Raw genomic sequence first — 47,652 nt, forward strand, 5'->3', positions numbered from 1 at the left:
CGCCGTCCACCGAGAAGACCGGCGCGACCAGCAGATCGGGGCCGAGCACGCGTAGCCGCTGGGTCCCGAGTCTTCGCTGGTCACTTCGGTACTCGTCACCCGTGGGGCTCCTTAGAGTGCATCGGGGCCGCGTTCGCCGGTGCGGACGCGTACGGCCGTCTCGACGGGGACGCTCCACACCTTCCCGTCACCGATCTTGCCGGTACGGGCCGCCTTCACCACCACCTCGATGAGCTGTTCGGCGTCCTCGTCCTCGACCAGCACCTCGATGCGGATCTTCGGGACGAGGTCGACGGTGTACTCGGCGCCCCGGTAGACCTCGGTGTGGCCGCGCTGCCGCCCGTAGCCGCTGGCCTCGGTGACGGTCAGACCCTGGATGCCGAAGGCCTGGAGAGCCTCTTTGATCTCGTCCAGCCGGTGGGGCTTGACGACCGCGGTGATGAGCTTCATGCGTCCACCTTCGTGTTCTCCGCTGCGGGCAGGGCCTCGGTGAGGGTCTTGCGGGAACCGGTGCCACCGCCGGCCCCGCTGAAGTCGTACGCCGTTTCGGCGTGCTCGACCTGGTCGATGCCCAGGACCTCGTCATCCTCGCTGACGCGCATGCCCATCACCTTGTCGATGAGGAAGGCGAGCAGCGCGGAGACGATCAGGGAGTAGGCGAGGACGGCGAAGACTCCGGTGGCCTGCTTGCCGAGCTGCTCCAGGCCGCCGCCGTAGAAGAGGCCCTTGGCGTCGGACTGGACGCCGCCGGTGGCGAAGAAGCCGACCAGCAGGGAGCCGACCACACCGCCGACGAGGTGGACGCCGATGACGTCGAGGGAGTCGTCGTAGCCGAACTTGTACTTCAGGCCGACGGCCATGGCGCACAGCAGACCGGCGATGGCGCCGATGGCGATCGCGCCGAGCGGCGAGCAGGAACCACCGGCCGGGGTGATGGCGACGAGGCCCGCGACCGCGCCGGAGGCGGCACCGAGGGTGGTGAAGGCGCCGTGGCGGATCTTCTCGTACGCGAGCCAGGCGAGCATCGCGGCGGCGGTGGCGACCTGGGTGTTGACGAACATCACCGCGCCGACGCCGTCGTCGTTGCCGAGCCATGAGCCGGCGTTGAAGCCGAACCAGCCGAACCACAGCAGACCGGCGCCCAGCATGACCAGCGGGAGGCTGTGCGGGCGCATCGGGTCCTTCTTGAAGCCGACGCGCTTGCCGATGACCAGGATCACGCCCAGGGCGGCGGCACCGGCGTTGATGTGGACGGCGGTGCCGCCCGCGAAGTCGATGACGCCCATCTCGAAGAGCCAACCGCCGGAGCCCCACACCCAGTGGGCGACGGGGAAGTAGACCACGGTGACCCACAGGGCGATGAACAGCGCCCAGGCGGTGAATTTGACGCGGTCGGCGAGGGCGCCGCTGATCAGGGCGGGGGTGATGATCGCGAACATCAGCTGGAAGACGGCGAAGACGTACACCGGGATGGTGTAGCCGTCCCACAGTTCGGTGATCCCGATGCCGCTGAGCCCGACGTAGTCGGACGACCATCCGACGATGGAGCCCGAGTCGGTGCCGAAGGCGATGCTGAAGCCGTAGAGCACCCAGAGGATCGTGACGATCCCGAGGCTGATGAAACTCATCATCAGCATGTTGAGGGTGGATTTGACGCGGACCATGCCTCCGTAGAAGAAGGCGAGGGCCGGTGTCATCAGCATCACCAGGGCGGAACAGATGAGCATGAACCCGGTGTTGGCGGCAGACAGCGTGGGTGCGTCTGCGGCAAGGGTCGTGATGCCTGGGGGCATCGGCGTCTCCTCGTCGTCGGTCGGCCTGTGCGGGGCGAAGCCGGGGTTGCGCCGGCTATGAGGGGTGGCCGGTCATGAGCCCGAGATTTACGCAGCACGGTTTCGGTCGATGCCGCACGATGTTTCGCCCCAGTGACGAAGAGGGCCGGTGTGTTACGGGGTCGTGAATGGCAGAGTCACGGGAATGTAACGGGCGTATCCTCTGCGCACGACATGGGACCGGCCGCGACGGTCACCCTGTTGACCTGGCAATGGGGGAGCCGAGTCGGGCTGTACGGGGTGACTGTCGCGGCCGGAGTCTTGGGCCCGGTGGCCTTCAGACCGCTTCGGCGGTCTCGGGCAGCTGGGCGGTGAGGATGTCGGTGAGCCGGGCCACCTCGGGTACGTCCCCGAAGTCGCGGGCCGCGGTGTCGACGGTCTTGCGCAGCCGGGTGTTGACCCGCTCGGAGCGGATCCGCCGGGCGACGGTGAGGGCGGACTCGGCCAGCTTGGTGGCCTCCTCGGGCTCGCGCTTGAGCAGGTGCACGGTGGCCATGCCGACCAGGTTGAGCGCGTACGAACGCTGGTGGTCGTCGTCCTGGGAGAACAGGTCCACGGCCCGCTCCATCACGGGTTCCGCGAGCGAGGCGTACGTGGGGCTGCGGCCGGCCACATAGGCGAGGTCGCGGTAGGAGTGGGCGTTCTCGCCGTTGAGCTCGGCCTCGGAGAAGAAGCGGATCCAGTCGGGCTCGGGCTCGCCGTCGAGGCCGACGTCGGCGAAGGTGTCCTCGGCCATGCGCACGGCCCGCTTGCACTTGCTGGGCTGGCCCATGTTGGCGTACGCCCGGGCCTCCATCGCATACAGCATGGCCTGGGTGCGGGCGGTCGCGCAGTCGCGGCTGCCGTACTGGGCGAGGTGGATGAGCTCCAGCGCGTCGTCGGGCCGGCCGAGGTGGATCATCTGGCGGCTCATGGAGGAGAGGATGTACGAGCCCAGCGGCTTGTCACCGGCCTCCTTGGCGGCGTGCAGGGCGAGGACGAAGTACTTCTGGGCGGTGGGCTGGAGGCCCACGTCATAGCTCATCCAGCCGGCGAGTTCGGCCAGTTCGGCGGCGCATTTGAACAGGCGCTTCGCGGTCGAGGAGGGCTGCGGCTCCTGCAACAGGTCGGTGACCTCGTGGAGTTGGCCCACGACCGCCTTGCGGCGCAGCCCGCCGCCGCACTGGGCGTCCCACTGGCGGAACATGACGGTGGTGGACTCCAGCAGGTCCAGCTCGGCGCGGGAGAGCCGGGTGGGGCGGCGCGAGGCGGCCGGTTCGGCGCGGGCCGGTTCGGCGGCCGGGGTGGGGACGAGCCAGCGCTGCATGGGCTCGATGAGGGCGGGGCCGGCGGCCAGGGCGAGGGAGGTGCCGAGGAAGCCGCGCCGGGCGAGCATCAGGTCACTGCGGGAGAAGTCGCTGAGCAGGGCCACGGTCTGCGGGCCCGCCCAGGGGAGGTCGACGCCGGACACAGAGGGTGACTGGTGTGCCGTGCGCAGGCCGAGGTCCTCGATGGCGACGACGCTGCCGAACCGTTCGGAGAACAGCTCGGAGAGGATGCGCGGGATGGGCTCGCGCGGTTGTTCGCCGTCGAGCCAGCGCCGTACGCGTGAGGTGTCGGTGCTGATGTGGTGTGCGCCCATCTGGCGCGCCCGGCGGTTCACTTGACGCGCCAGCTCGCCCTTCGACCAGCCGCTGCGCACGAACCACGAGCTCAGCTGCTCGTTCGGGCGCTTCCCGGCATTCGTACCGTCTGCGCCACTGCCGCCCACTGGAAGGCTCCCATCCGCCGAATCACTGTTGCGCGAACCCGTATCAGAATGCCGTGAACCGTGGCCGCCCGTCCGGGGGTTGCACCCTTCGAACGGGGAACCGGCTTGCCTCCGGCATACCCACCTGCACGGACGCTACCCCGGGGTTCGTGCACTGAAAGTAATCCTACGATCACCCGTCCGGCGAGGTCGTTTCCATAAACGCCACCATTCGCCACCCCTTCGAATGAACTCCCCTGCCGCCAGGCGCGATTCACTTGACACTACGACGATCGGGAGTCGGCGGACGGTAGCGCGACGAGGCGTGCGCTACGGGACGCACCACCCAGCGCACCACCGCGCGCCGCCCGCCGGGGAACGGGCGCGACGGAGCGTCACGGTGGCACTCCGGGTCGTAACCACCGGCGAGTTCCACCGTTGGAGGGGACATGGGCTTCACGATCGGCGGCACCCGCATCCTGTCCGGCACGCGGCGGCGCGGCGCCCGCGCCACGGAGTGCACCGTGGTGGCGGAGTACACGGGCCTGTGGGGCTGGGACGTGGTCCCGGGCGCCCGGGCCGCCTCCGGCAGGTGCTCCTGCGGCGCCCCGGCCTGTGCGGCTCCGGGGGCACATCCGCTGGACTTCGCGCCCGAGGTGCCGGCGGGCTCGACGCTCGACGCGGTCACCGAGGTCTGGTCGCAGTTCCCGGGCGCGGCGCTGATGCTGCCGGTGGGCCGCACGTTCGACGTGCTGGAGGTCGCGCAACAGGCAGGTCACCGGGCGCTGGTCCGGCTGGAGCGGATGGGTCTGCCGCTGGGCCCGGTGTGCATCACGCCGACGGGCCGGGCGCAGTTCTTCGTGGCACCGGGGGCGGCGTCCGAGCTGCCGCAGCTGCTGTACCGGATGGGCTGGGACGACGCGGATCTGGACCTCCGCTGCCTCGGCGCGGGCGCCCACATCACGGCTCCCCCGTCGGACCACGCGGGGCTCGGCCCGTCCCGCTGGCTGCGCCCCCCGACCTTCGACGCGGGCGCCCCGCCGCAGGCCCGGCTGCTGCTGGGCACGCTGGCGTACATCTGCCACCGGTCGGGGATGTGAGCCCGGCCGTGGCGTGAACTCGCCAGGACGTGAACGCGGCCGGGGCGGCGCCTCCTCGTGGGAGGTGCCGCCCCGGCCGGTCGTTCCGTTCCGGACGCCTCGCCGGACGCCTCGGGGTCAGTCCCCGATCAGGGCGTCGACGAAGGCCTCCGGTTCGAAGGGCGCCAGGTCGTCCGGGCCCTCGCCCAGGCCGACCAGCTTCACCGGGACGCCCAGCTCGCGCTGGACCGCGACGACGATGCCGCCCTTGGCCGTGCCGTCCAGCTTGGTGAGCACGATGCCGGTGATGTCGACGACCTCGGCGAAGACCCGCGCCTGGACCAGCCCGTTCTGGCCGGTCGTGGCGTCCAGGACGAGCAGGATCTCGTCCAGCGGACCGTGCTTCTCCACGACGCGCTTGACCTTGCCGAGCTCGTCCATCAGTCCGGTCTTGGTGTGCAGCCGGCCCGCCGTGTCGATGAGGACCACGTCGGCGCCCTCGGCGATACCTTCCTTCACCGCGTCGTAGGCGACCGACGCCGGGTCGCCCGCCTCCGGTCCGCGCACGGTGCGGGCGCCGACGCGCTCGCCCCAGGTCTGGAGCTGGTCGGCGGCCGCCGCGCGGAAGGTGTCCGCCGCGCCGAGCACGACCGACTTGCCGTCGGCGACCAGCACGCGCGCCAGCTTGCCGGTGGTCGTCGTCTTGCCGGTGCCGTTGACGCCGACGACCATGACGATGCCCGGGGTGTCCAGGTCGCTCTCGGTGTGGACGGTGCGGTCGAGGTCCGTACCGATCAGGGTGAGCAGCTCCTCGCGCAGCAGGGCGCGCAGCTCGTCGGGCGTACGCGTACCGAGGACGCGGACCCGCTCGCGCAGGCGCTCCACCAGCTCCTGGGTCGGGGCGACGCCGACGTCCGCGGTGAGGAGGGTGTCCTCGATCTCCTCCCAGGTGTCCTCGTCGAGGTGCTCGCGCGACAGCAGGGTGAGCAGGCCCTTGCCGAGGCTGTTCTGCGAGCGGGCGAGCCGGGCACGCAGCCGGACCAGCCGGCCGGCGGTCGGCTCCGGGATCTCGATCTCGGGCGCGGGCGGGGCCGCGACGAGCGGGTCCTCGACGGCGGCGGGGGCCTCCAGCGCCTCTTCGGCCGTCGGGAGGTCCACCTCCTCGATGGTGCGGCGCGGTTCCTCCCGTGGTGTCTCCGCCTCCTCGCCGACGTGCGGCTCGGCGGGCGGAGCGGTGATGGTCGGCGTGCTCGACGGCGCCTGGGGCGGCGGCAGCTGCTTCTTCTTGCGGCTGCTGACCACGAGGCCGCTGATCGCGCCGACCGCGACCAGAGCGATGACTACAGCAAGGATGAGGATTTCCATAACCCGTCCAGTATCGGCCACGACCGCCCCGACGAGCGGTCCCGGAGCATGCACCCGGGCCCAAGGCCCCTGTTTGGACCTCTTTGGGGAGGAACGTACGATGCGGGGAGTCCCCCTCCTCCCGCACGGAGCTGATCCATGCCCCACGCCTCCGAGTCCGAGGGCGCGACAGAGACCGCGATAGAGACCCGCGGTCTCGAGCCCGTCCCCGATGCCGAGCGCACCGGACACATCCGGGAGCTGTTCCCCACCTGGGTCGCGGCGAACATCAGTGTGCTGCTGCTCACCATGGGCGCCGGCCTGATCGTCTTCAACGGCCTGAACTTCTGGCAGGTGCTGATCGTCGCGATCGCCGCGCCGGTCCTCTCGTACGGGATCGTCGGCCTGATCTCCATCGCGGGCAAGCGTGGCGGTTCGCCCGGCATGGCGCTGTCCCGCGCGGTGTTCGGGCAGCGCGGGAACCTCTTCCCGGGGACGCTGATCTGGGTGGCCCGCTGGGGCTGGGAGACGATCAACGCGGTCACGGGCGCGTACGCCGTCCTCACCGTCCTCGACCTGCTCTTCGGCATCAGAAGCAGCACCCCGCTGATCATCGTCACGCTGCTGCTGTTCGTGGCGGCGACGTTCCTGGTCTCCGGGCTCGGCATCAACGCGCTGCGGGTGTGCAGCACGTGGTCGACCTACCTCTTCGGTGCCTTCTCGATCCTGGTGCTGGTCTACCTGGTGGCCAACACCGACTGGAGTGCCGTCTTCGCCAAGCCGGCCGGTTCGACGGCGATGATGATCGCGGGCATCGGCACGATCGCGGCGGGCGGGATCAGCTGGGTGCCCTCCGGCCCGGACTTCACCCGCTATCTGCCGCGTACGGCGTCGTCGAGGGCGATGGTCGCCTCCACGGTCGGCGGCGCCGGGATCGTGGTGCTGCCGATGGTGCTGATGGGCGCGGTGATGGCGGTGTCGACGCCGAGCCTGGCGTCCGCGCAGGACCCGGTGTCGTTCATCGGTGAGCTGCTGCCGGCGTGGATCTCGGTGCCGTATCTGGTGATCGCGCTGATCGGCATGCTGCTGATCAATTCGATGTCGATGTACTCGGCCGGGTTCACCGCGCAGACGCTGGGCATCAAGGTGCCGCGCGCCTGGGCGGTGAGCGTGAACGCGGTGATCTCGCTGGTCTTCGGGTTCCTGCTGATGGTGGTGGCGACCAGCTTCATCGGGTCGTTCATCTCCTTCCTGACGCTGCTGGCGGTGGCGTTCTCGGCGTGGATCGGTGTCTTCGGCGTGGACATGCTGCGCCGGAGGTCGTACGACGGCGAGGCGCTGATGGACACCACGCGCACGAGCGCCTACTGGTACCGGGGCGGTTTCGCGTGGCAGGCGATGGCCGCGTGGGGTGTGGCGCTGGTGGTGGGGCTGCTGTTCACGAAGGTGGACTGGTTCGCCGGGCCGCTGGCCGGTTCGTGGATCGGTGCGAACGGTCTGGGCTGGCTCGTGACGATCGTGGTGGCGGCCGTGCTGTACGCCGTGCTGCCGCGGACCCCGCGGCAGGCGCCGGCCGCCGATCCCGACCCCGAGCCCGTGTCCGTCACTATGTGCATCTGACGTCACGTCAGCTAACGTCCCCCTTCGCCAGGTACACCGTCCGGCGGAGGGGGATTTCCCATGGCCTTCACAGTGGTCCGGTTCAACCTCGTCGCGCCGGGCGCGACCCCCGAGGCGCTCGCGGACCGTTACCGCGCGGCGCTGGAGATGGCCGCGTACGCCGACGGCATCGGCGTGGACACCGTCCAGACGGAGGAGCACCACGGCGCCGCGAACAACTGGCTGCCCTCCCCCTTCGTCTTCGCCGGCGCGGTCTTCGGCGCGACCCGCCGGATCACGGTCACCGTCTCGGCGGTGATCGGCCCGCTGCACGATCCGCTGCGGCTGGCGGAGGAGGTCGCCGTACTGGACCTGCTGTCGAAGGGGCGGCTGGTGACGGTCGCGGGGATCGGCTACCGGCCGGAGGAGTACGCGGCCCACGGCGTCGACTGGGACCGGCGCGGGCAGCTCCAGGACCTGCTGCTGGAGACGGTGCTGAAGGCGTGGACGGGCGAGGAGTTCACATATCGGGGCCGTACCGTACGGGTCACTCCGCGCCCTTGCACGCAGCCGCGTCCGCTGCTGCTGGTGGGCGGTTCGTCACGGCCGGCGGCCCGGCGGGCGGCCCGCTTCGGGCTGCCGTTCTTCCCGAGCGCGCACCTGCCGGAGCTGGAGGCGTACTACCACGAGCAGTGCGCCGCGTACGGGACGGAGGGCTTCTGCCTGATGCCGGACGCCACGACACCGCTGCTGCACCTGTCGGAGGACCCGGACCGGACGTGGGCGCTGTACGGGAAGCACTTCCTGCACGAGGCGCGGACGTACGCCTCGTGGCAGTCGGAGGGCATCCGCTCGGCGGTGCGGTCGCGGGCGGCGACGGTTCAGGAGTTGCGGGCGGAGGGGGTGTACCGGGTGGTGACGCCCGAGGAGTGCCTGGCGCTGGGCGCCGGCGGCCTCGTACTGCATCCGCTGTGCGGGGGGATGCCCGTCGACGAGGGATGGCGCTCCCTGCACCTGCTCGGCGAACACGTACTGCCCCGGCTCAAGGCCGTCGGGGCCTGAACCGGGGCAGTTCCGTGATCGAGGAGAGGGGCAGCGGGGATTAGCCCATCTCCTCCAACGCCTTGCCCTTGGTCTCCTTCACGTACTTGAGCACGAAGGGGATGGAGAGCACGGCGAAGACCGTGTAGATGACGTACGTCCCGGAGAGGTTCCAGTCCGCCAGGGACGGGAAGCTCGCGGTGATGGCCCAGTTGGCGATCCACTGCGCGGAGGCGGCGACGCCCAGGGCCGCGGCGCGGATCCGGTTGGGGAACATCTCGCCGAGGAAGACCCAGACCACCACGCCCCACGAGAGGGCGAAGAAGAGCACGAAGAGGTGGGCCGCGATCAGGGCGACGACGCCCTGGGTCTCCGGCAGCTTGCCGCCGACGAGGTCGGCGGAGAAGGCCCAGGCCTCGAAGGCGAGGGCGACCGCCATACCGGCGGAGCCGACGAGGGCGAGCGGCTTGCGGCCGACCCGGTCCACCAGGACCATCGCGATCACGGTGCCGATGATGTTGATGATCGACGTGGTGAACGAGTAGAAGAACGAGCTCGACGGGTCGATGCCGACCGACTGCCACAGCGTCGAGGAGTAGTAGAACGCGACGTTGATGCCGACGAGCTGCTGGAAGACGGACAGGCCTATACCGACCCAGACGATCGGCAGGAAGCCGAAGCGACTGCCGAGCAGGTCACGGAAGCTCGACTTGTGCTCACGGCGCATGGCGTTCTCGATCTCGAGTACGCGCGCGTCCAGGTCGACGCCCTTGCCCTCGACCTCGGAGAGGACCTCCTTGGCCTTGTCCTTGCGGCCCACGGAGATCAGGAAGCGGGGCGACTCGGGGATCGCGAAGGAGAGCAGGCCGTACAGCACGGCCGGGACGACCATGACGCCGAGCATCCACTGCCAGGCCTCCAGGCCGGCGATCTCGCCGCGCTGGTCGCCGTCGGCCATGTTGAGGATGGCCCAGTTGACCAGCTGGGAGACGGCGATGCCCACGACGATGGCGGCCTGCTGGAAGGAGCCGAGCCGGCCGCGGTAGGCGGCGGGGGCGACTTCGGCGATGTAGGCGGGGCCGATGACCGAGGCCATGCCGATGGCGAAGCCGCCGACCACGCGCCACATGGCCAGGTCCCAGAGGGCGAACGGCAGGGCGGAACCGACGGCGCTGAGGGTGAACAGGACGGCGGCGATCTGCATGCACCGGATGCGGCCGATGCGGTCGGCGATCCGGCCGGCGGTCGCGGCGCCGACGGCGCAGCCGATCAGGGCGATGGCGATGACCTGGGCGAGGGTGCCGGAGCCGATCTCGTACCGGTGGCGGATGGCCTCGACGGCACCGTTGATGACGGAGCTGTCGTAGCCGAAGAGGAATCCGCCCATCGCGGCGGCGGCCGTGATGAAGATGACATGGCCGAGGTGGTCGGGATGGGCCTCTCGGGCCCCCGACGCCGGCGGCTGCGCTGTGCTGGTCACGTGAACTCCTGGTACCCGGCGCCGTCGCCGGGCATGGGGGGCGAGCCCTTCCAGTGGCGCACAACTTCACGCCGCCCACCACTTGAAGGTAAAAGCAACGTTGCAGAGACTATTCCTTCAAGTTTCGAAGTCAAGAGTCTTTGGGTTGTGAATCTGAGCGCACGGCGTGTCGGCTTGCGTTCAGTACTTGAAGGAGCTGCCAAGGGGAGGTTGCGGACGCGGGCAGGGTTGCTCAGCGAAGGCGCTGGCTGATGACCTTGGAGACGCCGTCCCCCTGCATGGAGACGCCGTAGAGCGCGTCGGCGACCTCCATGGTCCGCTTCTGGTGCGTGATCACGATCAGCTGGGAGCTCTCCTGGAGCTCCTGCATGATCCGGATCAGCCGCTGGAGGTTGGTGTCGTCCAGCGCCGCCTCGACCTCGTCCATCACATAGAACGGGCTCGGCCGCGCCTTGAAGATCGACACCAGCATGGCGACGGCCGTCAGTGACCGCTCCCCGCCGGACAGGAGCGACAGCCGCTTGACCTTCTTCCCGGGCGGGCGGGCCTCGACGTCCACGCCCGTGGTGAGCATGTTGTCGGGGTCCGTCAGGACGAGCCGTCCCTCGCCACCCGGGAAGAGCCGCGAGAAGACCCCCTCGAACTCCCGGGCCGTGTCGCGGTACGCCTCCGTGAAGACCTGCTCGACGCGTTCGTCCACCTCCTTGACCACCTGAAGGAGGTCGGCCCGCGTCTTCTTCAGGTCCTCGAGCTGCTCGGACAGGAACTGGTGGCGTTCCTCCAGCGCCGCGAACTCCTCCAGCGCCAGCGGATTCACCTTGCCGAGCTGTTGGTACGCCCGTTCGGCCGACTTCAGGCGTTTCTCCTGTTCGGCCCGGACGAAACGTCTCGGCTGGTTGCGCGGGTGTTCCGGGTCGTCGGGCAGCTCCTCCCCCTCGGCGGGCAGGGACGGGGGAACCAGCTGGTCGGGGCCGTATTCGGCGACGAGCCCGGCGGGCTCCACGCCCAGCTCCTCCAGCGCCCTGGTCTCCAGCTGCTCGATGCGCAAACGCTTCTCGGCACCCAGCACCTCACCGCGGTGCACCGAGTCGGTGAGCTTGTCCAGCTCGCCCTTCAGCTCCCGCCCCTGGGCGCGCGCCGCCGACAGGTCCTGTTCGCGCGCCGCCTTCGCCGCCTCGGCCGCCGCCCGTTCCCGCTCGGCCCGTACGAGGGACACCTCCACGTGTGCGAGGAGCTGGCGGGCCCCGGCGGCGACGGCCGCGGCGACCTCGGCCTCGTGGCGCAGCCGGGCGCGGCGCTGCTCGGCACGCGCGCGTGCCTCCCGTTCCGCGCGGGCGGCCCGGTCGAGGGAGTCGGCGCGCCCCGCCAGTCCCTTGACCCGCTCCTCGTGCGTACGGACCTGGAGGCGGGCCTCCATCTCGGTCTGCCGGGCGTTCGCGCCGTCGGCGGCGAGCCGGTCGCGCACCGAGGTGTCGGGCTCCTCCTCCCCCCCGTCCCCGAAGGGGGCCGCCTCTTCGGCGACCAGCAGCCGCTCGGCCAGCTCCTCGGCCTCCTCGGTGGCCTTCTCCAGGGCCTCCTGTGCGCGGGCGGCGGCCGCGGCGGTCCGCTCGGCCTCGCCCGCGGCGCCCCGGGCCTGCCCGGAGAGCCGGCCGAGCGCCTGGGCCACGGACGACTTCTCCCGGTCGGCCGCGCGTCGCCGCTCGGCCAGCTCCTCGACCCGCGCGGCCGCGGCGCGGCGCCGCTCGGTGGCCCCGGCGTGCGCCGCGGCCAGTTCCTCGCACCGCACGGCCAGCTCGGCCAGCTCGGCGGCGGCCTCGTCGACGGAGGCCTGCACCTCCAGCAGGCTGGGCGCCCCGGCCGACCCGCCGTGCGCGAAGTGCGCCCCGAGGACGTCGCCCTCGGCGGTGACGACGACGAGCCCGGGGCGGGCGTACACCAGGTCCTCGGCGTCCTCCAGGGTGGCGACGACCACGACGTCCCGCAACAGGCGCCGCACGGCCGGCATCAGCTCCTCGGGCCCGCGCACCAGGTCCACGGCGTACGTACGGCCCTCCTCGCGTACGTCACCGTCGACACCGCCCGGCAGGCCGCCCAGCAGCAGCGCGGCGCGCCCCGCGTCCTGCTTGCGCAGCAGCCGGATGGCCTCGGCGGCCGTCGCCGGGTCCCGCACGGCGATCGCATCGGCGGCCGCGCCCAGGGCGGCGGCGACCGGCACCTCGTACCCGGGCGTCACGGTGAGCAGCTCGGCGGCAGGGCCCAGCAGACCGGCGAGGCGGTCGGCGGCGCCCAGCAGCGCGCCCGTCCCGTCCTTGCGGCGAAGGCCCAGCGCCAGGGCCTCGTGCCGCGCGGCCAGGGCGGCCCGCTTCCGTTCCGCGGCGGTCGCGGCCTCCCGGGCGGCGGTGAGCGTGGCCTCCGCGTCGGCGAGCTCCCGCTTGGCCGCCTCATGCTGCTCGGCGAGCTCGGCGTCGCCGGCGTCCAGCCCGTCGACCTCCGCCTTGAGCGCCTCGTACTCCTCTTGCGCGGCGACCGCCCGCTCCTGTGCCTCGTCGCGGGCGGCGGCCAGCCGGTCGATCTCGGCCTGTGCGGAGGCGGCGCGCGAGCGGGCCGCGCCCACCTGGCCGCGCAGCCGGGCCAGGCCCTCGCGCCGGTCGGCGATCGCCCGCGCCACGTCCTTCAGGCGCCGCTCCTCCACCGCCAGCTCCCGCTCCAGTTCGGCGCGGTGGGCGACGGTGTCCTCCAGGGCCCGCTCGGCCGCCTCCAGCGCGGCCTCCAGTTCCGCCTCCTGCTCGCGGATCCGGGCGGCTTCCCGCTCCAGGTCCTCGGGGTCGCGGCCGCGCCGCTCCTCCACCGGCGGGGCGGTGGCGCTCTTCACCCGCGCATCGGCCAACGAGACGGTGCCGCGCACCCGCTCGGCCAGCTGCGACAGCTCGTACCAGGTCTGCTGGGCGCGCTGGAGCCGTGGGACGAGGCGCCGCACCTCGTCCTCCAGCTCCGACTCCCGGGCGAGGGCCGCCTTCAGCTCGGCCTCGGCCCGCTCTTTGCGCTCCTTCAGCGCGGCCTCGTCGGCGATCTCGGCGTTCAGCGCCTCCCGGAGGCGTACGAGGTCGTCGGCGAGCAGCCGCAGCCGGGCGTCGCGCAGGTCGGCCTGGATGACGGCGGCCCGCCGCGCCACGGCGGCCTGCCGCCCGAGCGGCTTGAGCTGGCGGCGCAGCTCGTCGGTGAGATCCTGCACGCGGGCGAGGTTGGCCTGCATCGCGTCCAGCTTCCGCAGCGCCTTCTCCTTGCGCTTGCGGTGCTTGAGGACGCCGGCGGCCTCCTCGATGAACGCCCGGCGGCCCATAGGGTCGGCGTGCAGGACGGAGTCGAGCTGCCCCTGCCCGACGATGACGTGCATTTCCCGGCCGATACCGGAGTCGCTGAGGAGATCTTGGATATCGAGCAACCGGCAGGTGTCGCCATTGATCTGGTATTCACTGCTGCCGCCCCGGAACATGATCCGCGTGATGGTGACTTCGGCGTAGTCGATGGGCAGCGCGCCATCGGAGTTGTCGATCGTGAGGGAGACCTCGGCACGGCCGAGCGGCGGCCGGCCGGTCGTCCCGGCGAAGATGACGTCCTCCATCTTGCCGCCGCGCAGCGACTTGGCTCCCTGTTCCCCCATGACCCAGGAGAGCGCGTCCACCACATTGGACTTGCCCGACCCGTTCGGCCCCACGACGCACGTGATTCCCGGTTCGAACCGGAGGGTGGTGGCGGAGGCGAACGACTTGAAACCGCGCAGGGTCAGGGCCTTGAGGTGCACGCCCCCGGACTTTACCTGCCGCTTCCCGTTTGCCTCATGAACGGCCAGGGCACATCAGAGGTTAAGGATCAGTGGGACGCCCATGACGGCGGGGGGAAGGAAAAGAAAGAAGGGACGCCGAAGCGTCCCTTGCATATCTCGCGAGAGTGTTTCTCACCCTGCCCGCTACCGACGTGCCGATACGGGCCTTGCCGACGGGGGCTGGGATCAGGTGAGCGCAGGCTCCGCCTTGGGTACGTCGATGTCGATGCCGTCGAGCAGCGACTCGCTGTGTGCGGCGGCGTTCAGCGCGTCGTTCTCGGACTGAATCCGTACGAGCTCGGACTCGAGGTCCTGGACGCGCTGCTGAAGCCGTCGCATCTCGGCGAGAAGTCGCGGGTCGGAACCGCCGACATAACCGAGAAGCGCCTTTGCCATGACTTTTGGTCCTCCACACTGAGTGACCGACCGAAGCGGTGTGGGTCGTGAGGGATTCGCACCCGCGGTGTCCGGCAGTGTTGGGTGCCGCTGCGTTCTTCACTGCCGAACAGCTAAGGTGCGCGGGGCTTCCAGAGTCTCACCAAAAAGTTTGACGGTCAACACGATCACGCCCCGCATCAAGGGGCAACCGGGGGGTCTGCGGCCGCGGATGGTGCGGCGGCGCCTCTCGCTGCGGTGCCCAGGGGCGTCCGGACGATCCTTCGAGGACCTTTGGATCATCCTTACCCGCGCAGCCTGGCATGACAAGCGATTCTTGGCAACCACCAGGTCATTTCTGCCGTACGCACATGCCGGCGGCAGCTCCGCCGGCTCCCGGTGCGTGGACCCCGGCCGGCTCCGAGACGAAGATCGTCAGCGGATCGCGAAGCCGTCGTACCCGCCGCGCGGGGTGTCCCAGATCTCGGTGACGCCGTCCACGTTCCCGGGTGTGTCGCCGGAGCGAAGCCACTCGAGCAAACGGTGGCAATTCTCACTCGGCCCCTCGGCCACGACCTGCACCCTGCCGTCCTCCAGATTGAGGGCGAAACCGGTGAGACCGCCGATCTCCAGGGCGTTTGCCCTGGTGAACCAGCGGAAGCCCACTCCTTGTACTCGACCGCGTACCCAGGCGGTGAGCCGTGCGTCTTCGTTCATGGCTGCACGCTAACCGGCCAATTGCACTCGGATCACTTCTCCCCCACGCGTCATGGCGTACAGTCCCGACGAAATGAGCCTCACCCGTTCGGGCGAGTGACCGAATGACCTTGACGTACGGACCGGACGTCGAAGCAGGAAGGCACAGGAGATGGGACGCCACCGGAAGAAGCGGGCCGTGGTGCCCGTACGCACCGGGCTGCTCGGCGCCTCCGCCGCGATGGCGGTCGGCGCCGTCGCCGTGGCCTCCGGCCTGCTGCCCGGTGGCGACACCTTCACCATCGGTGGCAGCGGCTCGGGCGAGCGCGTACACGCCGGGGGCTCCCCCGAGCTGAACACGCAGGGCGGATCCAGTGCCACGCCCGAACGCCCCTCCACCGCCGCCAGCCGGAGCGCCGAGCGGACGCTCGCCCCCTCCAAGGCCCCCGCGCCGACGCCGTCCAAGCCGTCCTCCTCCGCGCCGCCGAAGCAGACGAAGGCCCCGGCGCCGAAGAAGACGGCCTCCGAGCCGGCCGGCAAGAGCGTGTCACCCACGCCCGAGCGGACCGTCGAGCGGCCCAAGGCCCCTCCGGTCCCGTCCTCGGTCCCGTCCTCGGTCCCGTCCTCCGTGCCGTCCTCCGCCGCTGCCGCCGCCGACACCAGTCGCGAGGCGGTCGCCGAGGCCACGGTGGTGAGCCTGGTCAACGCCGAGCGCGCCAAGGTGGGCTGCAGCCCGGTACAGGCCTCCCGCTCCCTGGCGGCGCTGGCCGGCGCGTACAGCAAGGACATGGCCGAGCGCGGCTTCTTCTCGCACACCGACCCCGACGGGGCCACGCCCTGGGACCGCGCCGCGAAGGCGGGCGTCGAGGGCCTGGCGGCGGAGAACATCGCCCGCGGCCAGGCGGACGCCAAGGCCGTGATGGAGTCCTGGATGAACAGCGACGGCCACCGCGCCAACATCCTCAACTGCGACTACACGCGGATCGGCGTCGGCGTGCACTTCGCCGAGGGCGGCCCCTGGTGGACCCAGAACTTCGGCTTTTGAGATAAGCGCTGGTCAGAGCGCTATCAGCCCCGCTGGGCCGTCTCGGGGCCGTCATCCGTAGTCCCTGCGGCTCCGAAGACCGCATCCACGGCGGCCCGTGTACGGGTCTGGCTGGACGGCATCAGGTGCGTGTACGTCCGCAGCGTGAAGCCGGGATCGTGGTGGCCCAGGTATTCGCTGAGAGCCTTGATGCTCTCGCCCGCATCGAGCAGCACGGATGCGTAGAAGTGCCGTAGGGCGTGCATGCCGTTGTCCGGCCCCGTAGGTATGCCGGCAGCGCGGAGAGCTGGGCGCCACTCGCGGTCGTTGAACCGGTTGCGGTTGAGGGCCAGTCCCTCCGGGCTGCGGAAGATGAGGGCGGCAGTCACCGAAGGACCGTCCAAGGTCTTCCAGGGCAGCGTCACCTCAGCGGCCGGGAAACGCGTCAGATGACCGGCGAGCGCGAAGGCTATCGACTCGGGCAGAGGGACGTCCCGCTCTTTGCCACCTTCGGCGGCGCGAACGCCGGTCGGTTGCGCAGCAGCTTCACTTGCCGGACCACATGGACCAGGCCGCCGAGGAAATCGACGTCCTCAACGGCCAGGCCGAACACCTCACCCTGACGGAGGCCGCAGCCAGCGGCCGGGTCCACCAGTGCTTGGTACCGTTCGGGCAGGGCCGCGCGGACCGCCATCACACGCTCCGCAGGCCAGGGCTTGACCTTGCGGGGGTCGAGCCGCGGAGCCTTGACCGACCGGGCGCTGCATGGGTTCGCCCTGATGATCCGGTCCTCAACGGCAGCGGTGAACACCGTCGAGACGTGCAGCTGATCGACGGCATACGGTGGCGGACGCGGACCGGGACGCCGTGGCGGGATGTCCCGGAGCGGTACGGGCCTTGGGGCCGGGTGTACGACCTGTTCCGGCGCTGGCAGCGGGACGGCACCTGGCAGCGCGTCTTCGCCGAGCTGCAGGCCCAGGCCGACGCCAAAAACCTCATCACCTGGGACATCAGCGTCGACTCCACCGTTTGCCGGGCCCACCAGCACGCCGCCGGGGCGCGGAAAAGGGGGACCTGCAGAAGGAGCCGCCCGGCGGTCTTGTCACCGAGCCGACGATCACGGGCTCGGACGCTCGCGCGGCGGCCCGACCACCAAGCTGCACCTGGCCGTCGAGCAGGGCCAGAAACCCATGTCGATCGTGATCACGGCCGGGCAGCGCGGGGACTCCCCGCAGTTCGAGCCGGTCCTGAAGAGAATCCGGGTGCGTCGCATCGGGCTGGGCAGGCCGCGCACCCGCCCCGACCGGGTGCGGGCCGACAAGGCGTACGCCTCCCGCAAGAACCGCGCCTACCTGCGGCGTCAGGGAATCCACTGCACCATCCCGGACAAGGCCGACCACGTCCGCAACCGCAGGAAGCGCGGCTCCCGCGGCGGTCGGCCGCCGGCGTTCGACAAGAGCGACTACCGAGAGCGGCACGCGGTCGAGTGTGGCATCAACCGCCTCAAGAGGCACCGGGCGGTGGCCACCCGCTATGAGAAGCTCGCCGTCCGCTACGAAGCAACCGTCCTCGTCGCGGCCATCAACGAGTGGCTGTGACCAGCACCTTCACCCACGACCGGGAAGATCGTCAGCGGTGGCCCAGCACGTTGACCACCCGGCCGTTGGGGTCACGGACAAAGAACCGGCGCACTCCCCACTCCTCGTCCTGCAAGGGGTGCACGATCTCCGCACCGCTCTCCCGCATGACCGCATAGGCCGCGTCCACATCATCCACCTCGACACTCATGTCCGGCGTCACCGGCGCGGTCTTGTCGCTGGACATGAAGCTGACCTGCGCCGCCGGACTGGACGGGGAAGCCAGCGTCATGATCCAGCCGTGATTCATGACCTCCTCGAAGCCGAGCAGGCCGTAGAACTCCCGGCTCTCCTGCGTAGCCCCCGACTGGACATTGGGTACGACACGGCGAACGGCCATCGACAACTCCAAGTGAGAACAGACGTGCCTGAGACTCCCCAGGAGTACTACGCCACACCATTTCGCCGCACGCACTTTCGATACATGCCCTAGATCGAACACGCCAGATGCGAGACGGTAGCCCGCTGTGGCTGGGGCCGGTCGGCTCCACGGCTTTAGGCAGCCACCATGGGGCGAGCCTCTAAGATCATGGCCCCAACGTCGTGCTTTACCGGCAGGTCCACAGACTGCCCGACGCGCCATCAGCTTACGGGGCCATGATCACTCGCCCCATGGCAGCTCCCGCCCAAAGCCGCTCCACCGACCTCGCTGCCACGACCGACCGGCATGCGCGGCACTGCCTTCAGGCTTACGGTCCTCCTAGGAATGCAGTGTCCGTTCCACTTCTCTTGCGGCTGGGAAGGTCAGTGCTTAACGGGAGCCCCATGTGTTCAATACCTCTACAGCGCAACGGCTGACCCGAGTCTGTGTTTGGTCCCTGAGTGCCACTATGGCATCACTGATCGTTGTTAGCTGGGCGATGATCACCGGCACTGGAAATCAGACTCCGGCCCGAGTGTTTGGCGGTGTCGAGTTCCTTTTGTCCGGGGTGGTGATCATGATCGGGGGCAGTGCCGACCTTCTAACCAGTGAAGTGCCAGGGCGCCCCAATGCCCGCAAGATCGTCTTGGCGGCGGCTGCCGTGTTCATGCTTCCTTGCGTGGGGTACAGCCAGCGTTTGAGCGCTTTGAGTGGGTACACCCCGTCGGGCACCCTCGTGACCGTGACAGTATTGCTATTCATTCTGACTGTTGCCTGTGGTACCTATGCTGTCTGGCTATCCGCAAGTGGGTGACGCATGTCCGTGACTTTCACGCTCCTCTTCGCTGGCGCAGGAGCACTCCTTCTCGGCCTTGGCATCTATGTGGGATGGCGTGAGGGCAAGAACGCGAAGAGGCTAGCCACTCTCCCTGGAGTCGCTAGCCCCGTTGACTTGCACATGAAGCACGAGAAAGCCGCGCAGTTGGCCAAGGACGCCGGGACGGTGGCACCCAAGTCCACTGTCGCTGCCGCCCGGGATAGATTTCAACGAAGAGGGCAGGCGGCGAACTTGTACGGGGTCGCCAAGCCACCGAAGCCGAAGGCGCAGCAAGGGCAGCGGCGGAAGTGACCGCCTGCACCACTCTTGGGAGCTTCTCCGGGCCCTATCTGGGCCGTGAAAGAGCGCCCAACCATGACCAACGCTGACAACCGACGACAGCTCCGCCACTGGTCACCGAGTTGATCAGTTAGATTGGTGCAGGTCGGGGACTCCACCAGTCACTTCTTCGGCTTCTGATCGTCCGAGGCCGACGCGCGTAGCCTCCGCAGTACGCTGGCGGGCATGGATGACCGTCCGGCGTTCGACGTCTTCTCCCGGCAGTGCCCCTCGCGCGGCACGCTGGAGCATGTGACGGGACGGTGGGGCAGCCTGACCCTGGGCGCCCTGTACGAGGGCGGCTGCCGCTTCAACGAGCTGCGGCGGCGCGTCGACGGGGTGAGCGAGAAGATGCTCTCCCAGACGCTGCACGCCCTGGAGCGGGACGGCCTGGTCCACCGCGAGGCCCAGCCGACGAACCCGCCACGTGTCGACTACGAGCTGACGCCGCTCGGGCGGGACGTCGCCGAGCGGCTCCTCGGGCTGATCGAGCTGGTCGAGGGCCGGATGCCGGAGGTCCTCGCGGCCCGGGAGCGTTACGACGAGGTGAGCGGCGGCGCCGGGCGCGGCGGGCGCTGACAGCGCGGGCAGAAGTAGCTGGAGCGGTTCATCCAGGCGCGGCGGCGCATCGGGGTGCCGCACCTCCGGCAGGGCTCACCCTCGCGGCCGTAGGCGTCCAGGGACCGGTCGAAGTAGCCGGACTCGCCGTTGACGTTGACGTACAGGCTGTCGAAGCTGGTGCCGCCGACCGCGAGCGCGGCCGTCATGACGTCCCGTACGTGCCCGAGCAGTTCGGTGGAGCGGGGGCGGGTCAGGCTCGCGGTGGGGCGGTCGTAGTGGAGGCGGGCGCGCCACAGCGCCTCGTCCGCGTAGATGTTGCCGACGCCGCTGATCAGCGACTGGTCGAGCAGGGCCCGCTTGACGGTCGTGCGTCGCAGACGCAGTGCCGTGTGGAAGGCGGCCTCGTCGAAGTCCGGGTCCAGGGGGTCGCGGGCGATGTGCGCGATGGCCTGGGGCAGCCCGTCGGGGGTGTTCTCATGGAGGGAGAGTCCGCCGAAGGTGCGCTGGTCGACGAAGCGGAGTTCCGTACCGAGCGCGTCCGCGAAGCGGATACGGATCCGCAGGTGCTTCTCGTCCGCCGCGCCCTCCGGCTGCACGAGCAACTGCCCGCTCATGCCCAGGTGCCCGAGCACGGACGCGTCGGCGTCGTCCAGCGGCAGCCACAGGTACTTCCCGCGGCGCCGCGCGACGCCGAAGCGGTGCCCCGTCAGCCGGGCGGCGAAGTCCTCGCCGCCTGCGAGGTGCCGCCGTACGGCCCGCGGGTGCAGGACCTGGACGTCGGAGACGGTCCGGCCACTGACCCAGCGCTCCAGGCCGCGCCGAACGACTTCCACCTCGGGCAGCTCGGGCACGGCACTCCTTCATGGGTTCATGGCGTCACGCGGTCACGGGGGCGGCGGTGACGGGTCATGGGGAAAACCCCGCCGCACTGGAGGTGCGACGGGGTGGAAGCGAACAGCTCAGGCCGTGGCCTGTGAGGCTTCGGAGACCGAAGAGGTGTCGGCGACCTCTTCGGAGCCGGAGCCGGGGCCGGAATCGGCGCCGGTTCCGGAAGCGGTGTCAGTTCCGAATGCGGTGTCGTCACCGACGCCCGCGCCGGTGTCCGAGCCGGATTCGGCCGCGGCCTTCGCCGCCGCCTCACGCTCGTCCGCGGCGGCCCGGATGGCCCGCCAGGCGGCCTCCGCCGCCTGCTGCTCCGCTTCCTTCTTGCTGCGGCCGGTGCCGGTGCCGTACGAGACACCACCGACGCGGGCAGCAGCAGTGAAGGTCTTCTCGTGGTCCGGTCCGGTCTCGGTGACCAGGTACTCCGGAACGCCGAGGCCCTCGGCCGCGGTGAGTTCCTGGAGGCTGGTCTTCCAGTCCAGGCCGGCGCCGAGGTTCGAGGACTTCTCGATCAGCGGGTCGAAGAGCCGGTGCACCAGCTCGGACGCCGCTTCGAGGCCCTGGTCGAGATAGACCGCGCCGATCACCGCTTCGAGGGTGTCGGCGAGGATGGATGCCTTGTCCCGGCCTCCGGTGCCTTCTTCGCCCCGGCCCAGCCGGATGAAGGAGCCCAGGTCGAGGCCGCGGCCGACCTCCGCCAGCGCACGCGAGTTGACCACCGCGGCCCGCAACTTGGCCAGCTGGCCTTCGGGCAGGTCGGGGTGGGTGCGGTACAGCGTGTCCGTGACCACCAGGCCGAGCACGGAGTCCCCGAGGAACTCCAGGCGCTCGTTGGTGGGCAGGCCGCCGTTCTCGTACGCGTACGAACGGTGGGTCAGCGCACGCACCAGAAGGGCGGACTCGAGGTGGTACCCGAGCCGCCCTTCCAGAAGCGTGTGGGACGAGGCCGTGTTCTCCGCCTGCTTCTTGGCGTCATCCGCCGTTTTGTGGCTAGACACGGTGCCTCTCACCAGCCCGCTCAGACCGAGAGGACCTGGCGCTTGTTGTACGTGCCGCAGCTCGGGCACGCGATGTGCTGCTGCTTCGGCTCCTGGCAACGCTCACACGAAACCAGGGTGGGGACCGCAGCCTTCCACTGCGACCGGCGGTGGCGCGTGTTGCTGCGCGACATCTTCCGCTTCGGAACAGCCACGGCTACTTCTCCTGCTTCTCGTCGACGCCCGCTTCGGCGCCGCCCATGTTGTCCTTCTCGCCGGTCCCGAGTGAATCGGCGAGTCCCTGCAGTGCCGCCCAACGAATGTCGACGGCGTCATGGTGGTGGTCCGGGTTCTCGTTCAGGTTGGCTCCGCATTCGGCGCACAACCCTGCACAGTCCTCCCGGCACACCGGCTGCATCGGCAGTGCGAGCACCACCGCATCACGCAGCACGGGCTCGAGGTCGAACATGCCGTCCTCGAGGGGGGTCATGTCCTCGTCGTCCTCGGCATCGTCGTCCGCGGCCGCCTTGCGGTGGCCCCGGTCGTCGGTGTCGGGGTACGAGAACATCTCCTGGAAGTCCGCCGCAACCTCCTGGCGCAGCGGCTCCAGACACCTTACGCACTCCCCCTCGGCCGACGCACGGGCGGTGCCTGTGACAAGCACCCCTTCCATGACCGACTCGAGGCGGAGGTCCAGCTCGACGGGCGAGCCCTGGGGTACGCCGATGACTCCGTCGATGCCGAGGTCCACGGGGGCCTCGACCGTGCGGGACAGCCGCTGGAGGGCACCGGGACGCCGACCCAGCTCGTGCGTGTCGAACACGAGGGGGTTGCGGTGGTCGAGGCGCGTACTCAGGGCTTTTCCTGCTTTCGGAATCGTTCGGGGGGTGCTCGGCGTCGGAATGTGGGCCGACGCGGGCACGCGGGATCGCGGACGTACTCGCGACCGAAGAGCCAGGATACTGGACGCTTCGCTCACAGCCCAATCCGGTCGGGTCAGCGCCCCTGCCCGTGACCCTGCTCGTACTGACGGAGCTGGTCCAGGTCGATCATGCTCGTGTCGAAGAAGCTCGTCTCGTCGAGCGCGGCGGTCTGGGGCTGGTGGGGCTGCTGGGGCTGCTGTTCGTACGGGTACGGCTGCTGGTCGTAGCCCTGGACCTGCTGCCCGCTCTGGTCGTAGCCCTGGTACGCGTACGGGTCCTGCTGGTAGCCGTAGCCGGCGTCCTGGGGCTGGTAGGCGTACGGGTCGGGCTGCTGCTGGGCGGGGGTGTAGGCCGGCGCGGGCGGCTGGACGGGCTGCCGGCCCGGCTCGGGGTCGGCCAGCTCGGCGAGGCCCGCCAGGTAGTCGGCGTCGCTGGTGTGCTGCCGGGCGGCGCCCGCCGCGTCCTGGGCGGCCATGTGGGCGCCGAGGTCGTCGGTGGCGATCCGGCCGTGCAGCTTCTGGCGCCCGCGCCCGACCGCCTCCAGGGTCTTGGTCAGCACCGCCTCGAAGGCGCTGATCTTGGCGTCGACGTACTCGTCCGCGCGCCGGATCAGGGTCTGCGGGTCGGCGCTGTACTCGGGGGCGTCCTCGTCCGCGTACCCCTGGTCGTCGAGGCCGGGGCCCCGTCCGAGGAGCTTCTCGCGGCCGCGGTCGACGGAGCCGATGGTCTTGGTGAGGACGACCTCGAAGTTGGCGAGCTTGGAGTCGACGTAGTCGTCGGCCTCGGCGCGGATCTCCTCGGCCTCCCGGCGGGCCTCGGCGAGGATGCGGTCGGCCTCCTCCTGGGACTGGCGGGCGACCTGGGTGTCGGAGATCAGCGAGCCGCGTTCGGCGTGGGCCGCCTCGATGATCCGCTCGGCCTCCTGGCGGGCCTGCTCCACCAGCTGCTCACGGCCGCCGATCAGCTCCTGGGCCTGGGCCAGCGAGCCCGGCAGGGCCTGGCGCAGCTCGTCGAGCATCGCGAGCAGCTCGGCGCGGTTGACCACGCAGGAGGCCGACATGGGCATGGAACGGGCGCTCGCGACCGTCTCGACGATCTCGTCGAGCTTCTTCTGCACGTCCACCGTGTGCTCGCCACTCTCTACAGCCGGATTGGAGACGGACGGGACGACTGTAAGGCCAGTGGGCCACGGCCCGACACCGGGTGACGGGCTGTCAGTTGCTCACTTCTCGCCGAGGCGCTTGACCAGGGCCTCGTGGACGACGGGCGGCAGGAGGTGCGAGACGTCACCGCCCCAGGCGGCGACCTCCTTGACCAGGGAGGAGGACAGGAAGCTGTAGGTGGGGTTGGTGGGGACGAAGAGCGTCTCGACACCGGAGAGGCCGTTGTTCATCTGGGCCATCTGGAGCTCGTAGTCGAAGTCGCTGACGGCGCGCAGCCCCTTCACGATGGCGGGGATGTCGCGCTCCTTGCAGAAGTCGACGAGCAGGCCGTGGTGGGACTCCACCTTCACGTTGCCGTACTCACCGGTGACCTGGCGGATGAGCTCCATCCGCTCCTCGACGGTGAACAGGCCCTTCTTGGACTGGTTGATCATCACCGCGACGTGGACGACGTCGTACAGCTTGGAGGCGCGGGCGATGATGTCGAGGTGTCCGTTGGTGATGGGGTCGAACGACCCCGGACAGACTGCGCGGCGCAACTGAAGTCCCTCGCTCTCCGAACCGGTCATCGTGCGTCTTCGCACATAGAGGCGGCGCGACCGTACCAAAACGTTCCCTCGCCGTAGCGACGGGTCCGTAGCGGTTCGAAACCGTCCGGCCAGGTGAATTCTCCGCCCCTGGTGCTGCGCTCCACGGTGACGAGCGCATCGTCGGCGAGCCAGCCTTTGGTGCGGAGTGTGAGGAGGATCTCGCCAAGATCGTCGTCGGACACGGCGTACGGCGGGTCGAGGAAGACGACGTCGTACGGGGCCGAGGGCGACGCACTTGTCACGATCTGTTCGGCTTTGCCGGCGCGGACCTCGGCGCCGGGCAGGCCGAGCGCCCTGACGTTCTCCCGGACCGTGCGGGCGGCCCGCTGGTCGGACTCGACGAGCAGGGCATGGGCGGCGCCCCGGGAGAGCGCCTCCAGGCCGACGGCGCCGGACCCGGCGTACAGATCGGCGATCCGGATGCCGTCGAGCGTCCCGAGGAGCGCCTCCCAGGTGGAGAACAGCCCCTCACGTGCCCGGTCGGAGGTGGGGCGGGTGCCGTTGCCCGGCGGCACGGCCAGGCGGCGTCCGCCGGCCGCACCGGCGATCACGCGGGTCATCTGAGGTCCTTGCCGTCCTGTGGATGCTGGTGACTCCACGATATGGGCTCCACCAGGATGTGCGCCGGTCAGCCCTTCTCCAGGTACTGCTCGCGCTCCTTGTCGAGCAGGGCGTCCAGGGCGGTGCGCAGCTCCGGGAGGTGCTCCAGCTCCGGGTCGGCGCCGACGACGGCCACCGCCTCCTCGCGGGCGGCGGCGATGATCTCCTCGTCGTCGATGACGGCGAGCATGCGGAGGCTGGAGCGGACACCGGACTGGGCCTGGCCGAGGACGTCGCCCTCGCGGCGCTGTTCGAGGTCGATGCGGGAGAGCTCGAAGCCGTCGAGGGTGGAGGCGACGGCGGCGAGGCGCTGCCGGGCGGGGCTCGCCTCGGGCATCTCGGTGACCAGCAGGCACAGGCCCGGGGCGGAGCCGCGGCCCACGCGGCCGCGCAGCTGGTGCAGCTGGGAGACGCCGAAGCGGTCCGCGTCCATGATCACCATGGCGGTGGCGTTGGGGACGTTCACACCGACCTCGATGACGGTCGTGGCGACCAGGACGTCGGCGTCGCCGGCGGCGAAACGGCGCATGACGGCGTCCTTGTCGTCGGGCGCCATCCTGCCGTGGAGTACCTCGACACGCAGACCGGCGAGCGGGCCCTTGGCGAGCTGGTCGGCGACGTCCAGGACGGCGAGCGGGGGCCGCTTCTCCGCCTCGTCCTCCGGGGACTTCTTCTTGGGCTCGGGCGCCTCGTCGATGGAGTCGCCGATGCGGGGGCAGACCACATACGCCTGGTGGCCGTTCTCCACCTCCTCGCGGACCCGCTCCCAGGCGCGGGCCAGGAAGTGCGGCTTGTCGGCGGCCGGGACGACATGGCTGGCGATCGGCGAGCGGCCGGCGGGCAGCTGGTCGAGGACGGAGGTCTCCAGGTCGCCGAAGACGGTCATGGCGACCGTGCGCGGGATGGGCGTGGCGGTCATGACGAGCAGGTGTGGCGGCTGCTTGCCCTTGCCGCGCAGGGCGTCGCGCTGCTCGACGCCGAAGCGGTGCTGTTCGTCGACGACGACCAGGCCCAGGTCGTGGAACTGGACCTTGTCCTCGATCAGCGCGTGCGTGCCGATGACGATGCCCGCCTCGCCGGTGACCAGGTCGAGCAGCGCCTGCCGGCGGGCGGCGGCGCTCATGGAGCCGGTGAGGAGCACGACCTTGGTGGCGTGCTCTGCGCCGCCGAGCATGCCGCCCTCGGCCAGCTCGCCCATCATCTCGGTGACGGACCGGTGGTGCTGCTGGGCGAGCACCTCCGTCGGCGCGAGCATGGCGGCCTGGCCTCCCGCGTCGACGACGGCGAGCATCGCCCGCAGCGCCACCATGGTCTTGCCGGAGCCCACCTCGCCCTGGAGCAGGCGGTGCATGGGGTGCTCGGTGGCCAGGTCGTCGAAGATCTCCTTGGAGACCTTCTCCTGACCCTCGGTGAGGGTGAACGGAAGCTTGGCGTCGAAGGCGTCCAGCAGTCCGCCGGGCACCGGTTTCCGCGCCGCGGCGGGCAGTTGGGTGTCGGCGTACCGGCGGCGGGCGAGGGCGACCTGGAGGACGAACGCCTCGTCCCACTTGAGCCGGTCGCGGGCGTCGGCGATGTCGGCCTTGGTGCGCGGCCGGTGGATCTTGCGCAGGGCGTCCGGGAGGCCGGTCAGGCCGCGGCCCTCACGCAGGGCGGGCGGCAGCGGGTCGACGGCGTCCGCCGCGCTGGGGAGCACCGCGTCGACCGCCTTGGCGATCTTCCAGGACTCCAGCTTGGTGGTGGCCGGGTAGATCGGGATGAGGGCCCCGGCCCAGCTGTCCACGGCGGTCTCGCCGTCCTCGCCGCGCAACAGCTCGTACGCGGGGTGGGCGAGCTGCGTCTTGCGGTTGAAGACGGAGACCTTGCCGGCGAACATCGCGCGCGTGCCGGGCAGGAGGTCCTTGTGGGGCTTGTGGACGCCCTTGCCGAAGAACACCAGTTGCAGCCGTCCGCTGCCGTCGGTGATGGTCACCTCCAGCCGCTGGCCGCGCCCCTTGGCGCTGTTGAAGGTCAGCACGCGCGCGTCCGCGACCCGGGCCACCACGGTGACGTGCTCGTCCAGCGGCAGGTCGGCGAGGGTGGTGAGCTCGCCGCGCTCGGCGTACCGCCGCGGGTAGTGGTGGAGCAGGTCGCCGACGGTGTGCAGGTCGAGGTGCTCGGCCATCACCTTGGCGGTGGCGGCACCGAGCTGCTTCTTCAGTGGTTCGTCGAGAGCTGACACGTCTCCCATTGCACACCACGGCACTGACAGGTGCGGGCAGCTGTGGACGGACGCGCTATTCGACGCCGATCAGCAGCAGGGGGGCCTGGGGGCCGCCGGGGTAGGTGACCGTGTCGACCGCGAGGTGGGTCTCGCGTACGTGGGTCTCCAGACGGTCCGCGAGGGTGTCGGGGGCGTCGTCGGCGAGGACGAGGGTGACCAGTTCGCCGCCCGCCGAGAGCATGCGGTCCAGAACCGTCTCCGCGATGGTCGCCACGTCGTGGCCGATCACGGCGACGTCGCCGTCGATCAGGCCGAGGACGTCACCGGCCTGGCAGACGCCCGCGGAAGTGAACGACTGGTGCTCGGCGACGGCCAGTTCGCCGTAGCGGGTGGCGCCCGCCGCGGCGGTCATGGCGACGACGTCCTCGTCGAAGCGCCGGTCCGGTTCGTGGACGGCGAGGGCGGCGATGCCCTGGACGGCGGCGCGCGTGGGGACGAGGGCGACCCGGATACCCTCCGCCCGCGCCTGTTCGGCCGCCGCCGCCGCGGTGTGCCGCAGGGCGGCGTCGTTCGGCAGCAGGACCACCTCGCGCGCGTGGGCGCGCCGGATGGCGTCGACGAGCTCGCCGCTGGCCGGGGGCTCGCCGGGGCGGGTGAGCACCGTCGTGGCGCCCGCGTCGGCGCACAGGCGGGCGAGCCCCTCGCCGGGCAGGACGGCCACCACGGCGCGTCCCGCGCGTTCCTCGGGCGCCGCCTCCGTACCGAAGTGGGTGATCCGGATCCGGTGCGGGCGCCCCGCCTCGACGCCCGCCTCCACGGCCGCGCCCGCGTCGTCCACGTGGACATGGACGTTCCACAGCCCGTCGCCGCCGACCACGACCAGGGAGTCGCCGAGCCCGTCGAGCCGGTCGCGCAACCGGGCCACGGCCGCGTCGTCGGCCTCCAGCAGGTAGATGACCTCATAGGCGGGCCCCGCGTCCGAGCAGGGCTCCGCGGAGGGCACCGGGCTCGCTCTGGGCGTACGCGGGGCCCGGACGGGCGCCTCCCCGCAGACCGCTTCCACGAGGGCGCCCAGCATTGTGACGAGCCCGCGCCCGCCCGCGTCCACCACGCCCGCCCGCTTCAGGACGGCGAGCTGCGCGGGCGTCGCCTCCAGGGCCGCGCGAGCCCCCGCGTACGCGGCGCGGGCGACCGTCGCCACGTCGCCGGAGCCGCCCGCCCCGTCGGTCACGCCGCCCGCCCCGTCGGTCGCTCCCCCCGCCGCGGCGGACGCGGCGGCCGCCGCGACGGTCAGGATCGTGCCCTCGACGGGGTGCGCGACCGCCTCCCGGGCGGACACGGACGCCCTCCGCAGCGCCCTGGCCAAGTGGTGTCCGTCACGGCCTTCGGCGAGGACCTCGCTCATGCCCCGCAGCAGCTGGGAGAGGATGGTGCCGGAGTTCCCCCGGGCGCCGAGCAGGGCGCCGTGCGCCATGGCCCGTACGGTGTCGGCGAAATCGGGAGCCGCGATGGCCGCGAAGACGGCCTCCACCGCCTGGGACGCGGACTCGACGGTCAGGTACAGGTTGGTGCCGGTGTCCCCGTCCGCGACCGGATAGACGTTGATCGCGTCGATCTCCTCGCGCTCCCGGCCGAGCGCCTCCAGCGCCAGTGAGCACCAGCTACGGACCACTGCGGAATCGAGCGCCTGCGGCAGGGTCTGCGGCACCTGGTGTCCTCCTCGAGCAGCGCTGACTGCACCGCAGCGTAGACCCCGGGCGGGACCGGGGCCCCGGGCGGGGGCCGGGCGAACCGTGGTAGTTTCGTTGAACCGAAGCAGTCGTTGTATGCTGCTCCGGTTGCCCGATGAAAGTCGGGCCATTCCCCCGGCAACGCCACTTCAGTCACCAGATCTGATTCCGGCTCGCCGGATTTCACTGTAAGTGCACCTGAAGTCTTTGGAGTGACCCGTGGCTGCCAACTGCGACGTCTGCGGCAAGGGGCCGGGCTTCGGCAACAACATCTCGCACTCGCACCGCCGTACGTCTCGTCGCTGGAACCCGAACATCCAGCGCGTGCGTGCCGTGGTCAGTGGGACGCCGAAGCGGCTCAACGCTTGCACCTCGTGCATCAAGGCCGGCAAGGTCTCGCGCTAACGCCGACGAGGTTCGTCGTAGCGCAGCCCCTGCGGTTGCCTTGAAAGCCGGTCCACCTCGGTGGACCGGCTTTTTGCCGTACCCGCTCCCGCTAGCGGAAGCGCCACCCGTGGTCCACCGGTCCGATCCCGCCGCCCAGCGAGAACCCGGCCGCGATCGCGCCCGTGACGTACTCCTTGGCCTCCCGTACCGCGTCCGGCACCGCCAGCCCCTTGCCGAGGCCCGCCGCGACTGCCGACGCGAGCGTGCAGCCCGTCCCATGGGTGTGCCGGTTGTCGTGCCGGGGGGCCCGCAGCCAGTGCTCCTGCGTGCCGTCGGTCAGCAGGTCCACTGCGTCCCCGGCCAGGTGCCCGCCCTTGACGAGCGCCCAGCGCGGCCCGTACTCCAGCACCGCGGCGGCGGCCCGCCGCAGGTCCGCCTCCCCCTTGACGGTCACCCCGGTGAGCTGGGCCACCTCGTCCAGGTTCGGCGTCGCCACGGTGGCGACCGGTAGCAGCAGCTTCCGCACCGAGTCGAGCGCGGAGGCGGCCAGCAGCGGGTCGCCGTGCTTGGACACCCCGACCGGGTCGACGACCACGGGGGCGTCCGTCCCGGCCAGCAGCTCCGCGACCGCCTCCACGAGCGGCGCCGAGGCCAGCATCCCGGTCTTCACCGCCTGTACGCCGATGTCGTCGACGACGCTGCGGTACTGGGCCCGCACCGCCTCCACGGGCAGCTCCCAGGCGCCCTGGACGCCCAGCGAGTTCTGCGCGGTGACGGCGGTGATCACGCTCATGCCGTGCACGCCGAGCGCCAGCATGGTCTTCAGGTCGGCCTGGATGCCGGCCCCGCCGCCGGAGTCGGACCCGGCGACGGTCAGGACGCGCGGGATCACTCGCCCTCCCCGAAGTGGTCCCAGCCGCCCGTGGAGTGCCAGGGCGCGCCGTCGACGGTCACCTGCGGCAGGGCGGAGGGGTTGAGGACCTCGCCGATGACCTTCCAGCGGGCCGGCAGCTTCACGTCCGGCGGGAAGGTCGCGACGATCGCGTGGTCCTCGCCCCCGGTGAGGACCCACTGCATCGGGTCGACACCGACGGCCTGGCCGATGTCGTTCATCTGGGTCGGGATGTCGATGAGCCCCGAGCGCAGGTCGATTCGGACCTTGCTGGCCTCGGCGATGTGCCCGAGGTCGGCGATCAGGCCGTCGCTGACGTCGCACATGGCGGTCGCGCCGAGCCCCGCGGCGGCCGGGCCCGCGTGGTAGGGCGGCTCGGGCCGGCGGTGGGCCTCGACGAAGGCGCGCGGCGAGCGGAACCCGCGCGAGAGGACCGCGTACCCGGCGGCCGACCAGCCCAGCCAGCCGGTGTACGCGACGACGTCGCCGGGCTGCGCCCCGCCCCTGGTGACCGGTTCGTGGTTGCGCAGGTCCCCCAGCGCCGTGATGGCCACGGTGATCGTGTCGCCGCGTACGACGTCGCCGCCGACGACGGCCGCGCCCGCGACCTGGCACTCGTCACGGAGGCCGTCCATCAGCTCGGTGGGCCAGGTGACCGGCAGTTCGGCGGGGACGACGAGGCCGAGCAGCAGCGCGGTCGGTACGGCGCCCATGGCGGCGATGTCCGCGAGGTTCTGCGCGGCGGCCTTGCGGCCGACGTCGTACGCGGTGGACCAGTCGCGGCGGAAGTGCCGTCCCTCCAGCAGGATGTCCGTGCTGGCCACCACACGCCGGTCGGGTGCGGCCACGACCGCGGCGTCGTCGCCGGGCCCGATCCGTACCGCCGGGGTGGAGGTGAGCCGGGAGGTGAGCTCCCTGATCAGCCCGAACTCCCCCAACTCGCCGACAGTGCCCTTCATCGCTGTGCCCCTTCTGCCCCAGTGCGGTTGCGGTCGCGACCCGTCACTGCTGTAGGTACCGTCAAGTAGACCGTCAACTCGGTGCTTCGTGCGCCGGCCTCGCGCGCCACCGGCCGCGCGGGTCTCCCCGCTGCCCGCGGCGACGCGGTACCGTGGCGTCCCTTTCTTCTCCACAAGATCCTCGTGGCCGCCCTGGAGGTTCCGTGGTACAGGCGTACATCCTTATTCAGACCGAGGTGGGCAAGGCGTCGACGGTCGCCGAGACCATCTCCAAGATCCCGGGGGTGATCCAGGCCGAGGACGTCACGGGTCCGTACGACGTGATCGTGCGCGCCCAGGCCGACACGGTCGACGAACTCGGCCGCATGGTGGTCGCGAAGGTCCAGCAAGTGGACGGGATCACACGGACCCTGACCTGCCCGGTCGTACACCTGTAGCCCCCGTCTACCCTGGGCCGGTGACGTCTTCGCCCCGGCTTCGCCGCCTGCCCGCCCTGCCCGTCGCCGTCGTGGCCGCCGCCGTCCTGGTGGCGGCCGCGGGCTGTTCCTCGACGGACGCGAAGGCATCCGTCCCGGTTCCCCGTCCGCCGTCGGAAGAGGCCGCCCTCTGCGGCGCGCTGCACAAGGAGCTTCCGGAGACCGTCGCGGGACTCGACCGGAATGATCCGGAGCCGGGTTCCGATCTGACCGCCGGGTGGGGGGACGGGGCGATCGTACTGCGCTGCGGTGTCCCCCGGCCCGCCAGGATGAGTGATCCCCGTGCGAAGGCCGTCGAGGCGGAGGGCGTGAACTGGATGCTGGAGCAGCGCGACGGCGACGGTCCGCGCTTCACCTCCACGTACCGCAAGACCTATGTGGAGGTGTCGCTGGACAAGCGCTTCGCGCACGACGCCACCCCGCTCGCCGCCTTCGCCGACGCGGTGAAGAAAACGGTCCCCCCGAGCCTCTAGCCCCCCGAGTCCCCGGGCCCCCGCCCGGGTGCGCCCCTTCCGCGGCCCCCGCCGGGACCCGCGGTCACACCCGCCCGCAGCCGTCACCGGCCACAGGCGGGCGGCAGGGCTAGCGCAGGCCGGTCGGGCGGCGCAGCGCGGCCTGGATGAGCCTGTCGACGAGCTCCGGGTAGCTGACGCCGCTCTCCTGCCACATGCGGGGGTACATGGAGATCGGCGTGAAGCCCGGCATGGTGTTGATCTCGTTGATGACGAATTCGCCGTCGTCGGTGAGGAAGAAGTCCGCGCGGACCAGACCCTCGCAGGACGCCGCCTCGAACGCGGCGACGGCGAGCCGCTGCACCTCGGCGGTCTGCTCCGGGGTGATCGGCGCGGGGACGACACCGGACGCCGAGTCGATGTACTTCGCCTCGAAGTCGTAGAAGTCGTGGTCGGTGACGGGCGGGATCCAGGCGGGTACGGACGCGCGCGGGCCGTCCTCGAACTCCAGCACCCCGCACTCGATCTCGCGGCCGGTCAGCAGAGACTCGACGATGACCTTGGGGTCGTGGCGCCGGGCCTCCTCGATGGCGCCCTCCAGCCCGGAGAGGTCGTCGACCTTGGTGATGCCCATCGAGGAGCCGCCGCGGGCGGGCTTCACGAAGAGCGGCCAGCCGTGCTCGGCGGCGAAGCCGACGATCTTCTCGCGGGCGGCGGAAGGATCCTGCTCCCACTCGCGGGGGCGGATCACCTCGTACGGGCCGACGGGCAGCCCGAAGGAGACGAAGACCCGCTTCATGTACTCCTTGTCCTGGCCGACGGCCGAGGAGAGCACCCCGGCGCCCACGTACGGCACCCCGGCGAGCTCCAGCAGCCCCTGGAGGGTGCCGTCCTCGCCGTAGGGCCCGTGCAGCATCGGGAAGACGACGTCGACGTCGCCCAGGACCTTGGGGACCGAGCCGGGCTCGCTGTAGACGACCTCGCGGCTGCCGGGGTCGACGGACAGGACGACGCTGCCCTCGTCGGACTCGGCGAGGTCGGCGACGGTCGGCAGCGTGCGGTCGGCGATGGCCATCCGCTCCGGTTCGTCGGCGGTCAGCGCCCAGCGGCCGTCGGTGGTGATGCCGATCGGCAGCACGTCGTACTTGTCCCGGTCGATGGCGCGCAGGACGGCTCCGGCCGTGACGACGGAGATGGCGTGCTCGGAGCTGCGGCCGCCGAAGACGACGGCCACGCGCGGCTTGCGCCCGGTGCTGGTGGGGAGGTTCTCGCTGCTCATATCGCGATGAGCGTACCTGCTCCCTCCGGTTGCGTCAGCGACCGTGTGGTCCGTCTGTTCGGTGTCAGCGCCGCTCGGGCTTCGCGGCGCGCGACATCAGCTCCTTGAGCGCCACCATCGGCGGCTTTCCTTCGTGGACGATGCCGACGACGGTCTCCGTGATGGGCATGTCGACACCGTGGCGGCGCGCCAGATCCAGGACGGACTCACAGGACTTGACGCCCTCGGCGGTCTGCTTGGTGACCGCGATGGTCTCCTGGAGGGTCATGCCCTTGCCGAGGTTGAAGCCGAAGGTGTGGTTGCGGGAGAGCGGCGAGGAGCAGGTGGCGACCAGGTCGCCGAGGCCGGCGAGCCCGGAGAAGGTCAGCGGGTCGGCGCCCATCGCCAGCCCGAGGCGGGTGGTTTCGGCCAGGCCCCGGGTGATGAGCGAGCCCTTGGCGTTGTCGCCGAGGCCCATGCCGTCCGCGATGCCGACGGCCAGCCCGATGACGTTCTTCACGGCGCCGCCCAGTTCGCAGCCGACGACGTCGGTGTTGGTGTAGGGGCGGAAGTACGGGGTGTGGCAGGCCGCCTGGAGCCGCTGGGCGACGGCCTCGTCCTGGCAGGCGACGACGGCCGCGGCGGGCATGCGGGCGACGATCTCCTTGGCGAGGTTGGGGCCGGTGACCACGGCGACCCGGCTCGACGGGACGTCGGCGACCTCCTGGATGACCTCGCTCATCCGCTTGGCGCTGCCCAGTTCGATCCCCTTCATCAGGGAGACGAGGACCGTGTCCGGGGCCAGCTTCGGCGCCCATTCGGCGAGGTTGCCGCGGAGCGTCTGGGAGGGGATGGCCAGCACGGTGAAGTCGGCGTCGTGCGCGGCTTCGGCCGGGTCGGTGGTGGCGCGTACCGACTCGGGGAGCTCGGTGCCCGGGAAGTAGTCGGGGTTGGTACGGGTGGTGTTGATGGCGTCGGCGAGCTCGCGGCGGCGGCCCCAGAGGGTCACCTGGCAGCCCGCGTCGGCGAGCACCATGCCGAAGGCCGTACCCCAGGATCCGGTGCCGAAGACGGCTGCCTTGACGGGGCGGCCCGCCGGGCCTGCCGTGTCGGGGCGTGTCACTTCGCTTCCTCCCCTGCGGCCTTGCGCCGCTGTTCCAGGCGTGCCCTGCGGTGGTCGTACGGCGTGGCGGGGGCCTTCTCGCCCCGGACCTCCTCCAGGAGGGAGGTGATCGCGGCCATGATGTCCTCGGTCGCCTCGCGCAGCACCTCGGGCGTGGGTTCCTTGTCGTAGAACCGGGTGAGGTCGACGGGCGGGCCGGCCTGCACGATCAGGGTCTTGCGCGGGAAGAGGCGGACCTTGTTCTCCTTGGCGTACGGCGGCATCGCCAAGTTGGCGCCCCACTGGGCGACCGGGATGACCGGCACCTTGGTGAGCAGGGCGACGCGGGCGGCGCCGGTCTTGCCCGCCATGGGCCACATGTCGGGGTCGCGGGTGAGGGTGCCCTCGGGGTAGAAGGCGACGCATTCGCCCCGCTCGATGGCGGCGACGGCGGCGCGGAAGGCGTCCAGCGCGTTGGTCGTCTCCCGGTAGACGGGGATCTGCCCGGTGCCTCGCAGCATCGTTCCGACGAACGACCCCTTGAACAGGGCCGCTTTCGCCAGGAAGCGCGGAACTCGTCCGGTGTTGTACTGGAAGTGTGCGTACGACAGCGGGTCGAGGTACGAGTTGTGGTTGACCGCGGTGATGAATCCACCGTCGGCCGGAATGTGCTCCATTCCCCGCCAGTCCCGCTTGAACAGAACCACCAGTGGTGGTTTTGCGATGACCGCCGCAAGGCGGTACCAGAAGCCGATTCTGCGGCGGGACACTCGGACACCTTCCTCTGGGACTGGGCTTGCCGGGGGTCAAGTGTCGCCCCAGGCCCCTGGTCTGTCGAGAACACCGTACGCCCCGCCTCGGACAGCACTGCCCCCGGTCGCACCGGCGCCGCGCCACAATGGGCCCCGACGCGCACGGCCTGCCGAATGGCCGCCGCACGGAAGGAGAGCACGCCACGAACGCCGACCCGACCGGCTCCTGGTCACTGGTCGTCCCGCTGAAGCCGCTCGTCCGGGCCAAGAGCAGGCTCGCCGGTGCCGCCGGCCCGCTGGTGCGGCCACGGCTGGCGCTGGCCTTCGCGCAGGACACGGTGGCGGCGGCGCTGACCTGCCCGGCGGTGCGGGATGTGTCGGTCGTCACGGACGATCCGGTGGCGGCGCTCACCCTGGGCGCACTGGGGGCCCGGATCGTGCCGGACGCTCCGGCCGCCGGGCTGAACGCCGCGCTGGCTCACGGGGCCGAGGCCGTACGCGCGCGGCACCCCGACGCACCGGTGGCGACGCTCAACGCCGACCTCCCGGCACTGCGGCCCGCGGAACTGTCCCGGGTATTGGCCGTCGCCTCGGAATTCCCGCGGGCTTTTCTGGCGGATGCTGCCGAAATCGGCACCACATTGCTGTCGGCGGGCCCTGGAGTGGAATTGCGCCCGGCTTTCGGCGGGGAGTCGCGGCGCAGGCATTTGTTGTCGGGCGCGGTGGAAATCCGGCTGGACGGTGTCCACTCGGTACGGCAGGACGTGGACACGGGCGACGATCTGCGGGCCGCCCTGGAGATGGGGGTGGGCCCGCGGACGGCCGAGCGGTGGGCGGTGGACGTCCGCGCGGTGGGCGGGGCGGCCGGATAAGCTGCCGTTCATGCAGGCGACCGCGTACACGTACGACCCAGAATCCCGCAGCGGGAGTGTGCTGCTCGACGACGGCACCCCGGTGGACTTCTCCGCGGCGGCCTTCGAGGCGGGCGGGCTGCGGCTGCTGCGGCCGGGGCAGCGGGTCCGGATCGAGACGGAGGGACAGGGCGACGCCCTGCGCATCACGCTGGTGACGCTCCAGACGTTCTAGCGGTCGGCCGACCGGACGCACCGCGGGCCGGGCTCCCTCTCGGGAGCCCGGCCCGGCGCGTGAGTGGCCCTGGGGCCTCGTGCCGCTTACTTGCTGCGCGAGGCGGTCTTCTTGGCGGTGGTCTTGCGCGCCGTGGTCTTCTTGGCGGGCGCCTTCTTCGCCGTGGCCTTCTTCGCCGGCGCGGTCTTCTTCGCGGTGGTCTTCTTGGCCGCCGTGGTGGCGGTCTTCTTGGCCGGCGTGGCCTTCTTCGCCGTGGTCTTCTTGGCCGGCGTGGCCTTCTTGGCGGTGGTCTTCTTGGCCGCGGCGGTGGTCTTCTTCGCCGGCGTCGCCTTCTTGGCGGCCGTCTTCTTCGCCGCCGCGGCGGTGGTCTTCTTGGCGGCCGCCTTCTTGCCGGCGGCCTTGGCGATGGTGGGCGGCGGGCCCGAAAGGCTGCCCTTGGGGGCCTTCTTGACGGCGACCTCGCCGCCCTTGGGGAGCTTCTTCGAGCCGCTGACCAGGTCCTTGAAGCCCTGACCGGCACGGAAGCGCGGAACGGAGGTCTTCTTGACCCGCACGCGCTCACCCGTCTGCGGGTTACGGGCGTAACGGGCCGGGCGGTCGACCTTCTCGAACGAGCCGAAGCCGGTGACCGAGACCCGGTCACCGCCGACCACGGCACGGACGATCGCGTCGAGCACCGCGTCGACAGCATCGGCGGCCTGCTGGCGGCCACCCATCTTGTCGGCAATCGCTTCTACGAGCTGCGCCTTGTTCACGTCTTCCCCTTCGGAGACATTGCCGGAACGAAAGTGTTCAAGCTTTTCGCACGTTAGGCAGATATATACCGCAAATCAAACATGAAACGGGCTAATCACCCTAGTGCCGCAACGAAGTCGGCCGCCGCGGAGTTCGAGTGTCAGTCCCCTTCAGGGAATCGGCCCTCGTCGAGGTCCTTCATCAACCGGTCCAGCCGCCGTGCCGTGCCTGCGAGATCGTGCTTCGCCGCGGCCGTGATGGCCAGCAGCTTCCGGGACAGCGTCATCCTTACGCCCTCCGGGACTTGCAGTTCGCGCACTCGGGTGTGCGCTTCTTTCAGTCGGGCTGCGACGGCCTGATAGAGCTCGAGTTGGCTGTCGCGTTCCATGCACCGATTGTGCCATCTGGGGCGAGTTGTCGCCTCCGTAGGGGGTAACTGGCGTACCGCGGCGGCGTTTCGAGGCCTGCCTACAGCCTCACCCGCCGACCGGTCCTGAAACCGGAAATCCCCTGGCCATTAAGGGAGTTCGGGTGCCGGACGGCTCAGTGGGAGGGCTCCGGGAGGGGTGTGCGGTGGCAGGCGAACGGCGTCAGCCGGATGGCCCCTCGGGTGCCCCCACGGCGGTGGGCAAGGGCACTTTCGGCCATCGTCTCCACGGTTCGCACGGCGAAGTTGAGCACCCGTACACGACGGTGCCCCCGGCCGTGGATCGGCCGGGGGCACCGGGGGTGGCGCGCGGAGGTCGGAGAGGGCTCAGACCTGCACGGTGCGGGGCTTGTACGACGGGCGCTTGGCCTCGTACGCGGCGATGTCCGCCTCGTTCTGCAGCGTGATGCTGATGTCGTCCAGGCCGTTCAGCAGCCGCCAGCGGGCGTTCTCGTCGAGTTCGAAGGCGGCGGTGATGCCCTCGGCGCGCACCTCGCGCGCCTCCAGGTCGACGGTGACCTCCGCCTGCGGGTCGGCCTCGGTCAGTTCCCACAGCGCGTCCACGACACGCTGGTCGAGGACCACGGTGAGCAGGCCGTTCTTCAGCGAGTTGCCGCGGAAGATGTCGGCGAAGCGGGAGGAGATGACGGCCTTGAAGCCGAAGTTCTGCAGCGCCCATACGGCGTGCTCGCGCGAGGAGCCGGTGCCGAAGTCGGGGCCGGCGACCAGGACCGTGGCGCCCTGCCGCTCGGGACGGTTGAGGACGAACTCGGGGTCCTTGCGCCAGGCCTCGAACAGGCCGTCCTCGAAGCCGTCGCGGGTGACCTTCTTCAGCCAGTGGGCCGGGATGATCTGGTCGGTGTCGACGTTGCTGCGGCGCAGCGGGACGGCCCGGCCGGTGTGGGTGGTGAAAGCTTCCATGGTTGCTCAGACTCCGGCGGTCGCGGGGGCTTCGGACAGGTCGGCGGGCGAGGCCAGGTGGCCCAGCACCGCGGTGGCGGCGGCGACCTGGGGCGACACCAGGTGGGTGCGGCCGCCCTTGCCCTGCCTGCCCTCGAAGTTGCGGTTGGAGGTGGAGGCGGAACGCTCGCCGGGCGCGAGTTGGTCGGGGTTCATGCCCAGGCACATCGAGCAGCCCGCGTGCCGCCATTCGGCCCCGGCCTCCTTGAAGACCTTGTCCAGCCCCTCCTCGACGGCCTGGAGAGCGACCCGGACCGAGCCGGGGACGACCAGCATCCGCACGCCGTCGGCGACTTTGCGGCCGTCCAGGATGGCGGCGGCGTTGCGCAGGTCCTCGATGCGGCCGTTGGTGCAGGAGCCTACGAAGACGGTGTCGACCTTGATGTCACGCAGCGGTTGTCCGGCGGTCAACCCCATGTACTTCAGGGCGTTTTCGGCGGCCAGGCGCTCCGAAGCGTCTTCGTACGAAGCCGGGTCGGGGACGGACGCCGAAAGCGGCGCTCCCTGGCCGGGGTTGGTGCCCCAGGTGACGAAGGGGGCCAGCTCGGAGGCGTTGATGACGACCTCGGCGTCGAAGACCGCGTCCTCGTCCGTCTTCAGGGTCTTCCAGTAGGCGACCGCCGCGTCCCAGTCCTCGCCCTCGGGCGCGTGGGCGCGGCCCTTGAGGTAGGCGAAGGTGGTCTCGTCCGGGGCGATCATGCCCGCGCGGGCGCCGGCCTCGATCGACATGTTGCAGATGGTCATGCGGGCTTCCATCGAGAGTTTCTCGATGGCCGAGCCGCGGTACTCCAGGACGTATCCCTGACCGCCGCCGGTGCCGATCTTCGCGATGATCGCCAGGATGAGGTCCTTGGCGGTGACGTCCTCGGGCAGTTCGCCGTCGACCGTGATGGCCATGGTCTTGGGGCGGGCCATGGGCAGCGTCTGGGTGGCCAGGACGTGCTCCACCTGGGAGGTGCCGATGCCGAAGGCGAGAGCGCCGAAGGCGCCGTGCGTGGAGGTGTGCGAGTCGCCGCAGACCACGGTGGTGCCCGGCTGGGTCAGGCCCAGCTGCGGTCCCACGACGTGGACGACGCCCTGCTCGACGTCGCCCAGCGGGTGCAGGCGGACGCCGAAGTCGGCGCAGTTCTTGCGCAGCGTCTCCAGCTGGACCCGGGAGACCGGGTCGGCGATCGGCTTGTCGATGTCGAGGGTGGGGGTGTTGTGGTCCTCGGTCGCGATGGTGAGGTCGAGGCGCCGCACCTGCCGGCCGCTCTTGCGCAGGCCGTCGAAGGCCTGGGGGCTGGTCACCTCGTGCAGCAGGTGCAGATCGATGAAGAGCAGGTCGGGCTCGCCTTCGGCGCGCCGGACGACATGGTCGTCCCAGACCTTCTCCGCGAGAGTCCTACCCATCGCTTTCCCTCCGGCCGGCGTGGTGTGCCGGCACCTCTAGAGATCAGTGGGCCCACGCCCGTAATCCCACGTTTCACGTGCTGGACGTCGACATCGGACCCGATGGTCGTCGGGTCGTACGTACAGGGTGGCAAGTTCCTGGAGAAATTGAACTTGCGTTTCACAGAGTGAGACGTGAATATCGTTGCATGGACAACTCTAGCGGCGTCGGCGTTCTCGACAAGGCAGCTCTGGTATTGAGCGCCCTGGAGTCCGGTCCGGCCACCCTCGCCGGGCTGGTCGCGGCGACAGGGCTCGCACGACCCACGGCACATCGCCTTGCCGTGGCACTGGAACACCACCGGATGGTGGCGAGGGACATGCAGGGCCGGTTCATCCTGGGCCCCCGGCTGGCGGAGCTCGCCGCCGCGGCCGGCGAGGACCGGCTGCTGGCCACGGCCGGACCGGTGCTGACTCATCTGCGTGATGTCACCGGGGAGAGCGCACAGCTCTACCGGCGCCAGGGCGACATGCGCATCTGCGTCGCCGCGGCGGAGCGGCTGTCCGGTCTTCGGGACACCGTGCCGGTCGGCTCCACGCTCACCATGAAGGCCGGCTCCTCGGCCCAGATCCTGATGGCCTGGGAGGAGCCCGAGCGGCTGCACCGGGGCCTCCAGGGGGCGCGCTTCACGGCGACGGCCCTGTCGGGCGTACGGCGCCGCGGCTGGGCCCAGTCGATCGGTGAGCGCGAGCCGGGCGTGGCGTCCGTCTCCGCCCCCGTGCGGGGCCCGTCGAACCGCGTGGTGGCCGCCGTGTCGGTGTCGGGGCCGATCGAGCGCCTGACCCGCCACCCGGGCCGGATGCACGCCCAGGCGGTCATCGACGCCGCCGCCCGCCTGTCGGACGCCCTGCGCCGCTCCGGCTGACCTTTCGTCCCTGCTGCCGACTCCCGGCTCACCGCTTCAACGCCGCAGCGGTGGGCCGGAGTTGTTCCCGCTCACTCGTCCCTGCCCGTGAACACGAAGAAGCCCTCCCCTGCTGGGGAGGGCTTCCTCTGTACGTACCCCCGACCGGATTCGAACCGGCGCTACCGCCTTGAGAGGGCGGCGTGCTAGGCCGCTACACAACGGGGGCGTGCATCCTGATGTGACGCGCTGGGCTACCAGGACTCGAACCTAGACTAAATGAACCAGAATCACTCGTGCTGCCAATTACACCATAGCCCATGGTGGTTTAGACCAGTACCCCCGACCGGATTCGAACCGGCGCTACCGCCTTGAGAGGGCGGCGTGCTAGGCCGCTACACAACGGGGGCCCTAGCGATCCTGCATCGTGACCATGGGAGCTACCCAGGCGGTCACGCGGGAAGGATCTGTACCCCCGACCGGATTCGAACCGGCGCTACTGCCTTGAGAGGGCAGCGTGCTAGGCCGCTACACAACGGGGGCTTTGCGGATGAGATCCGCGATGCAGATAAGCTCTGCTGAGCTGGCCTACCAGGACTCGAACCTAGACTAACTGAACCAGAATCAGTCGTGCTGCCAATTACACCATAGGCCACCAAAACGCAACCCCCGGCGGGGATTTTGTTCGGGTTACGCTTCCGGGTTCCGGCCTTTCGGCCCGCTCCCCTCGGCGCAGAAAGAACATTACCCGAAGGAGTCCGGGGCTCCAAAACGGGTATCGCCGCGCAGCAGGCCGGGAAGCTGGTCCAGGCCCGTGATCCGGGTGAGCTCGGGCCTTCCACCGGCGCCGCTCCGGTCCAGCCAGATGCCGGTGAGCCCCGCCTCGACGGCGCCCCGGGCGTCGATGTCCGGGTGATCACCGACGTACGCGACGTCCGCAGGGCGCAGCCGGAGGGCGTCGCAGGCGGCGTGGAACGCCGCTGGGTCGGGCTTGGCCACGCCCAGCTCGGCGGCGCAGAGCAGCACCTCGAAGCGGTCCCGTACGCCCAGCACGCGCAGCTTGTGCTCCTGGTTGTGGACGGAGGAGTTCGACAGGGCGGCGTGCCGGTAGTCGGCGGCCAGCAACTCCAGGGCGGGCAGGGTGTCGGGAAACAGCGCCCAGGCGGCCTCGTAGTGCCTCAGGTACCGCTGGAACCAGGCGTCCGCCTCCGCGTCGGTCAGCGCCGCCCCCAGGAAGTCCCGCACCCGGTCGCGCCGCTGCTCCTCGAACCCGACGCCACCGGCCTCGAAGCGCCGCCAGTGGACGGCGGTGAGTTCCTTCCAGCGAGTGAGGGCCTGGTCGACGGATGCGTACCCGTCGACCAGGCCCTCGGCCCGCAGATGGTCCAGCATGCCGGCGCGGTCGGCGTTCGCGTAGTCGAAGATCGTGTCGTCGATGTCCCACAGGACGGCGCGGATCGGCATGCTCCGAGCCTACGCGGCGGCTGTCTCCGGCTCGTCGGGTGCGACGAAGAATCCGGTGCGGCCGTGCCCACCGGGGGCGCTGTCGGCGGCCCGCGACAACGCCGGAGGGGGCGGCCGCCGGGTGTCCGGTGGCCGCCCCCTCCCGAGGGACGTGCGCGGCTTACGCGCTTACGCGGCTTACGCGGCGAGCTTCGCCAGGGCCGCGTCGATGCGGGCCAGGGTGCGGTCCTTGCCCAGGATCTCCAGGGACTCGAAGAGCGGCAGGCCGACCGTGCGGCCGGTGACCGCGACACGGACCGGCGCCTGGGCCTTGCCGAGCTTGAGGCCGTGCTCCTCACCGGCGGCGAGGACGGCGTTCTTCAGCGATTCGGGGCTGGCCCAGTCCGCGTCCGACAGCTTTTCGCGGGCCGTGCGCAGCAGGGCGTCCGAGCCCTCCTTCATGGCCTTCTGCCAGGACGCCTCGTCCTCGACCGGCTCCTTCAGGAACAGGAAGTCGACGTTGGCCGTGATGTCCGAGAGGACGGTCAGGCGGGTCTGGGCGTGGGGGGCGATGGCCTCCCAGGCGGCCTGGTCGAAGTCCTCCGGCGCCCAGGGGGCGTGCGGGGCCTTCAGCCAGGGCTCGCAGGCGGTGGCGAACGCCTTCACGTCCAGCATGCGGATGTGGTCGGCGTTGATCGCCTCGGCCTTCTTCAGGTCGAAGCGGGCCGGGTTGGCGTTGACGTCCGCGATGTCGAACTTCCCGATCATCTCGGGGATGGTGAAGACGTCCTGGTCGGCGGAGAAGGACCAGCCGAGGAGCGACAGGTAGTTGAGCAGGCCCTCGGGGAGGAAGCCGCGCTCCCGGTAGAGGTTCAGGGAGGCCTGCGGGTCGCGCTTGGAGAGCTTCTTGTTGCCCTCGCCCATCACGTACGGCAGGTGGCCGAAGGCGGGGATCGTCTTGGCGATGCCGAGTTCGATCAGCGCCTTGTACAGGGCGATCTGGCGCGGGGTGGAGGACAGCAGGTCCTCGCCGCGCAGTACGTGGGTGATCTCCATCAGCGCGTCGTCGACCGGGTTGACGAGCGTGTAGAGGGGGGCGCCGTTGGCGCGGACGATGCCGTAGTCCGGGACGTTGTCCGGGGTGAAGGTGAGCTCGCCGCGGACCAGGTCGGTGAAGGTGATCGGCTCGTCGGGCATCCGGAAGCGGACGATCGACTCACGGCCCTCCGCCTCGTGGGCCGCCCTCTGCTCGGCGGTCAGGTCGCGGCACTTCCCGTCGTACCCGGACGGCCTGCCGGCGGCGCGGGCGGCCTCGCGGCGCTCGTCGAGCTCGGTGGCGGTGCAGTAGCAGCGGTACGCGTGGCCGCCGGCGAGCAGCCTGTCGGCGACGTCCTTGTAGATGTCCATCCGCTGCGACTGGCGGTACGGGGCGTGGGGGCCGCCGACCTCCGGGCCCTCGTCCCAGTCGAGGCCGAGCCAGCGCAGCGAGTCGAGGAGCTGCTGGTAGGACTCCTCCGAGTCGCGGGCCGCGTCGGTGTCCTCGATGCGGAAGACCATGGTGCCCTGGTTGTGCCGGGCGAAGGCCCAGTTGAACAGGGCGGTGCGGACCAGGCCCACGTGGGGGTTGCCGGTCGGCGAGGGACAGAAACGTACGCGTACCTTCGCGTTAGCCACGCTTGATCACCTTGTTGGTGAGAGTGCCGATGCCTTCGATGGTGACGGCGACCTCGTCGCCGACGTTGAGCGGTCCGACTCCGGCCGGGGTGCCGGTGAGGATGACGTCGCCCGGGAGCAGCGTCATGGCCTCGGTGATGTGGACGACCAGGTCCTCGATGGAGCGGACCATGTCGCTCGTACGGCCCAGCTGGCGCTGTTCCCCATTGACGGTGCACTGGATCGTGACGTCGGAGGGGTCGAGGTCGGTCTCCACCCAGGGGCCCAGGGGGCAGGAGGTGTCGAAGCCCTTGGCGCGGGCCCACTGCTTCTCGCGCTGCTGGACGTCGCGGGCGGTGACGTCGTTGGCGCAGGTGTAGCCGAAGACGACGTCCTTGACGCGCTCGCGCGGGACCTCGCGGCACATCCGGCCGATGACGACGGCGAGCTCGGCCTCGTGGTGCAGCTCGTTCGAGAAGGACGGGTACTCGATGGCGTCGCCGGAGCCGATCACCGAGGTGGTGGGCTTGAAGAAGGCGACGGGTACGTCCGGGACCTCGTTGCCGAGCTCCGCGGCGTGCTCCGCGTAGTTGCGGCCGATGGCCACGACCTTGTTGGGGAGGACGGGCGGCAGGAGGCGGACCTTGCTGAGCGGGACCTTGGTCCCGCTCAGCTCGAAGTCGGCGTACGGAATACCCTTGATGATGTCGAGGACGAGGCCGTCAGGGCCTTCGCCCTCGACCGCGCCGAAGGCGACATTGCCGTCGATGGAGAATCTGGCGATGCGCACGGGATGCCGTGCCCCTTACTTCCGCTGGCTGGAGTCTGACGCTCCAGGCTAACGCGGGAGGCGCATGCCACCTGCCGTTGTTACCGCGCGGCCGGGACGGGAGCGTCCATCAGGGTCGTACGGCGCGGGTTGGCGGTGCTGGCGGGGAGGTCGACCGAGTGCTCCGGCCGCACGCCCTGGTCCAGCTCACCGGCGTCGGCCAGGTGCATCAGGGTGGTGCGGCGGGGGTTGGCGATGCTGCGGATGGTCATCGTCGTCTTCATCGGTGGCTTCAGACCTCGTTACAGAGCGGCGGACTTTGTAAAGCGTCAGGCTAAACATCGGATTCCCGGAATTGCCGGTAGATGGCAACGATCTATATGTGAGTTTGCTCACGCGGCTAGGGATGATCCCGACATAACGGATGGGCCGAGCGGGGCCTCGAAACGGGACATTGCGTACCTGAATGCAGCATTCCGCTGCTGATCATCGCGACTGGGACACCCCCTCCCCCTACGGGCCCCACCAGCGACTCGTACGCGAACGCCCCATTCCTCCCTGATCGGTTTCTACGGCCGGTGACTCACCACTCACGCCGGGTGACCCCCTTCCGGGTGCGAACCGTCGGCCTTGTTGGAGATCCGGCACTGTGCTGGAATTCCACGCACCGCCGCGGATTCCAGACCGGCGCGCTGGGGCGCAAACACAGCGCCGAGCGGCGGTGAGGAAGGGGGATCTGCGCCGGTCACTCACGACCACCACTGGAGCGCGCTCGCGCTCCACGACGCCGACACCGTCCTGTCCGTTCGCGCGGGGGGACGCCTGGTCCAGAGGTTGCGACGCTAGTGCAGGGACGTTTCAAGAGGGATGGCAACGGGTCTCCCCAGGCCCGCCAGGGCCGAGGGGAAGCTGCGGCGGAGCAGGAGCCGCGCGGCGGGACCGAGCGCGGCTCCTCGCCCCAGCACACCCAGAACCCGGGACCGGCGGCCGCCGGCGACGGCGGTGACCGTGCGGGACGTTCGGGTGCCGGGCAGGGCGGCGACGCCAAGTCCGCGGCCGGCAGGTCCAGGGCTGCGAAGGACGCCAAGGCCGGGAAGGGCACGAAGTCCTCACCGGCGGTGAAGAGCCCCACCGACGCCGGTTCGCGAATAGCCCTGCGCAACTGGCGCATCAGCACGCGTCTGGTCTCGCTGCTCGCGCTCCCCGTGGTCGCCGCGACCACCCTGGGCGGCATCCGTATCAACGAGTCCATGAACGACATGGAGCAGCTGGATCACATGCAGCTGCTCACCAAGCTCACCCAAGAGGCGACCAACCTCGCCCAGGCGCTCCAGGAGGAGCGCGACCTGACGGCCGGCCCGCTGTCCAACGGGGTCGCCGCGAACGACCTCAAGGTCACCGAGTGGCAGAAGAAGTCGAACCGGGCGCGGGACGCGTTCCTCCACGCCACCTCGGAGATCGGCGACACGCAGGGCGACGACGCCCTGCAGAGCATCCACGACACCGTGAACGAGATCGCCGGCCAGGTCGTGACCATCGGCAGCATCCGCAATGGCGCGTACCGGGACGGCGCCCAGGACTTCCAGACCGTCGAGCGCTACAGCCGTCTGATCAACTCGCTGCTCAGCCTGTCCCAGGACATGGCGCAGGCGACCAGCAACCCCGAGATGATCAAGCGGACCCGCGCCCTGGCCGCGTTCTCGGCCGCCAAGGAATACGCCTCCATCCAGCGCGCGATCATCGCGGCCGCTCTGCCGACGACCAGCCAGGAAAAGCGGTCGATGGACGCGAACGACCGCGAGTACGGCGCGGCCGCCCGGGAGAACGAGCGGCAGGCCCGCACCTCCTTCGAGCGGATCTACAGCTCCCTGGGCGGAGACCCGAACGAGCTGCTGGCGCCCCTCGGTCCCAACAACCCCTCCGTCGCCCAGGCCGACGCCTACGCGGACCAGGTGCTCCGCACCGACAAGGGCATGTCCCAGCAGGACCCTCGCGGTCACCTGGACTGGACCGACGCCTACGACCCCAAGATGGAGGCGATGAGCAAGATCGAGTCGTCGCTGCTGGGCGAGATGGACAGCACCGCCCGTGAACTGCGCCAGGAGGAGCAGCGCGACGCGATCATCAACGGTGCGCTGATCCTCCTCGTCCTCGGTGTCTCGCTGATCGGCGCCTTCGTGGTGGCCCGCTCCATGATCCGGTCGCTGCGGCGGCTCCAGGACACGGCCACCAAGGTCGCCCAGGAGCGGCTGCCCGAGCTGGTCAAGCAGCTGTCCGAGGCCGACCCGCAGGACGTCGACACGTCCGTGGAGTCGGTGGGTGTGCACTCCCGGGACGAGATCGGCCAGGTGGCCGCGGCCTTCGACGACGTGCACCGCGAGGCGGTCCGCCTCGCCGCCGAGCAGGCCCTGCTGCGGGGCAACGTCAACGCGATGTTCACCAACCTCTCGCGCCGTTCCCAGGGCCTCATCCAGCGTCAGCTGTCGCTGATCTCCGAGCTGGAGTCCCGCGAGGCCGACCCGGACCAGCTGTCCTCGCTGTTCAAGCTGGACCACCTCGCCACGCGTATGCGCCGTAACGGTGAGAACCTGCTCGTCCTCGCCGGTGAGGAGCCGGGGCGCCGGTGGACCCGGCCCGTCCCGCTCGTCGACGTGCTCCGTGCCGCCGCCTCCGAGGTGGAGCAGTACGAGCGCATCGAACTGGCCTCCGTCCCGGCGACCGAGGTCGCGGGCCGCGTCGTCAACGACCTCGTGCACCTGCTCGCCGAGCTGCTGGAGAACGCGACGTCGTTCTCCTCGCCGCAGACCAAGGTCCGTGTCACCGGTCACGCGCTGCCCGACGGCCGTGTGCTCGTCGAGATCCACGACACCGGCATCGGCCTGTCCCCCGAGGACCTCGCCGCGATCAACGAGCGGCTCGCGTCGCCGCCCACCGTGGACGTGTCGGTGTCCCGGCGCATGGGCCTGTTCGTGGTCGGCCGCCTGTCCCTGCGACACGGCATCCGCATCCAGCTGCGTCCCTCCGACTCGGGCGGTACGACCGCGCTGGTCATGCTCCCGGTGGATGTCGCCCAGGGCGGCAAGAAGCTTCCCGGCAAGCCCGGCCAGGGTGGCCAGGGCGCGATGCCGCAGGGCGGACCAGAGGGCATGGGGCTCAGCGACGTCGAGCGCCGCCGGGCCGATGCTCTCGCCGAACTGGGATATATAGCGCTGGCCTTCGACCT

The 47,652-nt window shown here is 70.5% G+C and carries 44 protein-coding genes, 5 tRNA genes and 2 pseudogenes; 14 read left to right on the forward strand and 37 right to left on the reverse strand.

The window, feature by feature from the left end; genetic code table 11:
- Positions 1–111 precede the first annotated feature (111 nt).
- The 3 genes from ABT360_RS24470 to nsdA all read right to left on the reverse strand — a co-directional run bounded on the left by ABT360_RS24470 (position 112) and on the right by nsdA (position 3,582).
- Positions 112–450, reverse strand: a complete 339-nt coding sequence (locus tag ABT360_RS24470) for a P-II family nitrogen regulator (protein WP_156692077.1) — start codon at positions 448–450, stop codon at positions 112–114.
- Positions 447–1,793, reverse strand: coding sequence for an ammonium transporter (locus ABT360_RS24475; RefSeq protein WP_351820352.1), 1,347 nt, complete (start codon positions 1,791–1,793; stop codon positions 447–449). Before ABT360_RS24475 ends, ABT360_RS24470 begins: the two co-directional genes overlap by 4 nt.
- A 316-nt stretch (positions 1,794–2,109) precedes the next feature.
- Positions 2,110–3,582, reverse strand: coding sequence for a transcriptional repressor NsdA (gene nsdA, locus ABT360_RS24480; protein WP_351820354.1), 1,473 nt, complete (start codon positions 3,580–3,582; stop codon positions 2,110–2,112).
- A 428-nt stretch (positions 3,583–4,010) separates the two neighbouring features.
- Here nsdA and ABT360_RS24485 point away from each other — a divergent pair, with 428 nt between their 5' ends.
- Positions 4,011–4,661: a bifunctional DNA primase/polymerase gene (locus ABT360_RS24485; protein ID WP_351820356.1), complete on the forward strand. Its 651-nt coding sequence runs from the start codon at positions 4,011–4,013 to the stop codon at positions 4,659–4,661.
- Positions 4,662–4,778: 117 nt separating this feature from the next.
- Here the strand turns inward: ABT360_RS24485 and ftsY are convergent, their stop codons facing one another.
- Positions 4,779–6,005, reverse strand: coding sequence for a signal recognition particle-docking protein FtsY (gene ftsY / locus ABT360_RS24490; protein ID WP_351820359.1), 1,227 nt, complete (start codon positions 6,003–6,005; stop codon positions 4,779–4,781).
- 138 nt (positions 6,006–6,143) lie between these two features.
- Here ftsY and ABT360_RS24495 point away from each other — a divergent pair, with 138 nt between their 5' ends.
- Together ABT360_RS24495 and ABT360_RS24500 are read left to right on the forward strand one after the other, a co-directional pair.
- Positions 6,144–7,604: a cytosine permease gene (locus tag ABT360_RS24495; protein WP_351820361.1), complete on the forward strand. Its 1,461-nt coding sequence runs from the start codon at positions 6,144–6,146 to the stop codon at positions 7,602–7,604.
- Between the two features lie 60 nt (positions 7,605–7,664).
- The gene (locus tag ABT360_RS24500; protein WP_351820364.1) at positions 7,665–8,645 is read left to right on the forward strand and encodes an LLM class flavin-dependent oxidoreductase; all 981 of its coding nucleotides are present in this window, start codon (positions 7,665–7,667) and stop codon (positions 8,643–8,645) included.
- Positions 8,646–8,685: 40 nt separating this feature from the next.
- On the opposite strand, the gene ABT360_RS24505 is transcribed toward ABT360_RS24500, so the two are convergent.
- The 4 genes from ABT360_RS24505 to ABT360_RS24520 all read right to left on the reverse strand — a co-directional run bounded on the left by ABT360_RS24505 (position 8,686) and on the right by ABT360_RS24520 (position 15,019).
- Positions 8,686–10,104, reverse strand: coding sequence for a sugar porter family MFS transporter (locus ABT360_RS24505; protein ID WP_351820366.1), 1,419 nt, complete (start codon positions 10,102–10,104; stop codon positions 8,686–8,688).
- Between the two features lie 232 nt (positions 10,105–10,336).
- Positions 10,337–13,906, reverse strand: a complete 3,570-nt coding sequence (gene smc, locus ABT360_RS24510; RefSeq protein ID WP_351820369.1) for a chromosome segregation protein SMC — start codon at positions 13,904–13,906, stop codon at positions 10,337–10,339.
- A 207-nt stretch (positions 13,907–14,113) separates the two neighbouring features.
- A complete protein-coding gene (locus ABT360_RS24515) occupies positions 14,114–14,323 on the reverse strand; it encodes a hypothetical protein (RefSeq protein ID WP_073754570.1) in 210 nt (69 codons plus the stop codon).
- 414 nt (positions 14,324–14,737) lie between these two features.
- A complete protein-coding gene (locus ABT360_RS24520; RefSeq protein WP_351820373.1) occupies positions 14,738–15,019 on the reverse strand; it encodes an acylphosphatase in 282 nt (93 codons plus the stop codon).
- A 151-nt stretch (positions 15,020–15,170) separates the two neighbouring features.
- Here ABT360_RS24520 and ABT360_RS24525 point away from each other — a divergent pair, with 151 nt between their 5' ends.
- Positions 15,171–16,043, forward strand: a complete 873-nt coding sequence (locus ABT360_RS24525) for a CAP domain-containing protein (protein ID WP_351820376.1) — start codon at positions 15,171–15,173, stop codon at positions 16,041–16,043.
- Positions 16,044–16,066: 23 nt separating this feature from the next.
- On the opposite strand, the pseudogene ABT360_RS24530 reads toward ABT360_RS24525, so the two are convergent.
- Positions 16,067–16,845, reverse strand: a pseudogene (locus ABT360_RS24530) (tyrosine-type recombinase/integrase); the annotation flags it as partial.
- On the opposite strand from ABT360_RS24530, the pseudogene ABT360_RS24535 reads away from it, so the two are divergent.
- Positions 16,786–17,620 (forward strand): annotated as a pseudogene (locus ABT360_RS24535) (IS5 family transposase); the annotation flags it as partial. The pseudogenes ABT360_RS24530 and ABT360_RS24535 sit on opposite strands and share 60 nt — an antisense overlap.
- 31 nt (positions 17,621–17,651) lie before the next feature.
- Here the strand turns inward: ABT360_RS24535 and ABT360_RS24540 are convergent.
- The gene (locus ABT360_RS24540; RefSeq protein ID WP_351820379.1) at positions 17,652–17,999 is read right to left on the reverse strand and encodes a VOC family protein; all 348 of its coding nucleotides are present in this window, start codon (positions 17,997–17,999) and stop codon (positions 17,652–17,654) included.
- A 490-nt stretch (positions 18,000–18,489) separates the two neighbouring features.
- Between ABT360_RS24540 and ABT360_RS24545 the strand changes: the two genes are divergently transcribed.
- Both ABT360_RS24545 and ABT360_RS24550 read left to right on the forward strand, forming a co-directional pair.
- Positions 18,490–18,834, forward strand: a complete 345-nt coding sequence (locus ABT360_RS24545) for a hypothetical protein (RefSeq protein ID WP_351820382.1) — start codon at positions 18,490–18,492, stop codon at positions 18,832–18,834.
- 519 nt (positions 18,835–19,353) lie between these two features.
- Positions 19,354–19,755: a winged helix-turn-helix transcriptional regulator gene (locus ABT360_RS24550; RefSeq protein WP_351820458.1), complete on the forward strand. Its 402-nt coding sequence runs from the start codon at positions 19,354–19,356 to the stop codon at positions 19,753–19,755.
- On the opposite strand, the gene mutM is transcribed toward ABT360_RS24550, so the two are convergent.
- The 9 genes from mutM to ABT360_RS24595 all read right to left on the reverse strand — a co-directional run bounded on the left by mutM (position 19,713) and on the right by ABT360_RS24595 (position 28,780).
- Positions 19,713–20,588 carry a bifunctional DNA-formamidopyrimidine glycosylase/DNA-(apurinic or apyrimidinic site) lyase gene (gene mutM, locus ABT360_RS24555; RefSeq protein WP_351820385.1) on the reverse strand — a complete coding sequence of 292 codons (876 nt, stop codon included), beginning with the start codon at positions 20,586–20,588 and terminating at the stop codon, positions 19,713–19,715. The genes ABT360_RS24550 and mutM overlap by 43 nt on opposite strands.
- Before the next feature lie 108 nt (positions 20,589–20,696).
- Positions 20,697–21,629 carry a ribonuclease III gene (gene rnc, locus ABT360_RS24560; RefSeq protein ID WP_351820388.1) on the reverse strand — a complete coding sequence of 311 codons (933 nt, stop codon included), beginning with the start codon at positions 21,627–21,629 and terminating at the stop codon, positions 20,697–20,699.
- An 8-nt stretch (positions 21,630–21,637) separates the two neighbouring features.
- Positions 21,638–21,811 (reverse strand): 50S ribosomal protein L32, encoded by a 174-nt coding sequence (gene rpmF, locus ABT360_RS24565; protein WP_030496967.1) that lies wholly within the window; start codon positions 21,809–21,811, stop codon positions 21,638–21,640.
- Between the two features lie 2 nt (positions 21,812–21,813).
- Complete coding sequence (locus ABT360_RS24570) at positions 21,814–22,419, reverse strand: YceD family protein (RefSeq protein ID WP_351820392.1); 606 nt, start codon at positions 22,417–22,419, stop codon at positions 21,814–21,816.
- A 173-nt stretch (positions 22,420–22,592) separates the two neighbouring features.
- Complete coding sequence (locus ABT360_RS24575) at positions 22,593–23,642, reverse strand: cell division initiation protein (protein WP_351820395.1); 1,050 nt, start codon at positions 23,640–23,642, stop codon at positions 22,593–22,595.
- A gap of 99 nt (positions 23,643–23,741) precedes the next feature.
- Positions 23,742–24,221, reverse strand: coding sequence for a pantetheine-phosphate adenylyltransferase (gene coaD / locus ABT360_RS24580; RefSeq protein WP_351820461.1), 480 nt, complete (start codon positions 24,219–24,221; stop codon positions 23,742–23,744).
- A gap of 26 nt (positions 24,222–24,247) precedes the next feature.
- On the reverse strand, positions 24,248–24,832 hold the full coding sequence (rsmD, locus tag ABT360_RS24585; protein WP_351820398.1) for a 16S rRNA (guanine(966)-N(2))-methyltransferase RsmD: 585 nt from the start codon (positions 24,830–24,832) through the stop codon (positions 24,248–24,250).
- Between the two features lie 68 nt (positions 24,833–24,900).
- Complete coding sequence (gene recG, locus ABT360_RS24590; protein WP_351820401.1) at positions 24,901–27,099, reverse strand: ATP-dependent DNA helicase RecG; 2,199 nt, start codon at positions 27,097–27,099, stop codon at positions 24,901–24,903.
- A gap of 46 nt (positions 27,100–27,145) precedes the next feature.
- Positions 27,146–28,780, reverse strand: a complete 1,635-nt coding sequence (locus tag ABT360_RS24595; protein WP_351820404.1) for a DAK2 domain-containing protein — start codon at positions 28,778–28,780, stop codon at positions 27,146–27,148.
- Positions 28,781–29,021: 241 nt separating this feature from the next.
- Here ABT360_RS24595 and rpmB point away from each other — a divergent pair, with 241 nt between their 5' ends.
- Positions 29,022–29,207 carry a 50S ribosomal protein L28 gene (gene rpmB / locus ABT360_RS24600; RefSeq protein ID WP_064070327.1) on the forward strand — a complete coding sequence of 62 codons (186 nt, stop codon included), beginning with the start codon at positions 29,022–29,024 and terminating at the stop codon, positions 29,205–29,207.
- Between the two features lie 91 nt (positions 29,208–29,298).
- Here rpmB and thiD read toward each other — a convergent pair whose 3' ends face one another.
- Both thiD and ABT360_RS24610 read right to left on the reverse strand, forming a co-directional pair.
- Positions 29,299–30,081, reverse strand: coding sequence for a bifunctional hydroxymethylpyrimidine kinase/phosphomethylpyrimidine kinase (thiD, locus tag ABT360_RS24605; RefSeq protein ID WP_351820407.1), 783 nt, complete (start codon positions 30,079–30,081; stop codon positions 29,299–29,301).
- Positions 30,078–31,040, reverse strand: coding sequence for a thiamine-phosphate kinase (locus ABT360_RS24610; RefSeq protein ID WP_351820410.1), 963 nt, complete (start codon positions 31,038–31,040; stop codon positions 30,078–30,080). The genes thiD and ABT360_RS24610 overlap by 4 nt, the downstream gene beginning before the upstream one ends.
- Before the next feature lie 203 nt (positions 31,041–31,243).
- Here ABT360_RS24610 and ABT360_RS24615 point away from each other — a divergent pair, with 203 nt between their 5' ends.
- Both ABT360_RS24615 and ABT360_RS24620 read left to right on the forward strand, forming a co-directional pair.
- On the forward strand, positions 31,244–31,477 hold the full coding sequence (locus ABT360_RS24615) for an Lrp/AsnC family transcriptional regulator (protein WP_028802415.1): 234 nt from the start codon (positions 31,244–31,246) through the stop codon (positions 31,475–31,477).
- A gap of 20 nt (positions 31,478–31,497) precedes the next feature.
- Positions 31,498–31,989, forward strand: coding sequence for a DUF3515 domain-containing protein (locus tag ABT360_RS24620; RefSeq protein ID WP_351820413.1), 492 nt, complete (start codon positions 31,498–31,500; stop codon positions 31,987–31,989).
- 109 nt (positions 31,990–32,098) lie between these two features.
- Here the strand turns inward: ABT360_RS24620 and ABT360_RS24625 are convergent, their stop codons facing one another.
- From ABT360_RS24625 to ABT360_RS24635, 3 genes are all read right to left on the reverse strand, one after another.
- Positions 32,099–33,247, reverse strand: a complete 1,149-nt coding sequence (locus ABT360_RS24625) for a D-alanine--D-alanine ligase family protein (protein WP_351820416.1) — start codon at positions 33,245–33,247, stop codon at positions 32,099–32,101.
- Between the two features lie 64 nt (positions 33,248–33,311).
- Complete coding sequence (locus tag ABT360_RS24630) at positions 33,312–34,349, reverse strand: NAD(P)H-dependent glycerol-3-phosphate dehydrogenase (protein WP_351820419.1); 1,038 nt, start codon at positions 34,347–34,349, stop codon at positions 33,312–33,314.
- The gene (locus tag ABT360_RS24635) at positions 34,346–35,098 is read right to left on the reverse strand and encodes a lysophospholipid acyltransferase family protein (RefSeq protein WP_351820422.1); all 753 of its coding nucleotides are present in this window, start codon (positions 35,096–35,098) and stop codon (positions 34,346–34,348) included. The genes ABT360_RS24630 and ABT360_RS24635 overlap by 4 nt, the downstream gene beginning before the upstream one ends.
- Before the next feature lie 128 nt (positions 35,099–35,226).
- On the opposite strand from ABT360_RS24635, the gene cofC reads away from it, so the two are divergent.
- Together cofC and ABT360_RS24645 are read left to right on the forward strand one after the other, a co-directional pair.
- Complete coding sequence (cofC, locus tag ABT360_RS24640; protein ID WP_351820425.1) at positions 35,227–35,952, forward strand: 2-phospho-L-lactate guanylyltransferase; 726 nt, start codon at positions 35,227–35,229, stop codon at positions 35,950–35,952.
- A 10-nt stretch (positions 35,953–35,962) separates the two neighbouring features.
- Positions 35,963–36,166: a hypothetical protein gene (locus ABT360_RS24645; RefSeq protein ID WP_351820428.1), complete on the forward strand. Its 204-nt coding sequence runs from the start codon at positions 35,963–35,965 to the stop codon at positions 36,164–36,166.
- 86 nt (positions 36,167–36,252) lie between these two features.
- Here the strand turns inward: ABT360_RS24645 and ABT360_RS24650 are convergent, their stop codons facing one another.
- From ABT360_RS24650 to leuC, 4 genes are all read right to left on the reverse strand, one after another.
- Entirely contained in the window at positions 36,253–36,921 is a 669-nt protein-coding gene (locus ABT360_RS24650; RefSeq protein ID WP_351820430.1) for an HU family DNA-binding protein, read from the reverse strand.
- Positions 36,922–37,061: 140 nt separating this feature from the next.
- Positions 37,062–37,289 (reverse strand): hypothetical protein, encoded by a 228-nt coding sequence (locus ABT360_RS24655; RefSeq protein ID WP_351820433.1) that lies wholly within the window; start codon positions 37,287–37,289, stop codon positions 37,062–37,064.
- 366 nt (positions 37,290–37,655) lie between these two features.
- Entirely contained in the window at positions 37,656–38,249 is a 594-nt protein-coding gene (leuD, locus tag ABT360_RS24660; protein ID WP_351820436.1) for a 3-isopropylmalate dehydratase small subunit, read from the reverse strand.
- A gap of 6 nt (positions 38,250–38,255) precedes the next feature.
- Complete coding sequence (gene leuC / locus ABT360_RS24665) at positions 38,256–39,680, reverse strand: 3-isopropylmalate dehydratase large subunit (RefSeq protein ID WP_351820439.1); 1,425 nt, start codon at positions 39,678–39,680, stop codon at positions 38,256–38,258.
- Positions 39,681–39,868: 188 nt separating this feature from the next.
- On the opposite strand from leuC, the gene ndgR reads away from it, so the two are divergent.
- Positions 39,869–40,585, forward strand: coding sequence for an IclR family transcriptional regulator NdgR (ndgR, locus tag ABT360_RS24670; protein ID WP_017947593.1), 717 nt, complete (start codon positions 39,869–39,871; stop codon positions 40,583–40,585).
- A 135-nt stretch (positions 40,586–40,720) separates the two neighbouring features.
- On the opposite strand, the gene ABT360_RS24675 is transcribed toward ndgR, so the two are convergent.
- From ABT360_RS24675 to ABT360_RS24715, 9 genes are all read right to left on the reverse strand, one after another.
- Positions 40,721–40,793, reverse strand: a tRNA-Glu gene (locus ABT360_RS24675).
- Between the two features lie 20 nt (positions 40,794–40,813).
- Positions 40,814–40,885 (reverse strand) — tRNA-Gln (locus tag ABT360_RS24680).
- A 16-nt stretch (positions 40,886–40,901) separates the two neighbouring features.
- Positions 40,902–40,974, reverse strand: a tRNA-Glu gene (locus ABT360_RS24685).
- A gap of 60 nt (positions 40,975–41,034) precedes the next feature.
- Positions 41,035–41,107 (reverse strand) — tRNA-Glu (locus ABT360_RS24690).
- A gap of 40 nt (positions 41,108–41,147) precedes the next feature.
- Positions 41,148–41,219 (reverse strand) — tRNA-Gln (locus tag ABT360_RS24695).
- Positions 41,220–41,308: 89 nt separating this feature from the next.
- On the reverse strand, positions 41,309–42,028 hold the full coding sequence (locus ABT360_RS24700; RefSeq protein ID WP_351820443.1) for an HAD family hydrolase: 720 nt from the start codon (positions 42,026–42,028) through the stop codon (positions 41,309–41,311).
- Positions 42,029–42,205: 177 nt separating this feature from the next.
- On the reverse strand, positions 42,206–43,681 hold the full coding sequence (gene gltX, locus ABT360_RS24705) for a glutamate--tRNA ligase (RefSeq protein ID WP_351820446.1): 1,476 nt from the start codon (positions 43,679–43,681) through the stop codon (positions 42,206–42,208).
- Positions 43,674–44,450, reverse strand: a complete 777-nt coding sequence (locus tag ABT360_RS24710) for a fumarylacetoacetate hydrolase family protein (protein WP_351820449.1) — start codon at positions 44,448–44,450, stop codon at positions 43,674–43,676. Before ABT360_RS24710 ends, gltX begins: the two co-directional genes overlap by 8 nt.
- 80 nt (positions 44,451–44,530) lie before the next feature.
- Positions 44,531–44,713 (reverse strand): hypothetical protein, encoded by a 183-nt coding sequence (locus ABT360_RS24715; protein ID WP_351820452.1) that lies wholly within the window; start codon positions 44,711–44,713, stop codon positions 44,531–44,533.
- 561 nt (positions 44,714–45,274) lie between these two features.
- Between ABT360_RS24715 and ABT360_RS24720 the strand changes: the two genes are divergently transcribed.
- Positions 45,275–47,652, forward strand: a 2,378-nt coding sequence (locus tag ABT360_RS24720; RefSeq protein WP_351820455.1) for a sensor histidine kinase, incomplete at its 3' end; no start/stop codon positions are given.

Origin of the sequence: Streptomyces sp. NPDC000229 (assembly GCF_040300825.1) — a bacterium.
Lineage (GTDB): Bacteria > Actinomycetota > Actinomycetes > Streptomycetales > Streptomycetaceae > Streptomyces.

Coding starts and splice junctions, on each gene's coding strand:
- ABT360_RS24475 (WP_351820352.1), bottom strand. CDS start 1,793: ATGCCCCCAGGCATCACGACCCTTGCCGCAGACGCACCCACGCTGTCT.
- ABT360_RS24515 (WP_073754570.1), bottom strand. CDS start 14,323: ATGGCAAAGGCGCTTCTCGGTTATGTCGGCGGTTCCGACCCGCGACTT.
- cofC (WP_351820425.1), top strand. CDS start 35,227: ATGGGCCCCGACGCGCACGGCCTGCCGAATGGCCGCCGCACGGAAGGA.
- ABT360_RS24645 (WP_351820428.1), top strand. CDS start 35,963: ATGCAGGCGACCGCGTACACGTACGACCCAGAATCCCGCAGCGGGAGT.
- leuD (WP_351820436.1), bottom strand. CDS start 38,249: ATGGAAGCTTTCACCACCCACACCGGCCGGGCCGTCCCGCTGCGCCGC.
- ABT360_RS24500 (WP_351820364.1), top strand. CDS start 7,665: ATGGCCTTCACAGTGGTCCGGTTCAACCTCGTCGCGCCGGGCGCGACC.
- ABT360_RS24700 (WP_351820443.1), bottom strand. CDS start 42,028: ATGCCGATCCGCGCCGTCCTGTGGGACATCGACGACACGATCTTCGAC.
- ABT360_RS24610 (WP_351820410.1), bottom strand. CDS start 31,040: ATGAAGGGCACTGTCGGCGAGTTGGGGGAGTTCGGGCTGATCAGGGAG.
- rsmD (WP_351820398.1), bottom strand. CDS start 24,832: ATGACCCGCGTGATCGCCGGTGCGGCCGGCGGACGCCGCCTGGCCGTG.
- ABT360_RS24470 (WP_156692077.1), bottom strand. CDS start 450: ATGAAGCTCATCACCGCGGTCGTCAAGCCCCACCGGCTGGACGAGATC.
- leuC (WP_351820439.1), bottom strand. CDS start 39,680: ATGGGTAGGACTCTCGCGGAGAAGGTCTGGGACGACCATGTCGTCCGG.
- ABT360_RS24485 (WP_351820356.1), top strand. CDS start 4,011: ATGGGCTTCACGATCGGCGGCACCCGCATCCTGTCCGGCACGCGGCGG.
- ABT360_RS24625 (WP_351820416.1), bottom strand. CDS start 33,247: ATGAGCAGCGAGAACCTCCCCACCAGCACCGGGCGCAAGCCGCGCGTG.
- ABT360_RS24520 (WP_351820373.1), bottom strand. CDS start 15,019: ATGAACGAAGACGCACGGCTCACCGCCTGGGTACGCGGTCGAGTACAA.
- ABT360_RS24545 (WP_351820382.1), top strand. CDS start 18,490: ATGGCATCACTGATCGTTGTTAGCTGGGCGATGATCACCGGCACTGGA.
- ABT360_RS24525 (WP_351820376.1), top strand. CDS start 15,171: ATGGGACGCCACCGGAAGAAGCGGGCCGTGGTGCCCGTACGCACCGGG.
- ABT360_RS24495 (WP_351820361.1), top strand. CDS start 6,144: ATGCCCCACGCCTCCGAGTCCGAGGGCGCGACAGAGACCGCGATAGAG.
- recG (WP_351820401.1), bottom strand. CDS start 27,099: ATGGGAGACGTGTCAGCTCTCGACGAACCACTGAAGAAGCAGCTCGGT.
- ABT360_RS24715 (WP_351820452.1), bottom strand. CDS start 44,713: ATGAAGACGACGATGACCATCCGCAGCATCGCCAACCCCCGCCGCACC.
- ndgR (WP_017947593.1), top strand. CDS start 39,869: ATGGACAACTCTAGCGGCGTCGGCGTTCTCGACAAGGCAGCTCTGGTA.
- ABT360_RS24540 (WP_351820379.1), bottom strand. CDS start 17,999: ATGGCCGTTCGCCGTGTCGTACCCAATGTCCAGTCGGGGGCTACGCAG.
- ftsY (WP_351820359.1), bottom strand. CDS start 6,005: ATGGAAATCCTCATCCTTGCTGTAGTCATCGCTCTGGTCGCGGTCGGC.
- ABT360_RS24655 (WP_351820433.1), bottom strand. CDS start 37,289: ATGGAACGCGACAGCCAACTCGAGCTCTATCAGGCCGTCGCAGCCCGA.